The 57,103-nt window shown below is 60.8% G+C and carries 55 protein-coding genes (1 of these 55 cut by a window edge); 30 read left to right on the forward strand and 25 right to left on the reverse strand.

The annotated features are described in order from the left end of the window. Nucleotides 1-66: 66 nt before the first annotated feature. From WH91_RS15105 to WH91_RS15190, 18 genes are all read left to right on the forward strand, one after another. Nucleotides 67-300, forward strand: coding sequence for a hypothetical protein (locus tag WH91_RS15105; RefSeq protein ID WP_046171844.1), 234 nt, complete (start codon nt 67-69; stop codon nt 298-300). A gap of 120 nt (nt 301-420) precedes the next feature. Continuing rightward, on the forward strand, nt 421-1,050 hold the full coding sequence (locus tag WH91_RS15110) for an AprI/Inh family metalloprotease inhibitor (RefSeq protein ID WP_143078061.1): 630 nt from the start codon (nt 421-423) through the stop codon (nt 1,048-1,050). A gap of 274 nt (nt 1,051-1,324) precedes the next feature. Then, the gene (zapE, locus tag WH91_RS15115) at nt 1,325-2,488 is read left to right on the forward strand and encodes a cell division protein ZapE (RefSeq protein WP_082102199.1); all 1,164 of its coding nucleotides are present in this window, start codon (nt 1,325-1,327) and stop codon (nt 2,486-2,488) included. Nucleotides 2,489-2,745: 257 nt separating this feature from the next. Further along, nucleotides 2,746-3,708 (forward strand): malate dehydrogenase, encoded by a 963-nt coding sequence (gene mdh, locus WH91_RS15120; protein WP_046171846.1) that lies wholly within the window; start codon nt 2,746-2,748, stop codon nt 3,706-3,708. A 101-nt stretch (nt 3,709-3,809) separates the two neighbouring features. Further along, a complete protein-coding gene (gene sucC, locus WH91_RS15125; protein WP_046171847.1) occupies nt 3,810-5,003 on the forward strand; it encodes an ADP-forming succinate--CoA ligase subunit beta in 1,194 nt (397 codons plus the stop codon). 84 nt (nt 5,004-5,087) lie between these two features. Next, complete coding sequence (gene sucD, locus WH91_RS15130) at nt 5,088-5,996, forward strand: succinate--CoA ligase subunit alpha (protein ID WP_046171848.1); 909 nt, start codon at nt 5,088-5,090, stop codon at nt 5,994-5,996. A gap of 364 nt (nt 5,997-6,360) precedes the next feature. Further along, complete coding sequence (locus WH91_RS15135) at nt 6,361-9,363, forward strand: 2-oxoglutarate dehydrogenase E1 component (protein WP_046171849.1); 3,003 nt, start codon at nt 6,361-6,363, stop codon at nt 9,361-9,363. A gap of 12 nt (nt 9,364-9,375) precedes the next feature. Continuing rightward, nucleotides 9,376-10,692, forward strand: a complete 1,317-nt coding sequence (odhB, locus tag WH91_RS15140) for a 2-oxoglutarate dehydrogenase complex dihydrolipoyllysine-residue succinyltransferase (protein ID WP_046171850.1) — start codon at nt 9,376-9,378, stop codon at nt 10,690-10,692. 169 nt (nt 10,693-10,861) lie between these two features. After that, nucleotides 10,862-11,308: a hypothetical protein gene (locus tag WH91_RS15145; protein ID WP_143078060.1), complete on the forward strand. Its 447-nt coding sequence runs from the start codon at nt 10,862-10,864 to the stop codon at nt 11,306-11,308. Between the two features lie 114 nt (nt 11,309-11,422). After that, complete coding sequence (locus tag WH91_RS15150; RefSeq protein WP_046171948.1) at nt 11,423-12,061, forward strand: LysE family translocator; 639 nt, start codon at nt 11,423-11,425, stop codon at nt 12,059-12,061. An 18-nt stretch (nt 12,062-12,079) separates the two neighbouring features. Next, the gene (gene lpdA / locus WH91_RS15155; RefSeq protein WP_046171852.1) at nt 12,080-13,489 is read left to right on the forward strand and encodes a dihydrolipoyl dehydrogenase; all 1,410 of its coding nucleotides are present in this window, start codon (nt 12,080-12,082) and stop codon (nt 13,487-13,489) included. Nucleotides 13,490-13,771: 282 nt separating this feature from the next. After that, nucleotides 13,772-14,752, forward strand: a complete 981-nt coding sequence (locus WH91_RS15160; protein WP_046171853.1) for a TRAP transporter substrate-binding protein — start codon at nt 13,772-13,774, stop codon at nt 14,750-14,752. Between the two features lie 64 nt (nt 14,753-14,816). Then, nucleotides 14,817-15,344: a TRAP transporter small permease gene (locus tag WH91_RS15165; protein ID WP_244542331.1), complete on the forward strand. Its 528-nt coding sequence runs from the start codon at nt 14,817-14,819 to the stop codon at nt 15,342-15,344. Nucleotides 15,345-15,349: 5 nt separating this feature from the next. After that, a complete protein-coding gene (locus tag WH91_RS15170; RefSeq protein ID WP_046171855.1) occupies nt 15,350-16,633 on the forward strand; it encodes a TRAP transporter large permease in 1,284 nt (427 codons plus the stop codon). 2 nt (nt 16,634-16,635) lie between these two features. Next, nucleotides 16,636-17,385, forward strand: coding sequence for a FadR/GntR family transcriptional regulator (locus WH91_RS15175; RefSeq protein ID WP_046171856.1), 750 nt, complete (start codon nt 16,636-16,638; stop codon nt 17,383-17,385). A 3-nt stretch (nt 17,386-17,388) separates the two neighbouring features. Continuing rightward, nucleotides 17,389-18,219 carry a 5-dehydro-4-deoxy-D-glucuronate isomerase gene (gene kduI, locus WH91_RS15180; RefSeq protein ID WP_046171857.1) on the forward strand — a complete coding sequence of 277 codons (831 nt, stop codon included), beginning with the start codon at nt 17,389-17,391 and terminating at the stop codon, nt 18,217-18,219. After that, nucleotides 18,216-18,980, forward strand: a complete 765-nt coding sequence (gene kduD / locus WH91_RS15185; protein ID WP_046171858.1) for a 2-dehydro-3-deoxy-D-gluconate 5-dehydrogenase KduD — start codon at nt 18,216-18,218, stop codon at nt 18,978-18,980. The genes kduI and kduD overlap by 4 nt, the downstream gene beginning before the upstream one ends. Nucleotides 18,981-18,984: 4 nt before the next feature. After that, nucleotides 18,985-19,320, forward strand: coding sequence for a cupin domain-containing protein (locus tag WH91_RS15190; protein WP_046171859.1), 336 nt, complete (start codon nt 18,985-18,987; stop codon nt 19,318-19,320). On the opposite strand, the gene WH91_RS15195 is transcribed toward WH91_RS15190, so the two are convergent. Further along, nucleotides 19,317-19,937, reverse strand: a complete 621-nt coding sequence (locus WH91_RS15195; RefSeq protein WP_046171860.1) for a hypothetical protein — start codon at nt 19,935-19,937, stop codon at nt 19,317-19,319. The genes WH91_RS15190 and WH91_RS15195 overlap by 4 nt on opposite strands. 75 nt (nt 19,938-20,012) lie before the next feature. Here WH91_RS15195 and WH91_RS15200 point away from each other — a divergent pair, with 75 nt between their 5' ends. From WH91_RS15200 to uxuA, 3 genes are all read left to right on the forward strand, one after another. Then, a complete protein-coding gene (locus WH91_RS15200) occupies nt 20,013-20,627 on the forward strand; it encodes a trimeric intracellular cation channel family protein (protein WP_046171861.1) in 615 nt (204 codons plus the stop codon). After that, the gene (locus WH91_RS15205; RefSeq protein ID WP_052952867.1) at nt 20,624-20,971 is read left to right on the forward strand and encodes a DUF4326 domain-containing protein; all 348 of its coding nucleotides are present in this window, start codon (nt 20,624-20,626) and stop codon (nt 20,969-20,971) included. Before WH91_RS15200 ends, WH91_RS15205 begins: the two co-directional genes overlap by 4 nt. Nucleotides 20,972-21,032: 61 nt before the next feature. Next, nucleotides 21,033-22,250, forward strand: coding sequence for a mannonate dehydratase (gene uxuA / locus WH91_RS15210; RefSeq protein WP_046171862.1), 1,218 nt, complete (start codon nt 21,033-21,035; stop codon nt 22,248-22,250). Nucleotides 22,251-22,253: 3 nt separating this feature from the next. Here the strand turns inward: uxuA and WH91_RS15215 are convergent, their stop codons facing one another. From WH91_RS15215 to WH91_RS15240, 6 genes are all read right to left on the reverse strand, one after another. Then, nucleotides 22,254-23,396 carry a succinylglutamate desuccinylase/aspartoacylase family protein gene (locus tag WH91_RS15215; RefSeq protein ID WP_046171863.1) on the reverse strand — a complete coding sequence of 381 codons (1,143 nt, stop codon included), beginning with the start codon at nt 23,394-23,396 and terminating at the stop codon, nt 22,254-22,256. A gap of 9 nt (nt 23,397-23,405) precedes the next feature. Continuing rightward, the gene (locus WH91_RS15220) at nt 23,406-23,693 is read right to left on the reverse strand and encodes an MTH1187 family thiamine-binding protein (protein ID WP_046171864.1); all 288 of its coding nucleotides are present in this window, start codon (nt 23,691-23,693) and stop codon (nt 23,406-23,408) included. A gap of 9 nt (nt 23,694-23,702) precedes the next feature. Beyond that, the gene (locus WH91_RS15225; RefSeq protein WP_046171865.1) at nt 23,703-24,437 is read right to left on the reverse strand and encodes an ABC transporter permease; all 735 of its coding nucleotides are present in this window, start codon (nt 24,435-24,437) and stop codon (nt 23,703-23,705) included. Then, nucleotides 24,437-25,246: an ABC transporter permease subunit gene (locus tag WH91_RS15230; RefSeq protein WP_046171866.1), complete on the reverse strand. Its 810-nt coding sequence runs from the start codon at nt 25,244-25,246 to the stop codon at nt 24,437-24,439. The genes WH91_RS15225 and WH91_RS15230 overlap by 1 nt, the downstream gene beginning before the upstream one ends. A 76-nt stretch (nt 25,247-25,322) precedes the next feature. Then, a complete protein-coding gene (locus tag WH91_RS15235; RefSeq protein ID WP_046171867.1) occupies nt 25,323-26,075 on the reverse strand; it encodes a transporter substrate-binding domain-containing protein in 753 nt (250 codons plus the stop codon). A 59-nt stretch (nt 26,076-26,134) separates the two neighbouring features. After that, nucleotides 26,135-26,929: an ABC transporter ATP-binding protein gene (locus WH91_RS15240; RefSeq protein WP_046171868.1), complete on the reverse strand. Its 795-nt coding sequence runs from the start codon at nt 26,927-26,929 to the stop codon at nt 26,135-26,137. 195 nt (nt 26,930-27,124) lie between these two features. On the opposite strand from WH91_RS15240, the gene WH91_RS15245 reads away from it, so the two are divergent. Further along, on the forward strand, nt 27,125-27,922 hold the full coding sequence (locus tag WH91_RS15245) for a YdcF family protein (RefSeq protein ID WP_046171869.1): 798 nt from the start codon (nt 27,125-27,127) through the stop codon (nt 27,920-27,922). Here WH91_RS15245 and WH91_RS15250 read toward each other — a convergent pair. Both WH91_RS15250 and WH91_RS15255 read right to left on the reverse strand, forming a co-directional pair. Next, complete coding sequence (locus tag WH91_RS15250) at nt 27,907-28,833, reverse strand: sensor histidine kinase (protein ID WP_158409578.1); 927 nt, start codon at nt 28,831-28,833, stop codon at nt 27,907-27,909. The genes WH91_RS15245 and WH91_RS15250 overlap by 16 nt on opposite strands. Nucleotides 28,834-29,233: 400 nt before the next feature. Beyond that, on the reverse strand, nt 29,234-30,028 hold the full coding sequence (locus WH91_RS15255; RefSeq protein ID WP_046171871.1) for a response regulator: 795 nt from the start codon (nt 30,026-30,028) through the stop codon (nt 29,234-29,236). A 172-nt stretch (nt 30,029-30,200) separates the two neighbouring features. Between WH91_RS15255 and WH91_RS15260 the strand changes: the two genes are divergently transcribed. Together WH91_RS15260 and WH91_RS15265 are read left to right on the forward strand one after the other, a co-directional pair. Further along, on the forward strand, nt 30,201-30,404 hold the full coding sequence (locus WH91_RS15260) for a NepR family anti-sigma factor (RefSeq protein ID WP_425285334.1): 204 nt from the start codon (nt 30,201-30,203) through the stop codon (nt 30,402-30,404). Nucleotides 30,405-30,408: 4 nt separating this feature from the next. Further along, entirely contained in the window at nt 30,409-30,963 is a 555-nt protein-coding gene (locus WH91_RS15265) for an RNA polymerase sigma factor (protein ID WP_046171872.1), read from the forward strand. Here WH91_RS15265 and WH91_RS15270 read toward each other — a convergent pair. Continuing rightward, nucleotides 30,960-31,322 carry a response regulator gene (locus WH91_RS15270; protein WP_046171873.1) on the reverse strand — a complete coding sequence of 121 codons (363 nt, stop codon included), beginning with the start codon at nt 31,320-31,322 and terminating at the stop codon, nt 30,960-30,962. The two genes, WH91_RS15265 and WH91_RS15270, sit on opposite strands and share 4 nt — an antisense overlap. 135 nt (nt 31,323-31,457) lie before the next feature. On the opposite strand from WH91_RS15270, the gene WH91_RS15275 reads away from it, so the two are divergent. The 4 genes from WH91_RS15275 to WH91_RS15290 all read left to right on the forward strand — a co-directional run bounded on the left by WH91_RS15275 (nt 31,458) and on the right by WH91_RS15290 (nt 36,256). Then, complete coding sequence (locus WH91_RS15275) at nt 31,458-32,213, forward strand: Crp/Fnr family transcriptional regulator (RefSeq protein WP_046171874.1); 756 nt, start codon at nt 31,458-31,460, stop codon at nt 32,211-32,213. A gap of 85 nt (nt 32,214-32,298) precedes the next feature. Next, nucleotides 32,299-33,708 (forward strand): sensor histidine kinase, encoded by a 1,410-nt coding sequence (locus tag WH91_RS15280; RefSeq protein WP_052952868.1) that lies wholly within the window; start codon nt 32,299-32,301, stop codon nt 33,706-33,708. A gap of 22 nt (nt 33,709-33,730) precedes the next feature. Next, on the forward strand, nt 33,731-34,639 hold the full coding sequence (locus WH91_RS15285) for a diacylglycerol/lipid kinase family protein (RefSeq protein WP_046171875.1): 909 nt from the start codon (nt 33,731-33,733) through the stop codon (nt 34,637-34,639). Between the two features lie 96 nt (nt 34,640-34,735). Beyond that, nucleotides 34,736-36,256 (forward strand): sensor histidine kinase, encoded by a 1,521-nt coding sequence (locus WH91_RS15290; protein ID WP_046171876.1) that lies wholly within the window; start codon nt 34,736-34,738, stop codon nt 36,254-36,256. Between the two features lie 24 nt (nt 36,257-36,280). Here WH91_RS15290 and WH91_RS15295 read toward each other — a convergent pair whose 3' ends face one another. From WH91_RS15295 to WH91_RS15355, 15 genes are all read right to left on the reverse strand, one after another. After that, a complete protein-coding gene (locus WH91_RS15295) occupies nt 36,281-36,718 on the reverse strand; it encodes a hypothetical protein (RefSeq protein WP_052952870.1) in 438 nt (145 codons plus the stop codon). A gap of 5 nt (nt 36,719-36,723) precedes the next feature. Beyond that, the gene (locus WH91_RS15300; RefSeq protein WP_046171877.1) at nt 36,724-37,086 is read right to left on the reverse strand and encodes an ElaB/YgaM/YqjD family protein; all 363 of its coding nucleotides are present in this window, start codon (nt 37,084-37,086) and stop codon (nt 36,724-36,726) included. 198 nt (nt 37,087-37,284) lie between these two features. Further along, nucleotides 37,285-37,443, reverse strand: a complete 159-nt coding sequence (locus WH91_RS23605; RefSeq protein WP_074797343.1) for a DUF3309 family protein — start codon at nt 37,441-37,443, stop codon at nt 37,285-37,287. A gap of 39 nt (nt 37,444-37,482) precedes the next feature. Then, nucleotides 37,483-37,647, reverse strand: a complete 165-nt coding sequence (locus WH91_RS24715; protein WP_158409579.1) for a hypothetical protein — start codon at nt 37,645-37,647, stop codon at nt 37,483-37,485. 93 nt (nt 37,648-37,740) lie between these two features. Continuing rightward, a complete protein-coding gene (locus WH91_RS15305; RefSeq protein WP_046171953.1) occupies nt 37,741-38,619 on the reverse strand; it encodes a transglutaminase family protein in 879 nt (292 codons plus the stop codon). Between the two features lie 5 nt (nt 38,620-38,624). Beyond that, nucleotides 38,625-41,030 (reverse strand): circularly permuted type 2 ATP-grasp protein, encoded by a 2,406-nt coding sequence (locus tag WH91_RS15310; RefSeq protein ID WP_143078058.1) that lies wholly within the window; start codon nt 41,028-41,030, stop codon nt 38,625-38,627. A 9-nt stretch (nt 41,031-41,039) separates the two neighbouring features. Then, nucleotides 41,040-44,390 (reverse strand): transglutaminase family protein, encoded by a 3,351-nt coding sequence (locus WH91_RS15315; RefSeq protein WP_046171879.1) that lies wholly within the window; start codon nt 44,388-44,390, stop codon nt 41,040-41,042. A gap of 94 nt (nt 44,391-44,484) precedes the next feature. Further along, nucleotides 44,485-46,071, reverse strand: coding sequence for an FGGY-family carbohydrate kinase (locus WH91_RS15320; RefSeq protein ID WP_046171880.1), 1,587 nt, complete (start codon nt 46,069-46,071; stop codon nt 44,485-44,487). 65 nt (nt 46,072-46,136) lie between these two features. Beyond that, nucleotides 46,137-47,612 carry a mannitol dehydrogenase family protein gene (locus WH91_RS15325; RefSeq protein ID WP_046171954.1) on the reverse strand — a complete coding sequence of 492 codons (1,476 nt, stop codon included), beginning with the start codon at nt 47,610-47,612 and terminating at the stop codon, nt 46,137-46,139. A 116-nt stretch (nt 47,613-47,728) separates the two neighbouring features. Further along, nucleotides 47,729-48,733: an ABC transporter ATP-binding protein gene (locus tag WH91_RS15330; RefSeq protein ID WP_046171881.1), complete on the reverse strand. Its 1,005-nt coding sequence runs from the start codon at nt 48,731-48,733 to the stop codon at nt 47,729-47,731. Nucleotides 48,734-48,745: 12 nt separating this feature from the next. Further along, nucleotides 48,746-49,576, reverse strand: coding sequence for a carbohydrate ABC transporter permease (locus tag WH91_RS15335; RefSeq protein ID WP_046171882.1), 831 nt, complete (start codon nt 49,574-49,576; stop codon nt 48,746-48,748). 9 nt (nt 49,577-49,585) lie between these two features. Beyond that, entirely contained in the window at nt 49,586-50,458 is an 873-nt protein-coding gene (locus WH91_RS15340) for a carbohydrate ABC transporter permease (protein ID WP_046171883.1), read from the reverse strand. 231 nt (nt 50,459-50,689) lie between these two features. After that, nucleotides 50,690-51,997, reverse strand: coding sequence for an ABC transporter substrate-binding protein (locus WH91_RS15345; RefSeq protein WP_046171884.1), 1,308 nt, complete (start codon nt 51,995-51,997; stop codon nt 50,690-50,692). A 160-nt stretch (nt 51,998-52,157) separates the two neighbouring features. Beyond that, nucleotides 52,158-53,114, reverse strand: a complete 957-nt coding sequence (locus tag WH91_RS15350) for a sugar-binding transcriptional regulator (protein WP_046171885.1) — start codon at nt 53,112-53,114, stop codon at nt 52,158-52,160. Nucleotides 53,115-53,178: 64 nt separating this feature from the next. Next, nucleotides 53,179-53,952, reverse strand: coding sequence for a FadR/GntR family transcriptional regulator (locus tag WH91_RS15355; RefSeq protein WP_143078057.1), 774 nt, complete (start codon nt 53,950-53,952; stop codon nt 53,179-53,181). A 388-nt stretch (nt 53,953-54,340) separates the two neighbouring features. Between WH91_RS15355 and chvE the strand changes: the two genes are divergently transcribed. Next, nucleotides 54,341-55,414: a multiple monosaccharide ABC transporter substrate-binding protein gene (gene chvE / locus WH91_RS15360; protein ID WP_046171887.1), complete on the forward strand. Its 1,074-nt coding sequence runs from the start codon at nt 54,341-54,343 to the stop codon at nt 55,412-55,414. A gap of 189 nt (nt 55,415-55,603) precedes the next feature. Next, nucleotides 55,604-57,103, forward strand: partial view of a multiple monosaccharide ABC transporter ATP-binding protein gene (gene mmsA, locus WH91_RS15365; protein WP_046171888.1) — the 5' portion only. The gene runs 33 nt beyond the window's last position; 1,500 of the gene's 1,533 nt are visible here — the first part of the coding sequence; the start codon lies at nt 55,604-55,606; its stop codon lies off the right edge, out of view.

Consider the following 57,103-nt stretch of genomic DNA (forward strand, 5'->3'; position numbering starts at 1 on the left):
CCCTCAAACCCCCTTGCCCACAATCCCTCTCCCCGTCACCATATCCTCCACCCCAAAGGAGACTGCATGGCCTATCAAATCATTGCCCAAGCCAAGAACGCATCCATGGCGCGGGCGCTCGAAGTTGCCCTGCGGGCTTATGGATTTCATCCGCTCGAACAGGTCGATGGCGTGCTGCCCGGCGTGCCGAATCTGTTCGGCATCGAGGGCGTTCCGGTGCAGGTGCCCGAAGAAGAGGCGGCTGATGCAACTGTTCTGGCGGTGGAGCTGTTGAAGGAAATGGCGGCAACCGATCAATAAAAGGCCATATTGATATGGCTTTGGATTGTTGCGGACCGGGCGGTTGAACGCAGCGCGGCCTTTGGCTATAAGCCTGCCAAGCTGTTAACCTTTATTAAGCCTTCGGGCAGGAGCGAACCCATGACGGTTTGGAAGCGCGGATCGTCCGCATTAGGCGTGGCGGCAATCGCCGTTGTGCTGGCTGCGTGCCAGTCCACCGGCTCCAACACGGCCGGTCTCAATAGAATCGGTGCACCGACGCAGTTGCAGCCGGTCCAGAATTCGACCGTACAGCAGGGCACTTTGCCTGCTATCGGCGCCACCGGCACTGTGGCACCGGGCCTTTCCGGCCAGCCAGTTCTCGGTGGCGTCCCTACCCAGACCGCGATGGCATCCCCCGGCATGATGACGCCGGGCCTCGGCGCAACCACCACGGCAAATGCCAACGGCTCGTTCGTTACGCTGCCGACGTCACAGCCAGTCGCCGGCGGCGTGAGCGCTGGTCCTGAGGGTGTGTGGAATGTCGCTGCCGGTGCCGCGAGCTGCCGCATCAACCTGCCGATGACCGCCAAGACCGGCACCAGCTATTACCGCGCCTCGGCGCCGGGTTGCACCGTGCCGCAGATCGCTTCGGTTACCGGGTGGCAGCAGGTCGGAAGCCAGCTGCAGCTTTATGATGACAACGGCAATATCGCCGCCTTCCTCGCCCCAAGCAGCGGCCGCTATATCGGCACGATCTCGGGTGGCCAGGCCATCTCAATGTCCCGCTAGGGGTTTTCGGTGAAGCCGGTCTGCAAATGACCGGCTTCTGCGCTTCCGGTGCTCTCGTACGAGACATACGCTACGCTCCGGTTCTCGTTGCCGATCATTTTCGACTCGGCTTGACCGAAAACGCATCGAACTAGCCCATAAGCAGAAGACGCTCTGCTAGCAGCCATCTTCACACCCTTTCTTTTCCCTCGGGCTTGACCCGAGGGCCGCTCTCAACGCATTGGGTGCGGCAATGGGCCCATGGGTCGAACCCGAGGGAAGCGTTGCTATCGTCATGTCATCCATTTCCCCGGCCATAGCCGGCCCTGTCACCACGGCCTACGCCGATCTAGCCACAGGTGGCGTGCTGGTTGCTGATCCGGCGCAGCGCGTGGCGGCGGGTTTGCTCGACGACGTGCTCGCTGGCTTGGTAGCCGAGCAGCCCAAGGGTTTTTTGGGTAAGCTGTTCGATAAGACAGAACCGGCGCGCGGGCTCTACCTCCACGGCGAGGTCGGGCGCGGCAAGACCATGCTGATGGACCTGTTCTTTGCCGCCGTGCCAATCAAGCAGAAGCGGCGCGTGCATTTCCATGAGTTCATGGACGAAGTCCATGCCGGCATGGCCACCTTCCGCAAAAGCCCCAAGGGTAAGGACGCCGACCCCGTGGAAGCCGTGGTGAAACCCATCGTCCGCTCGGACCTGCGCCTGCTTTGCCTCGACGAATTCCATGTGCATGACATCACCAATGCCATGCTGCTGTATCGACTGTTCGAAAAGCTGTTCGCCCATGGCGTCACGTTGGTGGCGACGTCAAACGTGGTCCCTGACGAGCTTTACAAGAATGGGCTCAACCGCCAGTTGTTCCTGCCCTTCATCGAACTGCTGAAACAACATTGCACCGTGGCGTCGCTGCATGCCGAACGCGATTATCGCCGCATGAAGTTTGCTGGCCAGCATGTCTATGCCTTCGGCATTGGCCCTGAAGTGCGCGCCGAGATGGACGCGCTCTGGCTGCGCATCACCGGCGGCGTCGCCGGGGCGCCGGGCGTCGTCGAAAGCATTGGGCGCGAAATCGCCGTGCCGGCCATGGCCATGGGCGCGGCGCGTTTCGGTTTTGCCGACTTGTGTGAAAAGCCGCTCGGATCGCGGGATTTCGTACGCATCGCTCATCACTTCGATTCGATCCTGATCGACGACGTACCGCAGATGGACCGGACCAAGTCCGATGCCGCCAAGCGCTTCATCCTGTTAATCGATAATCTCTACGATCGCGGCGTCAAACTCGGCGCCAGCTTCGCCGCCCCGCTGGAGCACCTCGGCAAGGACGACCGCACCGCCTTCGAATTCCAGCGTACGATTTCGCGACTGGATGAGATGCAGTCAGAGGAATATCTGGCAAAGGGGCTGCGGGATGCTGAGGTCGTGAAGGAAGAATACCCCCACCCAGCCTCCCCCTGAAAAGGGGGAGGGGCTTCATCGAGTTCGAGGCTCGATCCAGTCAAACACACCGGCCGAATTCCTCCCCCTCATCAGGGGGAGGCTAGGTGGGGGTACCCAACAAAGGACACTTGACCCGGCCCCATTGCCCATCCGGCATCACCCCTTCGCCCATCAGCAAGGCTCAAAGCGGCTTTACGACGAAGGGTTCACTTGCCCCTTATGGCGGCTAGGGTTAAGACGTGCGCCAATTCAACGCAGTCTGGGATGGACGACGAATGGCGCGCAAAAAGATCGCACTTATCGGCTCGGGTCAGATCGGTGGGACGCTCGCCCATCTGGCAGCTCTCAAGGACCTCGGCGACATCGTTCTGTTCGATATCGTCGATGGCGTGCCGCAGGGCAAGGCGCTGGATATTTCCCAGGCAGCACCGGTCGAAGGCTATGATGCCAAGATCACCGGCACCTCCAAGTATGAAGACCTCAAGGGCGCCGATGTCATCATCGTCACCGCCGGCGTGCCGCGCAAGCCTGGCATGAGCCGCGACGACCTGCTGGAAATCAACCTCAAAGTGATGGAGCAGGTGGGTGCGGGCATTGCCAAATACGCGCCCAAGGCATTCGTCATCTGCATCACCAACCCGCTCGATGCCATGGTCTGGGCGCTGCAGAAGTTCTCTGGCCTGCCCACCAACATGGTGATCGGCATGGCCGGCGTGCTGGACAGCTCGCGCTTCGTCCACTTCATCGCCGATGAGCTCAAGGTCTCGGTCGAAGACGTCAATGCATTCGTGCTCGGTGGCCATGGCGACACCATGGTGCCGCTGACCCGTTATTCGACCGTTGCCGGCATTCCGCTGACAGACATCGTCAAGATGGGCTGGATGAGCAAGGAAACACTCGACGCCATCGTACAGCGCACCCGTGATGGCGGTGCCGAGATCGTCGGCCTGCTCAAAACTGGTTCGGCTTTCTACGCCCCTGCCGCATCCGCCATTGCAATGGCCGAGAGCTATCTCAAGGACAAGAAGCGCGTGCTGCCCGCAGCTGCCTATCTCGACGGCCAGTATGGCCTCAAGGGTACCTATGTCGGCGTGCCGGTGGTTATCGGTGCCGGTGGCGCCGAGAAGATCATCGAAATCTCGCTGAACTCCGCCGAACAAAAGGCCTTCGACAAGTCGGTCGCATCGGTCGAAGGGCTGATCGAGGCCTGCAAGAAGATCGCGCCCAAGCTGGCCTAGCCGATATGATGTCATCCCCGCACCAGCGGGGATGACCGCTTCAGACCATACGGCGCATTGAGGTCATCCGGCGCCGTGCTACCCACCCAAGGGGAAATCAAATGAACATCCACGAACATCAGGCCAAAGAGCTGCTGAAGTCGTATGGCGCACCAGTCGCTGCCGGCGTCGCGATCTTCTCGGTCGACGAAGCCGAGGCTGCTGCCAGGTCGCTGCCGGGCCCGCTTTATGTGGTCAAGAGCCAGATCCATGCCGGCGGCCGTGGCAAGGGCAAGTTCAAGGAACTCGGCCCCGATGCCAAGGGCGGCGTGCGTCTGGCCAAGACCATCGAAGACGTGGTCGCCTTCTCCAAGGAAATGCTGGGCAATACCCTGGTGACCAAGCAGACCGGCGATGCCGGCAAGCAGGTCAACCGGCTCTACATCGAAGATGGCGCCGATATCGCCCGCGAGCTCTACACCTCGCTGCTGGTCGATCGCACCACCGGCCGCGTCTCCTTCGTCATCTCGACCGAAGGCGGCATGGACATCGAGGCTGTGGCGCATGATACGCCCGAAAAGATCGTCGCCGTCGACATCGACCCGACCGCCGGCGTCACCGAAGCCAACATTGCCGAGATCGTCGCCACCCTCGAACTCGATGGCGATGCCAAGACCGATGCGGCCAAGCTGTTCCCGATTCTCTACAAGGCCTTCACCGAAACCGACATGAGCCTGTTGGAAGTGAACCCGCTGATCGTGATGACCGATGGTCACCTGCGTGTGCTCGATGCCAAGGTCAGCTTCGACAACAATGCGGCCTTCCGTCACGAAGAGCTCAAGGCCCTGCGCGACCTGTCGGAAGAAGACGCCAAGGAAATTGAAGCCTCCAAGTTCGACCTCGCCTACGTTGCCCTCGACGGCAATATCGGCTGCATGGTCAATGGCGCGGGCCTTGCCATGTCCACCATGGACATCATCAAGCTCTATGGCGCCGAGCCTGCGAACTTCCTCGACGTTGGCGGCGGTGCATCCAAGGAGAAGGTGACGGCAGCGTTCAAGATCATCACCGCCGATCCGGCCGTGAAGGGCATTCTGGTCAACATCTTCGGCGGCATCATGCGCTGCGACGTCATTGCCGAGGGCGTCATCGCCGCGGTCAAGGAAGTCGGCCTGCAGGTGCCATTGGTGGTTCGCCTCGAAGGCACCAATGTCAAGGAAGGCAAAGCCATCCTGGAAAACTCGGGCCTCAACGTGATCTCAGCCGACGATCTCGATGACGCAGCCCAGAAGATCGTCAAGGCCGTGCAGGGCTGAGCAGCAACAGCCCCGCCATTTTCATAGTCCGCGCTTCGGCGCAGGATACCGGCGCCAGCCGGAACAAAACGGAAGCACAAGTCGATGTCGATCCTCGTCAATAGAGACACCAAGGTCCTCGTGCAGGGCCTGACCGGCAAGACCGGTACATTCCACACCGAACAGGCCCTGGCCTATTACGGCACCAAGATGGTGGGCGGCGTGAACCCCAAGAAGGCCGGCGAAACCTGGACTTCGGGCGTCGATGGCTCGGCCAGCCTGCCGGTTTACGCAACGGTTGCCGAAGGCAAGGAACGCACGGGCGCCAATGCTTCGGTGATCTATGTGCCGCCTCCCGGTGCCGCCGCTGCCATCGAAGAAGCGATCGATGCGGAAATCCCACTCATCGTTTGCATCACCGAAGGCGTGCCGGTTCTCGACATGGTTCGAGTCAAGGCCAAGCTGGTCGGCTCCAAGTCGCGGCTGATCGGGCCAAACTGCCCGGGCGTGCTGACACCAGAAGAATGCAAGATCGGCATCATGCCGGGTTCGATCTTCTCGAAGGGCTCGGTGGGCATTGTTTCCCGCTCGGGCACGTTGACCTATGAAGCTGTGTTCCAGACCACCAATGAAGGCCTGGGCCAGACCACTGCCGTCGGTATCGGTGGCGATCCGGTCAAGGGCACCGAGTTCATCGACATGCTCGAAATGTTCCTCGCCGATGAAGCCACCAAGTCGATCATCATGATCGGCGAAATCGGCGGTTCGGCTGAAGAAGACGCAGCGCAGTTCCTGATCGACGAAGCCAGACGCGGCCGTCGCAAGCCGATGGCTGGCTTCATCGCTGGCCTGACAGCTCCGGCCGGTCGCACCATGGGCCATGCTGGCGCCGTAATTTCGGGCGGTAAGGGCGGTGCCGAAGACAAGATCGCCGCGATGGAAGCCGCTGGCATCCGCGTGAGCAAGTCGCCGGCGCGGATTGGCCGGACGCTGGCTGAAGTTTTGAAGGGCTAGAAAGAAATCCCCCCTCCCAACCCTCCACTCAATACGGAGGGTGACACCGAGTTTGTGGCACTTGCTTGCCGCACGCACTGGGTTCACCTCCCCCCTTGAGGGGGAGGCAGGTGGGGGGACTTTCTGCAAAGTCGGATGCGACCAATGTCGGTCGCGCGAAGGACATAGAACGGTGCTAAGCCGTTTAGTGTCTTGGCAGCCGATCACAATGCAATGAGCTGCGGCGCCTTTTGGGGCGCCGTAAGTCTTAACAAGATACAAAGGAAATGCGGTCAGTATTCGCGAAATTTCTGACCGCCCATTATGCCAGCCGATGCTGGCCCGTTGAGAAGGATGGCGGGGCGTTGGCCTCGCAACAAAAGCGATGACACGACAGGAAAAGAACGACACGTTCTTGCTGACTTCGTTCCTATATGGTGGGAACGCCAACTATATCGAGCAGCTGTATTCCCGCTACAAGACTGAGCCGGCCAGCGTGGATTCCACGTGGCAGAGCTTCTTTTCCAAGCTCGACGACGGCGAAGGTGTCGCCCAGCAAAATGCCGAAGGCCCAAGCTGGGGCCGCAAGGACTGGCCGCAGAGCGCCAATGGCGAACTGGTCAGTGCCTTGGACGGCAACTGGGGCGAGATCGCCATCAAGACCGAAAAGGCCATCGCCAAGAAGGCCGAGGCCATGGGTGTGGCCAAGTCATCCGTTGCCGATGTCATGCAGGCGACGCGCGATTCGATCCGCGCCATCATGATGATCCGGGCCTACCGCATGCGCGGCCACCTGCATGCCGATCTCGATCCGCTGAAGATGAAGGCCGATGAGCCGGCGCCGGAACTCGATCCAGGCAGCTACGGCTTTACCGAAGCAGACAACAGCCGCAAGATTTTCGTCGATGGCTATCTGGGCCTCGAATATGCGACCATTCCCGAAATGCTGGCGATCCTCAACCGCACCTATTGCGGTACGCTGGGGATCGAGTTCATGCATATCTCCGATCCTGAAGCCAAGCAGTGGATCCAGGAGCGCATCGAAGGACCTGACAAGGAAATCACCTTCACCAAGGAAGGCAAGAAGGCCATCCTGTCCAAGCTGATCGAGGCCGAAGGCTTCGAAAAGTTCATCGACGTCAAATACACTGGCACCAAGCGCTTCGGCCTCGATGGCAGCGAATCGACGATCCCGGCGCTGGAGCAGATCATCAAGCGCGGCGGTGCCATGGGCATCAAGGATATCGTGTTGGGCATGGCCCATCGCGGTCGCCTCAACGTGCTGACGCAAGTCATGCAGAAGCCGCATCGCGCCCTATTCCACGAGTTCAAGGGGGGCGCCTTTTACCCCGACGACGTCGAGGGTTCGGGCGACGTGAAGTACCATCTGGGTGCATCTTCGGACCGTGAATTCGACGGCAACAAGGTTCATCTGTCACTGACAGCAAATCCATCCCATCTCGAGATCGTCGATCCCGTGGTGCTGGGCAAGGCGCGCGCCAAGCAGGACCAGCACATCTCTCCCGATGGCAAGCTGCTCAACATCGCGGTGGACGGCAAGCCCGACCGCTCGATGGTGCTGCCGCTGCTGATCCATGGCGATGCGGCGTTTGCGGGGCAGGGCGTCATCGCCGAATGCCTCGGCCTCTCGGGCCTCAAGGGTCACCGCACCGGCGGGTCGATCCATTTCGTCATCAACAACCAGATCGGCTTCACCACCAGCCCGATGTATTCGCGCTCGTCCCCATATCCGACCGATGTGGCCAAGATGATCGAAGCGCCGGTGCTGCATGTGAACGGCGATGATCCGGAAGCCGTGGTGTTCGCTGCCAAGGTCGCGGTCGAATATCGCCAGAAGTTCGGCAAGCCTGTCGTCATCGACATGTTCTGCTATCGCCGCTTTGGCCATAACGAGGGCGACGAGCCCAGCTTCACCCAGCCGCTGATGTACTCCAAGATCCGGAGCCTCAAGACCACGCTGGAAATCTATTCGGAAAAGCTGATCGGCGAAGGCCATTTGACGGCCGACGAGATCAACCAGATGAAGGCCGATTGGCGCGCCAAGCTGGAAGCCGAGTTCGAGGCCGGCCAGGATTATCGGCCCAACAAGGCCGATTGGCTGGATGGCGCCTGGAAGGACTTCAAGCCGGCCGACCAGGAAGGCCCGCGTCGCGGCAATACCGGCGTCGAAATCGACCAACTGGTCAAGATCGGCACGGCGCTGACGCGAGTTCCCGAAGACTTCAACGTCCACAAGACGGTCAAGCGATTCATGGACAATCGTCTGGCGGCTATTGAATCCGGCGAAGGCATCGATTGGTCCACAGCCGAGGCTCTAGCTTTCGGTACGCTGGTGACCGATGGTCATCCGGTGCGTCTATCGGGCCAGGACGTCGAACGCGGCACATTCAGCCAGCGCCACTCGGTGCTGAACGATCAGCAGGTCGACAACAAGAGCTACACCCCGCTCAACAATCTCGCCGAAGACCAGAGCCGCTACGAGGTCATCAACTCGATGCTCTCAGAAGAGGCCGTGCTCGGTTTCGAATACGGCTATTCCCTCGCAGAGCCCAAGGCCCTGACCGTGTGGGAAGCCCAGTTCGGCGACTTCGTGAACGGCGCCCAGGTCGTGATCGACCAGTTCATCTCCTCGGGTGAACGCAAGTGGTTCCGCATGTCGGGCCTCGTGATGCTGCTGCCGCATGGCTATGAAGGCCAGGGCCCGGAACATTCTTCGGCCCGTCCCGAGCGCTTTCTGCAGCTTTGCGCCGAGGACAATATGCAGGTCGCCAACTGCACGACGCCGGCTAACTACTTCCATGCCCTGCGCCGCCAGGTGACCCGCGACTTCCGTAAGCCGCTGATCCTGATGACGCCCAAGAGCCTGCTGCGCCACAAGCGCGCCACCTCGGGTCTGGTCGAAATGGGTCCCGATTCCTGCTTCCACCGTCTCCTCTGGGACGATGCCGAGGCACCCGGCGCGCCCAAGACCACGGTCAAGCTGGCTGCCGACGACAAGATCCGTCGCGTCGTGCTGTGCACCGGCAAGGTCTATTACGACCTGCTGGAAGATCGCGAAAAAAAGGGCATCGACGATGTCTATTTCCTGCGCATCGAGCAGCTTTATCCGTTCCCGGCCAAGGCGCTGTTGGACGAACTCAGTCGCTTCAAGAACGCCGAGATCATCTGGTGCCAGGAAGAACCCAAAAATATGGGTGCCTGGGCCTTCATTCAGCCCTATGTTGAATGGGTGTTCGACCAGATGGGCCGCACCGGCCAGCGCGTCCGCTATACCGGCCGCCCAGCCTCCGCCTCTACTGCCACGGGTCTGATGCGGACCCATCTCGCTCAACTGCAGGCCTTCCTCGACGAAGCCCTCGGCAGCTAAAAGGACAATACAATGTCGACTGAAATCCGCGTCCCCACCCTTGGCGAGAGCGTTACCGAGGCCACTATCGGCCAGTGGTTCAAGAAGGTCGGAGACACCGTTTCCGCCGATGAGCCCATCGTCGAGCTCGAAACCGACAAAGTCACCATCGAAGTGCCAGCGCCGGCCAGCGGCGTGCTCGAAGCCATCGCCGCCCAGCCGGGCGAGACGGTGGATGTCGGCGCGTTGCTCGGCGCTATCGGTGGGGCAGGGGCCATTGTCACGCCAAAGCCCGAAGCCAAGGCCGACGCTCCAGCCAACAATGCTGCCGGTCCCGAAGAGATCAAGCCGGAACCAGCGGCTCAGTCGGTGACGGCGACCGATCGGGCGCCCGCGCCGTCGGCCCAGAAGATGCTTGCCGAAAACGGCATGAACGGCAACGACATCAACGGCTCGGGCAAATCCGGCCAGGTGCTCAAGGAAGACGTGCTGGCAGCGCTCGGTCGTGGCAATGCTGCTGCGCCGGCCAACCAGTCGGTTTCCGAAGCGCCAAAGGTGCAGCAGGCGGCTCCCGCCTCGGCGCCTGCCGCCAAGGTTGAAGCGCCCAAGGTTGCAGCCGCCCCGCGTGCTCCGACCAGTGCCGACGATGCGAGCCGAGAAGAGCGGGTCAAGATGACCCGCCTGCGCCAGACCATTGCCCGCCGCCTCAAGGATGCACAGAACACCGCCGCCATGCTGACCACTTTCAACGAAGTGGACATGAAGCCGGTGATGGACCTGCGCAATTCCTACAAGGAGTTGTTCGAGAAGAAGCATGGCGTCAAGCTGGGCTTCATGGGTTTCTTCACGCGCGCCGTGGTCCACGCACTCAAGGAAATACCCTCGCTCAACGCCGAAATCGATGGCGACGACCTGATCTACAAGCAGTACGCCCACATCGGCGTGGCGGTGGGCACCGACAAGGGCCTCGTCGTGCCGGTGATCCGCAATGCCGACCAGATGTCGATTGCCGAGATCGAAAAGGGCATCAACGCCATGGGTAAGAAAGCCCGTGACGGTCAGCTCTCGATGGCGGACATGCAGGGCGGCACCTTCACCATCTCCAATGGTGGTGTTTATGGCTCGCTGATGTCGACGCCTATCCTCAACGCACCGCAGTCTGGTATTCTTGGCATGCACAAGATCCAGGAGCGTCCGATCGCCGTCGGCGGCCAGGTCGTCATTCGCCCGATGATGTATCTCGCCCTCAGCTACGATCACCGCATCGTCGACGGCAAGGAAGCCGTGACCTTCCTGGTGCGCGTCAAGGAAAGCCTTGAAGCACCGGAGCGCCTGGTGCTTGACCTCTAAGCTGCCGCAATAAGACGTCATACGAGGGCTCGCCACCGGCGGGCCCTTTCGCGTTACAAAAGGGTGATGGTTTGCTGCGCTCGATGCTAACAGTCTGTTAGCAAATTCCGGGCTTATGCGGTGACTGACAAAGACAGCAGTGCTGACAAAATACGGAGTTCGAGTGCTGGTGCGTTTCCCTATTATTCTTGCCGCTGCATGGCTGGCTGCACTTATCCCCGCCAGCGCACAGGAAGTGTCCGACCCCGAGCTGATCGGCGAGTTGATGGCCTTCCACGGCTCGGAGGCCATCGTTTCGGCCATGAGCACCCATTGCTACGAGACCACCGGGCTCGACGGCGCCTACAAAACTGCCAGCGATAACTGGTACTTACGCAATATCGGCTTCCTCGAACTGGCCGACCGGGTCATCGCCCGCCTTGGCGGCACATCCGAAGCCAAGCAGGCCGCAGCCGAGACCTATGGCGGCGCCCAGATCATGAGCGCCTATAACCAGGCCGCAGACAAGAATACCTTCTGCCGGGCCTTCGTCGAACAGGTCGAAAGCGGCGTCCTCGACATCGACAAGCAGTTGCCGGACGCCCTTGAAAAGGCCCAGGCCATCGCCTCGCAATAGCCAAGTCATTGCCAGCGCATCATTTCAGCAAAAACGGGAATCTTCGTTTCGAACCCACCGTTAATCGGCTAAACAGGGATTCCGCGCCGCCGTGCGCAGTGGATGAGCATCGCCATGAGTGTAGGTTTTCCCTGGCTTGAATTCGCCGGCCTGATGCTGGCCTTCGGTATCAATGCAGTTATCCCCGGCGCCGATTTCGCCATGGTGCTGCGCCAATCCATCGGCCATGACCGCCGTGCGGCGCTGTTCACCTCAGCCGGTATCGCCACATCAATCCTCGTCCACGGCAGCTATACGCTGCTCGGGCTCGGGGTGATCGTCGGCAATTCACTGATGCTGTTCAATATTCTGAAGTGGGCCGGCGCCGCCTATCTGGTCTGGCTGGCCATTGCCGCCCTGCGCAGTCCGCCGCCGCAGCCGCCCGCCGAAAGCGATCTGGCCGGTGCCAAGCGCGGCGATTTCGCGGCTTTTGCATTGGGCTTTTTGACTAATCTGCTCAACCCAAAGGCCGTGCTATTCTTTCTGGCGCTGTTCACCACGCTGGTTTCGGCTCGCACTGGCGGCGACATCAAGGTGATCTATGTGCTGTGCATGAGCATCATGCTTTTTGCCTGGTTCGCATTGGTCTCGGTTTTCTTTACGACAGCCTCTGTACGGCAAGGGTTTTTCCGCTTCGGCCGGTGGTTTAATCGCGTAACCGGCATTACATTCATCCTGCTGGCAGTGCGTGTCGCACTGGCTCAGCAACACTAACAAGTTTCGGGGCACCAAATGGCAGACGCGTACGATCTCACCATCATCGGCTCGGGTCCGGGCGGCTACGTTGCCGCTATCCGCGCAGCACAGCTGGGGATGAAGGTGGCGGTCGTCGAGAAATGGGCGACCCATGGCGGTACCTGCCTGAACATCGGCTGCATCCCGTCCAAGGCGCTGCTGCACGCGACAGAGATGTTCGAAGAAGCCGGCCACAGTTTCAAGGCTCTGGGTATCGATATTCCGGCGCCTGTCTTGAACTTGCCGCAGATGATGAACCACAAGAGTGAAGTGGTTGCCGGCAATGTCGGCGGCGTCGATTATCTGTTCAAAAAGAATAAGATAACTCCGATCCGCGGCATCGGTACTATCGTCTCGGCTGGTAAGATTCTGGTCACCCCACCGACCGGCGCAGCCATTGAAATCGAGACTAAGAATATCGTCATCGCCACCGGTTCGGTGTCGGCAAGCCTGCCGGGCATCGAGATCGATGAGAAGACTATCGTTACGTCAACCGGCGCGCTGAGCCTTGAAAAAGTGCCGGGCAAGCTGCTGGTGATCGGCGCCGGCGTGATCGGGCTTGAGCTTGGTTCGGTCTGGGCCCGGCTTGGCGCGCAGGTCACCGTGGTCGAATATCTCGACCGTATTCTCCCCGGCATGGACAGCGAGGTTGCCCGCCAGTTCCAGCGCATGCTGCAGAAGCAGGGCATGGAATTCAAGCTTTCCAGCAAAGTCGCCGGCATTGACAAGCAGGACGATGGCTCGCTCAAGATCCGTATTGAACCCGCCAAGGGCGGCGACATGGAAATCATCGATGCCGATGTGGCGCTGGTTTCCATCGGCCGCAAGCCGTTCACCGAAGGCCTTGGCCTCGACATCGTTGGCGTGGCGCTCGATGAACGCGGCCGCGTGCGCGTCGACCAGCACTACAAGACCTCGGTCGACGGCATCTATGCCATCGGCGACGTGATTGCCGGCCCGATGCTGGCGCACAAGGCGGAAGACGAAGGCATTGCCGTCGCCGAAATCCTCAATGGCCAGGCCGGCCACGTCAATTATGCAGTTATGCCCGCTGTGGTTTACACCAATCCGGAAATCGCTTCGGTCGGCAAGACCGAGGACGAACTCAAGGCTGCCGGTATCGAGTACAAGATCGGCAAATTCCCCTTCACCGCCAATGGCCGTGCCAAGGCGGTGCTGGCGACGCAGGGCTTCGTCAAAATCCTCGCCGACGTCGAGACTGATCGCGTGCTGGGCGCCCATATCGTTGGCAAGAATGCCGGCGAGATGATCCACGAACTCGTAGTGCTGATGGAATTCTCCGGCGCCGCAGAAGATCTGGCGCGTTCGACGCATGCCCATCCGACGCTGTCGGAAGCCGTGCGCGAAGCGGCGCTGTCGCTTGGCGATGGGGCGATCCACATCTAACCAACTGTCAGTGTTGGATTTACTTAGGCACCGTTGGCCCTGTCAGCGGTGCTTTTCTATGACCGATTCTGAATGGGATAGTCATCATACAACATCCTCCCCATTGTATGTTGACTTGTCTTTTATTCTTCCATACCAGTTTCAATACCAAGTCGGCGACGAGTCTAGAGGACGGCGGGACGGGCTTGAGCGGCGGGAGGGAATACCCGGCGCGGATCAACGACATCGGTTGTAAGCGGCGCGGAGGACGGGCCGCACCGGTGTCACTTTGGGAGGACACCAATGTTTCATCTGCCTAAACTGGCAGCGACCGCGCTTGTCGCTGCATCCCTGATGGTTTCGACCGCCAGCGCCCAGACCGTGCTGCGCTCCTCGGATACCCATCCCGATGGCTATCCGACCGTCGAGGCCGTCAAGGCTTTCGGCGCGTTGCTGAGCACCAAGACGGACGGCCGCTATTCGGTCGAAGTGTTCCACTCCGCCCAGCTCGGCGAAGAAAAGGACACGATCGAACAGACCCAGTTCGGTGTGCTTGACCTGAACCGTATCTCGATTGGCGCCTTCGGGACCCAGGTGCCGGAAGCCACCGTCACGCAGTTGCCCTATATTTTCCGCTCGGCCGACCACTTCCATTCTGTGCTGGATGGCCCGATCGGCGAAGAAATCCTCGCGGCCTTCGACAAGGTCGATGTGGTGGCGCTCGCCTTCTACGACGGCGGCGCGCGCTCGTTCTACAACAGCGGCAAGCCCATCAATTCCCCGGCCGATCTCGCAGGAATGAAGCTGCGCGTGATGCAGTCGGACATTTTCGTCGACATGGTCGCTGCACTCGGCGGTAACGCCACCCCCATGCCTTATGGCGAAGTCTATTCTGGCATCCAGACCGGCGTTATCGACGGCGCCGAGAACAACTACCCGAGCTATGACACAGCCGGCCATGCCGAAGTTGCCAAGTTCTACTCGCTCGACGAGCACCTGATGGTGCCGGAAGTCCTGGTGATTTCCAAGGTCGTCTGGGATGGCCTGACGCCTGAAGACCAGGTGCTGTTCCGCGAAGCTGCCAAGGAATCCGTGGCCAAGCAGCGTGAATTCTGGGCCGCCAAGGAAGTGCAATCCAAGGCCGCCGTCGAAGCCCTCGGCGCGACCATCAACGAAGTCGACAAGAAGCCATTCATCGATGCCATGGGCCCGGTCTATGAAAAGTATGTCACCGATCCGGCACTGAAGGATCTGGTTGCCCGCATCCAGGCCACCGAGGGCTAAGCCCAAACCGCGGCGGGTCGGCACAGTTCGTGTCGGCCCGCTTTTGCTCGCCGGGAGAACTATCGTGAGAGACAGGCTTATGCCGATCAGCCGCGTGCTGGGGCAGCTTTCAAATGCCGTGCTTTACCTGGCAGGCATCGGCCTCGTGGTGATGACGGGTATCGTTGCCTATCAGGTGTTTATGCGCTTCGTGATCAATGCCTCGCCGGCCTGGACCGAGGCCGGTTCGATCATGCTCATGACCTGGTTCATCTTTCTCGGCGCCGCCGTTGGCGTGCGCGAGAATTTCCACATGGGCTTTGACGTGCTGCTCTATGTGCTGCCGCCCAGTGCCAAACCATGGCTGCGCGCCATCAGCGACCTCTGCGTCTTCGGCTTTGCCTTCGGCATGGTGTTTTTCGGCGGGGAGCTGGTCATTCGCTACTGGTCGACCCGCATCCCCGTGCTCGGATTGCCCACCGCCTTCACCTATTTCCCCATCGTGATTTCGGGGGTGCTGATGTGCCTGTTCTCGCTGGAGCGCCTGCTGATGCGGGCTGCCGGCGAGCCAGTCGATGACGTTCCCACCGACCCGACGATCACCGAGGCCTGATATCAATGGAATACTGGATCCTCTTCGGCGTCTTTACGGGCCTGATGGTCATCGGCACGCCAATTGCCTTCTGTCTCGGCATAGCCAGCTTCGCCACCATCGTCTATCTGGGGCGCCCGGCCATCGTGGTGTTCCAGCAGCTCAATTCCGGCGTGTCCGCGTTCAGCCTGCTGGCGATACCATTCTTCATCTTTGCTGGCGACCTGATGATGCGCGGTGGCATCGCCGCGCGGATCATTTCCTTTGCAGGCTCGCTGATCGGCCATGTCCGCGGCGGCCTGGGTCAGGTCAACATCGCCGCATCGACGCTGTTCGGTGGCATTTCCGGCTCGGCCGTGGCGGAAGCTGCAGCGGTTGGCGGCATCATGATCCCGCAGATGAAAGCCCGTGGTTATGGCGCCGACTATGCGGTGAACGTGACCTCAATGGCGGCACTGATCGCCCTGCTGCTGCCGCCCAGCCACAACATGATCATCTATTCGCTCTCGGGCGGCGGCAATATTTCCATCGCCGATCTGTTCACCGCCGGAATCATTCCCGGCCTGCTGCTGGCCGCAGCACTCAGCGTCACGGCCTATATCGTGGCGGTAAGGCGCGGCTATCCGACCGAGCCCTTTCCGGGCTTCCGCAAGGCCGGCTACTTCTTCCTCGTTTCAATTCCAGGCTTGATGCTGATCGTCATCATCTTCGGCGGTGTCCGATCGGGCATTTTCACTGCTACGGAATCGTCCTGTATCGCAGTGCTCTATGCGCTGCTGGTAACCTTGCTGGTTTACCGCTCGCTGGGTTGGGACGAGTTCATCCATTCGGTGCTCGGCGCCGTGCGGACCACGGCGATGGTGCTGTTCATTATTGGCGCGGCTGCCTCGTTTGGCTGGATCATGGCCTACCTCAAGGTCGCCACTATCCTGACCGCCGGCATGGCGGCGATTTCCAGCGATCCGCTGCTGGTGCTGCTGATGATCAACGTCGTGCTGCTGCTGCTCGGCACCTTCATGGACATGGGCCCGCTGATCATCATCACGACGCCGATCTTTTTGCCGATGGTGAAGACGTTCGGGGTCGATCCGGTGCATTTCGGCGTCATCATGATCCTCAACCTCGGCATCGGGCTCAACACGCCGCCGCTGGGACCGGTGCAGTTCGTTGCCGCTGCCGTGGGCAAGATCACGGTGATGGAAGCGATGAAAAGCATCTGGCCATTCTACGGTGCCGGGCTCGTCGTGCTGGGTCTGGTCACCTATATTCCGGCGCTGTCGCTTTGGCTGCCGGCACTGTTCCGGGGATAACCATGAGCCTACACGACGAAGTCATGGCTGCGGGGCGCAAGCCCAAGCTAGCCGATCTGGTCATCGGCACTTTGCGCAAACGCATTCGTGCCGGTGAATACCGGGCGGGCGGCAAGCTGCCGACCGAGAGCCAGATGACCACCATCTTTGGTGTGAGCCGGACAGTGGTGCGCGAGGCTATTGCGGCCTTGGCAGCGGACGGGCTGGTGCAGTCGCGCCAAGGCGCAGGCGTCTTCGTCGTAGGCAATGCGGCGACGCCGTTCAATGCCATCGGGGCCGATAAATCCAACAAGATCTCAGTCGCCATCAATGTGCTCGAAGTGCGCATGGGCATCGAAATCGAGGCGGCAGGGCTTGCCGCGATGCGCCGCAGCGCCAGCCAGGAAGCCGCCGTTCAAGAGGCGTGGAACGAGTTCGAGCGCCTGCTCAAGCTCGGCACGCCGACCGGCAAGACGGACTTCGCTTTTCACCGTGCCATAGCCGCAGCCACCAACAATCCTTTCTATATCGAAGTGCTGGATGGGCTTGGCAGCCGCACCATCCCCTGCGACGTCGCATCGCCCTGGGGCACCGAAAGCGTGCTGACATTCGAGTACCAGACTGGCCTGCAGCACGAACACCAAAAGATACTCAAAGCCATTTCGGCACAAGACGCCGAAGCCGCGCGCGAGGCCATGCGACAGCATTTGTCGCTGAGCCAGGAGCGCTATCGCAACAGGTTGCGCGAGCAGCCCACTGCCAATCAGGACTAGACCATGACCACAGATTACGACATCCGCTTCGCCATCGATCCCGTTAGCACCTCGACGATGAACACGGCCGAACTGCGCGAGCAGTTCCTGATCGATGATCTGTTTATGCCCGGCGCAGTCAACTGGACCTATACTCACTACGATCGCATGGCCGTCGGCGGCGCAGTGCCCGGCGCCAAGGCGCTGGCTCTGGAAACCATCAAGCCGACTGGCACAGCAAACTTTCTCGATCGGCGTGAGCTGATCGCAGCCAATATCGGCTCTGCGGGCACTATCACGGTTGATGGCAGGGACTATGCCGTGGGCGAGCGCGACATGCTCTATGTCGGTATGGGCGCCAAGGTTGTGTCGTTTGCCGGTGAAGGTGCCAAGTTCTACCTGCTGAGCGCACCGGCCCATGCCGGCCATCCGACCACGCTGATCAAGCAGTCCGACGCCAAGCGCCTTGATCTTGGCAGCCAGGAGACGGCCAACGAGCGGAGTATCTTCCAGTTTGTCAATGCCGACAGCGTTAAGACCTGCCAGCTCGTGGTCGGTCTGACCAGCTTCGCTCCCGGCTCGGTGTGGAACACCATGCCGGCCCATCTTCATGACCGCCGCATGGAAGCCTATCTCTATTTCGACCTCAAGCCCGACGCCTTCGTGGTGCATCTGATGGGTGAGCCGGACGAGACGCGCCACATCATCATGCGCAATGAACAGGCCGTGATCTCGCCGCCGTGGTCGATCCATTCGGGTGCCGGCACCGGCGCCTACACCTTCATCTGGGCCATGGCCGGCGACAACGTCGACTACACCGATGCCGAAAAAATCGGGATGGACGAGCTGCTGTGACCGATCTCTCTGCATTTTCGCTGACCGGCAAGACCGTGATGGTCACCGGCGCCAATACCGGCATCGGGCAGGGCATTGCCCTGTCCATCGGCCGGGCCGGTGGCAAGGTGATCGGCGTCGGCCGCTCCAGCATGGAACATACTGCATCGCTGATGGCCGGGCAGGGCGCCGACTTCGTCGAAGTGCGCGCCGATCTCGGTTCGACGGCGGAAGCACAGGCGATGTTTGGCTCGGCCTGGGACCAGCATGGTCCGATCGACGGGCTGGTCAACAACGCCGGCATCATCAAGCGGGTCGACGCGGTGGATTTCACCGAAGCCGACTGGGACGAGGTGATGGATATCAACCTCAAGACGATGTTCTTCCTGTGCCAGTCACTCGGCAAGCGGGCCATAGTGGCGGGACGGCCCGGCAAGGTGGTCAACATCGCATCGATGCTCAGCTTCCAGGGTGGCATTCGCGTTGCCAGCTATACGGCATCGAAGAGCGGCGTGCTTGGCATCACGAGGCTGCTGGCCAACGAGTGGGCGGCCAAGCGCATCAACGTCAATTCCATCGCGCCGGGCTATATCGAGACCAACAATACCGAGGCTTTGCGGGCGGACCCCGATCGATCGGCCTCAATCCTCGGTCGCATTCCGGCGGGCCGCTGGGGCGCGCCGTCCGATATCGGCGATGCGGCGGTGTTCCTGCTGTCGCAGGCCTCAAACTACATGCATGGCGCCGTCATCCCCGTGGATGGCGGGTGGCTCGCGAGGTAATGAGATGACTGAACAGAAACTGTTTGCGCAGCCACACGAAACCGACTGGACCGAACTGGCACCCGGCAATACGCGCCGCGTGCTGATCCATACGCCGGATCTGATGCAGGTCGAATTCGGATTCGAGCAAGGGGCGGTAGGCGCGTTGCACAGCCACCCGCATATCCAGGTCAGCTATGTCGCCGAAGGGCGGTTCGAGGTGACCATCGATGGAGAGACCGAGGTGGTGGAACAGGGCGGCAGCTTCATTGTGCCGTCAGGGTTGGAGCATGGCGTCGTGGCACTGACGCGCGGGCGGCTGGTGGACGTATTCACGCCGATGCGGCTGGATTTTCTCTAGCCCATGTCCACCAGCATCGTCTCGTAGGCCCCATCATGCCGACCGGCCCAATTTTCCATACCCGGCTTGGTCAGCAAGCCTCGGCGGGGTGGGGTGTAACTACAGATGCGCCGGACCGGCTCCTCGCGCCATTGCAGGTTAAAAGCGGCCAGCTTGGGGAAAAATTCCATATCGGAATAGGGCAGGTGGTCATGCACCCACCAGGCCATGGCCTCCCAGTCGCCGGCGCGCTCGTAATAGGGCACGAAGCGGTTGACTACGACGCAGGCGGTGGCGCCCATGCGCCCTTCTGCGTCGCGGCGGTCCCAGATATGGCCGGCATAATTGGCTTCGTTGCTGGCGCAGTTGAGCTTGTTGATATTGCCGAAATGGTTGACTGCGGCGGCCCGGAACGAGGACCGGATCGAGATGCGACCGAACCTGGCCTGCAATGGTTCGAGCAGGTTTTCGCAAAGAGCCGTTCCGGCCGCGATTGCCAGATCGGGATCGTCCGGAACATTGATGATGCCATGGATGGCGGCGATCTCGGAATGGAGGAAATCGCGCATGAAAAAGCTGTCGGATAGACGCAGGCGCCCGAATTCTTCAAGGGCTTTGACGGTTCTGGGCGATCGCATGGCGCCTCTTTCAATCATTCCGGCATAATGTTCGTCTAACCTTGGACCCACAACCCGGTTTCGACAGGACGCTCCATGCTTGAGGTCATCTTCTACATCGCCATCACGGCTGAGGCGATGACCGCGGCACTGGCAGCAGGACGGCGGAACATGGACTGGTTCGGCGTGTGCCTGCTGGCCTGCGTCACCGCGCTGGGCGGCGGCACCATTCGCGACATTTTCCTCGATCACTACCCGCTATATTGGGTGGCCAATCCCTATGTGCTGCTGCTGATCTGCGGCGCTGCGCTGGTGACCATCGCGCTGGCCCGGGTGGTGGACCGGCTGCGCTGGCCTTTCCTGCTGCTCGATGGGCTGGGTCTGGTGGTCTTCACAATCATCGGCTGCAACATCGGCATGGAGGTCGGCGCCCATCCGCTGATCGTGCTGGTCGCCGGCATGGTGACAGGCATTTTCGGTGGCATCCTGCGTGATGTGTTGTGCAATGACGTGCCGCTGGTATTCCGCGGCGAGCTATATGCCACCGTCTCGATCGTCACGGGCGCCATCTACTATTTCGGCCTTGCCGCCAATATCCAGTCGGATGTGGTGATCCTGGTCGCCATTGCGGTGGGCTTTCCGCTGCGTGTCTTTGCCATCATCAAAAAATGGGAAATGCCCAAGTTTGTGTATGACAAGGACCTTCGGTGAACCCGGCGCGCATTGTCCTGTCGCGTCGTGCCGGGTTTGATCTGCAGGGTGTGTCGCAAGCGCTGAACGGGTTGCCAGCGCAGTCAGTGGCGCGGCCCGGTCCCTGGGGAAATCCGTTCACCATTGACGACGTGGCGGCTGAACTGGGCATCGAACGGGACGCGGCGCAGGCGGAGGCAGTGGTGCGACACGGACGCTGGCTTCGCGGCGAACTTAGCGGACCAAGACCAGCGCCAGACCAAGCGAAAATTCGGGCCGAACTCGGCGGCAAGAACCTAGCATGCTGGTGCCGCGCGGGCTCGCCCTGCCATGTCGATAATCTGCTGCAGCTCGCCAACGAATAGGGCTTTTCGCGCCTGCCGCTCTGTGGCAATTACTACCATACAAGAATGCGGAGTGCTTGATTTGCGACAGACCTGGCGGTGGTTCGGACCCAAAGACCTGTGCAGCATCGACGATATCACCCAGGTTGGCGCCGAGGGCGTGGTCAGCGCGCTGCATCACGTGCCGAATGGCGTGGTGTGGTCGCCTGAGGAGATCGCCAAGCGGCATGCCGAGATCGCCACACGCAAGGATGGTACGCCGTCGGGACTGACGTGGGATGTGGTGGAAAGCCTGCCGGTCAGCGAGGACATCAAGAAACAGAAGAACGACTGGCGCGAGCATGTCGAGAACTACAAAATTTCGATGCGGCATCTCGCGGAGAGCGGCATCGAGGTTATCTGCTACAATTTCATGCCGGTGCTGGACTGGACGCGCACCGATCTGCGCTGGATCGTCCCCAATGGCGGCTCATGCATGCGCTTCGACATCGATGATTTCGCCGCATTTGACATTCATGTGCTGGCGCGACAGGGTGCGGCCGCCGACTATACCAACGCCATTGCGGACGAGGCTGAGCGCCGGTTTTCAGCAATGGACGACGCGGCTCGCAAGCAGCTTGCCCGCAATGTGACCATGGGCCTGCCGGGCTCGACCGAGTCTATGACGCTGGACGACGTGCGGGCGCATCTGGCCGAATATGGCTCCATCACTCGCGATCGTTTGCGGGCCAATTTCGTCGATTTCCTCGATGAGGTGGTACCGGTGGCGGAAGACCTCGGGCTCCGCCTGTGCTGCCATCCGGATGATCCTCCTTTCGCGCTGCTCGGCCTGCCGCGCGTTATGTCGACCGAGGCGGACTACAAGTACATCCTCGACGCCGTGGACAGCCGGGCCAATGGCATGACGCTGTGCACCGGCTCGCTCGGCGCCCGACCGGACAATGATCTGCCGGGCATGATGGAGCGACTGGGCGACAAGGTGCATTTCCTGCATTTGCGCAACGTCAAGCGTGACAATGACGACATTGTCGGCTCGTTCTACGAGGCCGAGCATCTGGCTGGCGATACCGACATGGTGGCGCTGATTGCAGCTGTCGTGCGCGAGGAAAGCAAGCGCAAGGCAGCCGGGCGCAAGGACCACACCATCCCGATGCGACCCGACCATGGGCAGGACATTCTCGACGATCTTAGCCGGCGCTCGCAGCCGGGTTACCCGACCATTGGTCGTATGAAGGGGCTGGCTGAGCTGCGCGGCGTGATGATGGCGCTGGAGCATGCGCAATGGGGACTGGCGCGCTAGGCGTCAATCCTCCAGTAAATATGCTCCAGCCCGAGCCTGCAGAACTTCGGTTCCGACGATCTTGGCAATGCTGGCGCCGCGGGTGACGTATTTGCCCATGACGCGGGACAGGATGAAGCCATCCGTACCGGCGAGGATGGGCCGGCGGGACATGAAGGCTTCCGGGCCGTGCATGGCAATCAAGTCGGCGATGGGTTGGCCCTTGATGACCTTGTCGCCCAGTTCGACGCGATAGGCGAGGAGGCCTGGTGCGTCGGCGCGCAGAACCTCGGTGGCCTCAAAGGGCGTTGGAGCGGGCGCGGGAGCTGGCTTGGAGCCAGCTTCTGCGTCGATAAGCCCACGTCCCGCAAAGAAGCCGAACAGGCCTGCAGCGTCTTGCTGGCCGATATGATCGAAGCTGTCGGCGCGGCCGCGATATTCCAGAGTTGCTGTTTCGGCGCCATTGGGGATCGGGTGGCTGGGATTGGCCAGTCGCATGTTACGATAGAGTGTTGGTAGCACCTCATCAAACGAGCCACCGCCGCTGTCTTCGGCGGTTAGCGTAGCCGCCAGGCCCATCCAGTCAGCCAGATCCTGCAGGCCGGGCATCAGTTCGGGAGAGGTGAAAATGTGCTTGAGGCTGTCGTCGTCGCAATGCAGGTCGAGCACGATGTCGGCAGCCGCCGCCGAGCGCAGCACGTGCAGGCGCAACTGCTGGATCGCCGTGCGCGGCTGCTGGCTGTCGATCCAGTCGATAGCCGCGCGGCGGATGGTAGCGATATTTTCGGCACCGTCGGCGGTCAGCTTCCCGGCAATGGCATCGGCGACCTGCGGGTAGAGATCCGGCCAGCGGCGATTGTAGTTCACCCCGGTCTCGATGTCGTAACGGCCGATATGATGGCGCATCGAAAAATTGGCGAGACCGAGCGGATTGACCGATGGGTAAATGGTGAAATGCGCCTTGAGCCGGTCGGCGACATCGGCATCGCGCAGGCGGGGCAGCAGGTGGTGCAGTGCCATTGTGCCGGGCTGCTCATCGGCATGGAGGGCCGCCTGCAGATGCACTCGGGTTGCCGCATCCTCGGGGCCGGCAGTGTACCAATAAAGCACAGTGGAGGCGCCGGGCGTATCGGCCGCGATTGTGGTGTGATGAAGCTGGAAGGTCATGGGTTATCCTCAGGCGAGGCTGGCGAGCTTGTCGGCCATGGTCTGGTGTTTATCGTTTCGGGTGGAGAAGCTCATGGTGCAGAAAATGCGCCCGACGCCCATGTCATGCAGTTTGGCACAGCAAGCTTCGACGGTTGCTGTGACCGCAGCCATTTCGCCTTCGATATTGGTGCCGTTGGGGTGCATCTCATAGGAGAGCCCGGATGCGTCGATGATGTCGCGCACCTCGCGGATATAGCGCGAAACGGATGCGCCTACGCCCATGGGGACGATGCAGAGGTCGGCTATGATTTTCATTCGAAATCCTTAACGCCACCAGGTGGGCGCATAGCGCATGCGGGGGATAGCCGGCATATGGCGCATCAGGCGGCGGTAAACCAGCCCGAACAGGAAGAACACCACCAGAGAAACTGCAAGGAAATACAGCGCCGCGACCGAGAAATGCAGGAAGGCATTATAGTCGCGCTCGAACAATTCCTTGGCGGTGATCATCAGATCCTTCTGCTGGCCGATGACCGGTAGCGCCAGGTAAACGATGGCCGTGGCGTGGAACAGAAACACCACTTCATTGGTGTAGGCCGGCCAGGCGAGACGGATCAGGTTGGGCCAGATGACTTGGCGGAACTGCTGGACGCGGCTCATGCCATAGGCGCGGGCCGCTTCGATTTCGCCACGCGGCACGGCGCGCAGGGCGCCATAGAAAATCTCGGCAGTATAGGCAGCGGTGTTCAAAACCAGCACCAGTGGGCCGATGAACAGCGGGTGCAGCACCCACCATGACATCCCCATTGGCTTCCACACAGCGACATTGAACGACAGGGCCAGCGAATAGATCATGAAGAACTGGATGAACAACGGCGAGCCGCGGAAGGCATAGATATAGCCGCGGCTGAGGCGGTTGATCAGCCGATTGTCGGATGCTTTGCCGAGCGCGAGGAATACGGCCAAGACGAAGCCAAGCGGGATCGAGGCTAGAGCAAAATAGATGTTGAACACCGCGGCCGGTGCGAACAGGCCGAGTTCTGCGATGAAGCGGTCCATCAGCGGGCCTCGCTCAGAATGCCGCGGCCGGCGCGTCGCATGATGGCGTCAAAGCTCTTTTCGGAGATCCAGGTAATGAGGATGTAGAACACGAAAAGCACGAGATAGTAGCGCCAGCGCCAATCAGCATGCACGAGGCCCACGGCGGGAAGGAAATTGGGCGCGCCAAGCCGGTCGGCCCAGAGCACGATATCGGCGATCTGCAATAGCGATAGCAAGGAGGTCGCCTTGATGATCAGCATCCAGACATTGGACAGGCCGGGCAGGGCATAGACCCACATCTGGCGGATTTGGACGCGCCACAGCACCTGATTGGCGCTCATTCCATAAGCGCGGGCGGCTTCTAGCTGGCCTTGGGGCACCGACCGCAGGGCGCCGTGTATGACATTGGTGGCGAAGGCGCCATAGACCAGGCCCAGCGAGACTGATGCCAGGACAAGATATTCGGGCGTGCCAAGAAACCAGTTGGCGTCCTTGCAGGGCGGCCAGGCGGCGGACTGGGCGGCGATCATCTCGGGCGAGCAGACCTGCGTTGCGATCAGCCATTCGACGCCTTGCTCGAAGGCCAGCGGGAAAAACAGGAAAAACAGCACGTCAGGCACGCCACGCACGATGGACGAATAGATGGTGCCGATCACGCGTAAAGTCAGAAAACGGGAGTTCTTGAGGGTGGCGCCGATCAGCCCGAAGATCACGGCCAGCGTGCCACCGAAGGCGGCGGCGAAAATGGTGAACTGGAAGCTGGCATACCAGGTCAGGTGCTTGCCATTGGTCAGATAGCTCAGCCAGAAGGCGAAATCGTCGCTCATGAACTGGCTTTCGGAAGCATTGGCATCGGCGGGCTTTCAAAGCGCCGGGGCGGGCTGACCCACCCCGGCAATATGGTTATTCAGCGAAATATGGGCCGCGGCCTTCGAACCACTGAGCGATCAGCTTGTCGACGGTGCCGTCTGCCTTGAGGGCGGTCAGGGCGTCGTCGAACTTGGTCTTGAGTTCGGCTTCGTCCTTGCGCAGGCCGGCGCCGACGCCGTTGCCGATCATGACCTCTTCACCAACGAATTCCAGCGCGCCGCTCGATGCAGCAACGACGGGTTCGAGATAGGCGCCATCGGCGATGATGGTGTCGAGGTTGCCGGCGGCGAGGTCGGCCATTGCCTGGTCGGCAGTGCCAAAGGAGACGACGGTGTTCTTGGCAGCGAGGTTCTCCTCGGCATAGGCCGCCTGGATGGTACCACCCTGGACGCCGACCCGCTTGCCTTCAAGGGCAGTCGGATCGATGCCGGCGCCGGCAGCCGCGACGAACAGCGAGGGATCGGGCGGGAAGTAGTTCTGGGTGAAGTCGATTGTCTCGAGGCGCTCGTCGGTGATCGACATGCCGGCCATGATGACGTCGTAGTTGCCGGCGAGCAGGTTGGGGATGATCGAATCCCAGTCGTTGATGATAAACTCGCAGGTGATGGCAGCCTTGGCGCAGATGGCGTTGCCGAGATCGATCTCGAAGCCTGCCGGCTCGCCCGCGTCATTGAGGAAGTTCCACGGGGCATAGGCACCCTCGGTAGCGATGCGCACGGTTTCCTGCGCCTGGGTTGCGGAACCGAGGGCCAGCAGGGCCGCCGCAGTCAGGATGAGCTTCTTCATCTATATCTCCGTTAGTTATTCTTGTCGTTGTGCCCGGCGAGCCGGGTAGGCCGTCAGCGCTACTGATGATGGGCGGCGTTGAGGAATTGCTTGAGGCGGGTCGATTTGGTGGCGCCGAAAACTTCGTCCGGCGTGCCCTCTTCCTCGATCAGCCCCTGATGCAGGAAAATGATGCGGTCGCTGACCGAGCGGGCAAATTCCATGTCGTGGGTCACGAGAATCATGGTGCGACCCTCATCGGCCAGTACCTTGATGACGCGCAGGACTTCCACTTCAAGCTCGGGATCGAGTGCCGATGTGGGTTCGTCAAACAGCATGACACGCGGGTTGATGCAAAGTGCGCGCGCGATGGCAGCGCGCTGCTGCTGGCCGCCGGAAAGCTGGGCTGGGTAGCTGTTTGCCTTTTCGCTAATGCCCACCTTGTCGAGCATGGCAAGCGCCTCTTCATGCACTTCGCCCCGCGGGCGACGCTGCACGACCAGGGGCGCTTCCATGACGTTTTCGAGGATTGTCAGGTGCGCCCAGAGGTTGAAGCTCTGGAATACCATGCCGAGTTCGGAGCGGATGCGGCGGATCTGGTTTTCATCGGCGATCTGGCGACGGGGCTTGGTCCCGCGCAGCTCGATCTCCTCGCCGTCGATGGTGACGGTGCCGCCATCGGGCACTTCCAGCATGTTGATGCAGCGCAGCAAGGTCGATTTGCCCGAGCCGGACGAGCCGATCAGCGAAACGACTTCGCCTTCGCGCGCAGAAAAGCTGATCCCCTTAAGGACGTCGAGGTTGCCGAATGACTTGTGCAAGTCGCGGATCGCCACGACAGGCCATTTTTCCGCAGCGGCGGCAGCTTGCGCCATATTCACCTTTGACCCGCAACAGCGGACATCTTCCTGAAGTGGTGGCTGCCTTTTTTTGAGGCTGGCGGCCTTGACCGCTTGCTAGAAAAGCAAAAGCTGGCGAGATAGCAAGCGGAAATAACTCTTTTGGGCTATGTCGCACAGGATGTGACGATCTGACGAGCGATATCGGCACGCGATCGCGTGGAGTGGCAATTGTTCTACTTTCTGGCCAAGATTTTCTGGGTGGTCGTCCAACCGCTAAGCATGGTCACGCTTCTGGTGCTGGCGGGAATCGTCTTGCTAGCTTTGGGGCGGAAACGGCTTGGGCTCGCGGCCAATGGCGCGGCGCTATTCGTGTTGGTGCTGTGCGGATTCACGACGTTTGGTGCGCTGATCATCGGTCCGTTGGAGAACCGCTTTACGCGCCCGGTGACCATGCCATCCAGGGTGGACGCGATTATAGTGCTGGGCGGGGCTACGCTGGCGCGCGTCAGCACAGCGCGCGGCGTTGCCGAACTTAACGAAGCCGGTGATCGGCTGACCGAAGCCGTGGTGCTGGCCCGGCGTTATCCGGAAGCGCGGATTGTGTTTTCTGGTGGCGCAGGCATGCTTGACCCTGGCGAGGCGGAGGCTGCGACCGCGGAGCGGTTCTTTCTGGCGATGGGCATTGCCCCCGAGCGTATGGTGCTCGAAGACCAGTCCCGCAACACCGATGAGAATGCCGACCTGACGGCGTCACTGCTAGGCGATACGGGTGGCACTGCAATGTTGGTCACTTCCGCCTTTCACATGCCGCGCTCAGTGGGCCTGTTCCGCCGCGTTGGTCTCGACGTAGTGCCATGGCCAACCGATTATCGCAGCGCCGGTCAGGAGGGGTTCGGTATGGATTTCGCGAACCCGATAAATAGTCTCGATATCAGCAGCATCGCGCTGAAAGAATGGATCGGGCTTGCGGTTTATCACTGGACCGGACGGATTGATTCCATGCTGCCGGCTCAGATTTCGAACTGATCGGCCGGCACCACCAGGCGGTAGCGCACGCTGTCGGGCTCGATGAGAAACTGGGCACTGCCGCCAACCGACAGCGGCACGATGCGTTCCAGCACTAAAGTACCGAAGTGCGGCTGTCGCAGCGCATCGCCACTTTCGATGCCAGCCTCCTGCCACTCGATCACCAGATCGGCTTCCTGCCCTGAATGATCGACCAGCGTGGCATCGACCCAGACGTGCCCCGGCGCATTGTCCGCCAAGGCGCCATGTAGCACGGCATTGGCGCCCAGTTCGTGAATGGCCAAGCCGATGTGCAGGGAGGCGTTCGGCCCCAACAGCGGGTTTTCGCCAGTGATGCGCACTTGGGCCAGCCGGTTGGAGCCGACCCGGGTGAGCTGCGCCGTTATCAGCGTGTGGAGATAAGTGCCGCGCCAGTTACTCTCGGTGACGAGATCCTGCGTGCTCGACAGAGCGTGCAGCCGACCGCGAAACTTGTCGAGAAAGCCTTTGATTGTTGAGCTGTGATGAGCTGTCTGCATTGCGACGGACTGCACGATGGCGAGAAGGTTTTTCGAGCGGTGGCTGACTTCGCGCAGCAAGGCCGACATAGCCTGTTCGCGAGCTCGGCTTTCTGTGACGTCGGCTATGATACCCAGGACGCCGTCCACGTCAGGCTGCAGGCGCACCTCGAATACCCGTCGCCGGAGCCCTTCGCCAATATCGAAATGAAAATTCTGCTCGGCGCCACTGCGGCGCGCCTGCTCGGTGTTCGCGCGGTAGGTGCTGGCAATGTCGGGAGGGAAAGCGGCTGACTCGGCTAAGCCCAGTATGTCTTGCGGCCAGCTCTCGGGAAGGTTCTCGGCTAGATCGAAGTGGTAATGGCGATCCTGGTGCAGGATGCAGATGCCTTGTTCGCGCAAACCAGCTGACAAGGCGCGCAACCTCATGTTCGACTGTTGATTGAGCGCTGGGGGCGGCATAGCGGGAACTCACAAATGTCGCCAGGCTGGACGGCTTCGCCTATGACGAAGCCACGATGCTATCCGGCTAGGAGAGAAAAATTTTCATGTGCGCCGGAAGAAACCGGCAAGTAGTGAAATGACAACAAAGCCAGAAACAGGACAACGAGACCTGTGCAATATCAGCCGAGGCGCCTGTTATTCCATGACACTCCCGCTAGGAGAGTTATGAGGAACAGGCGCTAGTAGAGCATGTCTCTCCCTCGTATAACGATGGATACGCAACGGGCCGCGAGGGTGCCAGTTCCTGTAAGGCAAGAAAAAAGGCCGGGAAAACCCCGGCCTTGTCGGCAGTTCGAATGCATTGGCGAAATCAGGCAGCGGCGCGGGAGCCTTCGTCGAAGAACAACGCCTGGCTGATCAGCGCCTTTACCATGTCGGGGTTGAACGGCTTGGTTACGAGGAAAGTGGGCTCGGGACGCTCGCCGGTCAGCAGGCGTTCCGGGAACGCGGTGATGAAAATCACCGGCACCGAATGGTGGTTCAGGATGTCGTTTACCGCGTCGATGCCAGAGCTGCCATCGGCAAGTTGGATATCGGCCAGAATCATCCGTGGATTGGTCTGGTTAAACAGGTTGACGGCTTCCTTGTGCGTCCGTGCAACGCTGACGACCTTATGGCCGAGGCTTTCCACAAGCTGCTCGATATCCATGGCGATCAGGGGCTCGTCTTCGATAATCATGATCTCTGTCGCCACCTGACGCGAGATTTCAATCGACGCTTCATCGAGCAGGGAGGCGAATTCGCTATCGGACACCGATAGGATCTCAGCGGCCTGCGGATGGGTAAAACCTTCTACAGCAACAAGCAGGAACGCCTGGCGGGGGCGTGGCGCCAGATTGGCAAGATTGCTCGACGCCCGCTTCTCCCAAGCAAAGGTTGAAGTCGGCTCAGGGACTTTGACGGCCGAGGACGAGAACAGCGCTGAGAACAGCTTGTACAGCGCAATGCGATCGTTGGACGCTTCGGGGAACAGAGAAATGTCCGCAATGAGGGCTTCCAAAGTGGCGGCCACATACGCGTCGCCAGATGTCTGCGACCCCGTGACGGCGCGCGAAAACCGCCGTAGATACGGCAGGTGCGGAGCAATCCGCGTGGACAAAGTCATTAGTCTGAACTCCCAGTGACGCTTAAGGCTCGTGATAGCACGAACCTCGGAAACGGTCGCTGGTGAAAGAAAGTTCCTGACGGTCAGGAACTTTTTTTGACAGTGTGCATTATGTCCACGAATGTGGGCAATCTCAATTTCGACGGCAAATAGCGTCATGAAGGACAAACTGGTGACCCAGCAACGTATGCGTACGCAGGCGGGGCGGGCGGAAGATGGGCTCGGTCCGAATACGGATATCGGCAATCGACTGCGCGCACTCTACGGAGCCGTGCAAGACGAAGGTGTGCCGGAGCAGTTGCTCGACCTGCTGGAAAAGCTGGATAGTGCCGAGCAGGCGCACAAATCCAAGAATTCCCCTCGTGATGGGGAGTAAACACATGAGTGGCGAACCCCCCACCTTCAAGCGCGAGATGCTTGCAACGCTTCCCAGCCTGCGCGCTTTTGCGGTCTCCCTGACCGGCAAGCACGACAAGGCAGATGACTTGGTACAAGACACCGTCATGAAAGCCTGGGCTAAGCAGACCAGCTTCGAAATGGGTACCAATATCAAGGCGTGGCTTTTCACTATCCTGCGCAACGAATTCTACAGCCAGATGCGCAAGCGGGGCCGCGAGGTGCAGGACAGCGATGGCGCATTTACCGAGCGTCTTTCAGTGCATCCGGCCCAGTATGGCTCGATGGATATGCAGGATTTCAAGAAGGCGCTGTCGCAACTGCCGGATGATCAGCGTGAAGCCGTCATCCTTATTGGAGCCTCCGGCTTTTCCTATGAGGAAGCTGCGGCGATATGCGATTGTGCAGTCGGTACGATGAAGAGTCGCGTCAGCCGGGCACGCACTCGCCTTCAGGATATTCTCAAGATCACGGGTGAGGCTGACTATGGTCCCGACGCTGTTTCGGCCCAGGTGACCACGTCCAATCACAGCTTTTAGGGATTAATGGCAAGCGCCCGTGCTATGGCGCTTGCCATTGTCTCCTCTGGGATTGGTTTGACGAGGATCGGCACAGCGCTGGTTATGTTGCGCGATAGGCCGATATCGCCAGTGGTAATTACCAGCGGAACACCGGCGGCACTTAGTTCTGTTGGCAATTGCTGATTGTGGGAATGATCTAGTCTTAGCTCTATGATCGCTAATGCCAGATCAGGCCAATGCTGACGCAGTTGCCGGGCCTCGCTCGCATTACGCGCAAACAGGGTCTGCCCCACGCCGAGAGCCTCCAGCATCTGCTGAATGTCTAGAGCGATTAAAAATTCTTCCTCGACAATGAGGACTGGACTACCTCTGAGCATGGTTCTTCCCGAGCGCGTTGTTAAGTCCCTGATGGACCCGGTGGCCGAAGTTGTCATTTAAGTTTGACATGTGCGGGAACGGCGGCGAAACCACTGCGTTTGGCTGTTGCCTGTTTTAGCGTCTTATGGTGATCCTTGAGCCTTGTGCTGCCAAGTTCTGGACGAAGGGTGCCATGCGAGCAGTGTCCTCTGCGGGCCATGCCGAGCTTCAGGGCCTTTGAAAGCCAGGAACTTCGATTTGTTTCGTCGTTCAAAACAGGCGAGCTGGTGGCCGAGACCGGTACAACGCTTCTGGCAGAAGGCAATAACAGCGTACACCTCTATACGCTGCTGTCAGGCTGGGCCTTTCGCTACAAGACGTTGCCGGATGGACGTCGTCAAATTCTCAATTACATGCTGCCCGGCGATCTTGTCGGCCTCCAGGGCTCCATAATTGGCGAGATGCAACACTCGGTTGAGGCTTTGTCTCCCTTGGTCCTTTGCGTGTTCCAGCGAAATCGGCTGACTGAACTTTTCAGTAACCATCCAGGGCTGGCCTTCGACATTACCTGGCTGGCAGCTCAGGAAGAGCGGATGCTTGACGACCATCTATTGAGCCTTGGGCGGCGCAATGCCGTCGAACGGGCTGCCTATCTCATTGCGTTTCTCTACCAGCGAGCAGCGTCCGTTGGGCTTAGTGGGGCAAACGCTCTGTATCTGCCGATCACGCAAATGCATGTAGCCGACACGCTGGGCCTGTCGATCGTCCATACAAACAAGACATTGCGTAAACTGGCAGATCGAAAACTCATTCGCTGGCTAGATCGCTCCTGCGAGGTCCTCGATGTCGAGGGGCTGATGCAGGCCGCGGAGTGGGAAGGCCCGTTGGAGCGGAAGCGGCCTTTGATATGATTGGGTGCCGGGCCTCAAATATGCCATTGCGCACAGGCAGACCGGACCCGTGTGGTGAAACGCGGCCCGCATCTGGATGACGACGATGAACATTATGGATGGGATCGGCAGGCTAAAGGGGATGACACAGGCCGAGTGGCGCGTGGCGCACAATGCCGCAGTGCTGATGTCCTTGGGCCTAGTGCTGCTGGCAGCCGTGGCGGCGCTGATCCTGGTGCAGGGCATCGACCGGCAGATCGGCGACGTCCTGCATACCTATGACGTACGAAATCAGGCGCGCGAACTCACGATCACCCTGACCGGCGCCGAGAGCGCCCAACGCGGCTACGTGCTGACGCGCGACGATAGCTACCTCGAAGACTACCATCAGTCGTCATCCTCAATCGGCACCCGATTGCTTGCTTTGACTGGTCTTACCACGGATGACCCGCTGCAGGCCGCGCGTATCCGCGCTATCGCTGTGGAAACCGTCGACAAGTCGGACGAGATGGAGCGCAGTGTAAAACTGGTGCAGGACGATCGAACGGCAGACGCGCGCCGACTTATTGCAGCCGGCGTCGGCGAACGGCTGATGGGTAGCCTGCAGGTTGCGCTCCAGCAGTTCATCGACGAGGAAAACGCTAAGCTTTTCGATCGCAACGAGCAAATTGATCAATCCCGGCGCTGGTTGGTGGGCGCAATCATCACGGCTTTGGCGAGCGCGGTAATTCTCGCCTACGCGCTGTTTGCGCGGACGCAGAGGCAAGTCAGCGCACTGGTACTCAGCAAGGACCAACTGCACAGCGAAAACGAGATGCTGGAGGCTCATGTGATCGAACGCACGCAGGCGTTGGACGAGGCCCGAATTCACGCTGAGCAAGAGCGACAGCGTGTCGAGGCGTTGCTGCAGGATGCCAGTCACCGCATCGGCAATTCCCTCGCAACAGTATCGTCACTGCTCGGGCTGCAATTGCTCCGAACCAAGTCGGAGGAAGTGCGCGTGGCGCTTGAATCGGCACGGTCGCGGGTTCACGCGGTTGCCTCCGCGCACCGCCGGCTCAGGCTTGGTCACGACCTCGAAACCGCAAGTGCAGATGAGTTTTTAGAGGCCGTGTTGGAAGATATCGCCAAGACTGCCGGCGACCCCACAGCGGTCAACATTACGGGCGAATTCGATCCGATAGTGGTCGGCGCGCGCGATGCCACGACGATCGGCATCCTGGCGGCCGAACTGGTTACCAATGCGCTCAAGCACGGTTTTCCCGATGGCCGCGCCGGCGCAATCGCGGTCTCACTCAAGCCCGATCCCAACGGCGTGCCGGTGCTCAGAGTCGTCGATGACGGCGTTGGACCGCCAGACGGGCAATCACTGGGCGAGGGCGGTCTTGGGTCGGTCATTATTGCCCAACTGGCCAACCAGTTCGGGGGCGCCCCGTACTATGAGCGACGGCCTGAAGGCGGCCTGAGTGTCAGCGTACCTATGCCGAACATCGAAACCGTTTCAACCGCCAGCTGACACTAAACATCGAGGGGCACGAATGCGCTTCATTGCGATACTGAATAGCGATGGTGGCACGCTGCGAACCATGGACCTGGGCGGGTTCTGCGTCACGGCGCGCGGGATATTTGAGCGGCACGGGCACGAACTCGATTGCCGAATTGTTGCTGGCAGCGACGTGGGAACCGCTCTGCGCAAGGCCGCGCAGGAGGAGGGCGTGCATGCGGTGTTAGCCGGCGGCGGGGACGGCACCATCTCGACCGCCGCAGGTATTTCGTTTGAGACGGGGAGACCGTTGGCAGTGTTGCCGGCCGGCACGATGAACCTCTTTGCGCGGGCGCTGAAGGTGCCGCTGGAATTAACGGAAGCACTTGAGCGAATTGCCGACGGCGGGGTTAACGCCGTAGATATTGCAACTGCAAACCAGCGGACATTCGTGCATCAGTTCAGCGTGGGCATCCATGCGCGGCTGGTCCGCATTCGCGAGAACATGACCTATGGCAGCCGGATCGGCAAAATGCTGGCAAGTTTGCGTGCCATCGGGGCCGCTGCACTCAATCCGCCCCAGTTCGAGGCGGAACTGCACACTAGCAATGGAATCGAGCGGAGGCGGGTCTCGGGCATCACCATTTCCAACAATCCATTGGGCGATCGACAAATTCATGCCGACGGCCTGCATGCGGGCATTCTCGGCGTCTATGTCGCCGCTCCGCTTTCGACGACGGCCCTGCTGAGGCTGGCCATAGATGTTCTCCTCGGTAGCTGGCGCGACAGTCCGATGGTTTCGGAGGAGGAGGTAGCGGAAGTTACCCTACATTTTCCAAAGCGAAAGCACGGCGCACAGGCGGTGATCGACGGCGAGTTGATCAACCTCGATCGTTCGGTTGTGCTGAAGGTGCATCCGGGCGGCTTGAAGGTCGTGCTGCCAAAAAGCTCGGAGAATGCATAGAGATAGAATTTTTGGAACCGAATATAACCTCTGGCGTTAGACACAACCAGTCGGCAGGTTGAATGCCGCCCGTGCAGTGTAGCGTTAGGACCAGAAGTGAGCGATTCAGGCCTTCCCCTTCCAGCAGATGTGCGGAAGGTTTTGGACGATCCGGCGCGGCTGGCGGCTATTGCTGCACTTGAGACCCTGGACAGCGGGCCCGATGCCGACTTCGACCGCCTTGGTCGCATCGCTGCCCATATATTCGGCTCAGAAGTATCCTTGATATCGTTGGTCGGTAACGATCGGCAGTGGTTCCGCGCCCGCTACGGCGTAGATATGACTGAAACCGCTACCGACATGTCCTTCTGCGCATATACTCTGGCTTTAGAAAGCGATGATGACACCCTGGTGGTGCTCGATGCGGAGAAGGATTCCCGCTTCTTTAACCACGCCTTTGTAACGGGTTGGCCGCATATCCGCTTTTATGCTGGTGCCAGTATCAAGGTTGCCGGACAAAAGGTCGGGTCCGTCTGCGTCATCGATACCAAGCCTCGAGCAGCGCTTACGAATGAGGCGCGCGAACAATTGATCGATCTGGCGGCGCTAGCCTCCAGTCTGTTCGAACTGAAGAATGAAGCCCGAGTGAGAGCACGCACGGCGGCGGCTTTGCTACGGGAAGAGTGGCGCCACGCCCTGACGCTGGAAGCAGGCAAGGTTGGCAGCTGGGTCTGGGATGTCCAAACCGGCGAGGTAACCTGCAACGACATGTTCCGTCGCATGTACGACCTGCCAGAGGTAGACACGATCCGTATCGCCGACGTGTTGGCAGCAACCCATGAGAGTGATCGCTCTACAGTGCAGGCGGGCATTGATGCCAGCTTTAGCGATGGCGTCGATTTCAGTACCGAGACGCGAGCGGCCAATACCGGGCGTTGGCTGACCATGCGCGGCCGGGTTTATCAGCGCGATGCCGACGGAAAGGCGCTGGTGATGATGGGCGCCAGTATCGACATTTCGGAGAGCAAACAGACGGCGGAGCATACCCGGCTGCTGTTGCGCGAGCTCAATCACCGGGTGAAAAATACTCTGGCGATGATCCAGTCAGTGGCCCGCCAAACCATCCGGCAAAACCCGGATCCGAAAGACTTCATCGAGGCTTTTTCGGGCAGGTTGCGCACGATTTCAGATGCACATGTACTGCTGGCCGATCGAGATTGGACTGGCGTGCAACTGTTCGAAGTAATTGGCTCGCAACTCGGACCCCAGTTCCGTACCACGCCAGACCGGGCCGAGGTTAGCGGCGATGATGTCATGCTGCCGGCCGATCATGCAGTAGGTCTTGGCCTGATCTTGCACGAGCTGACCACCAACGCGCATCGATTCGGCGCTTGGTCGAGCGATCGGGGCATCGTAAACATTGACTGGGAAATCAGGGACACCCCCGTGCGTGGCTTGTCGCTGACCTGGCGCGAAAAAGGCGGCCCACTGGTGCAAAAGCCGGATGAGTATGGATTGGGAACGCGCCTGATCCAGCGTAGCCTCGCGAAGGTGTTGGATAGCGAAGTGCAGCTCAATTTCGAGCCGGATGGCGTGGTGGCGAGTGTGTGGATGCCGTTACCGGCGGAACAGATTTAAGGCCGCCTTTCGGCGGCCTTTTCGCTATTGTTCGGTCTTGTCGCTGCCACCACGGACCAGCAGGAAAGCAGCCAAGGCCGCCGCCGGAATACCCAGCGTTCGCAGCAGTGGAGACCTGAGCAGCACGGGCAGCGCGGTAATTGCTGCCGTCGTCACGAAAGCGCTGGTCTCGCTGGACCTACGCTTTTCAGCAACTTCTCGCTTGTGCCGCCCCTTGCCGATCAGGCTGCCAAGATAGACGGCCAGCGCTAGCACAAGAAACCCAGCGGCAAAGATCAACGCAGCATAAATGACCCCAAGCACATCGGATAATGCGAAAAAGCCCGCTGCGACGAGGAAAAACGCTCCAACCGCTGCGAAAGCAACGATCACCGCATTGAGGATTACGGCATTGCGCACCCGCTCGGTTATTGAGTCGAACTCAATGCCGAGCAGGGCTGCTAATGGAACCAGAAGGTTCATGGCACTTAGTGTCGCGACAGAAGGGCGAGTACGAAGCCGATGCCGATTGCGCTGGCGACCGCCGTCAGAGGCTTTTCCCTGATGGTGGCCTTGAGCTGCTGCTCGATGTCGCTGGCCTTTTCTTGTACGTCTTCTACGACGTGCTCGGCCTGCCGCTGCAAGTGACTGGCCTCGCTCTTGGCAACAGCCTTGACCTCGTTGACCTTGTCATTGCTCAAGCGGGCCAGGGTTGCGGCGATGGCCTTGAGATCGCTCTGCAGCTGGGAAACTTGATCTTCGAGCTGGGCCTCGCGAACCTTGGCGCTCGCCCGGCTTGCGCGGGCAGCAGCTGGTTTACGTTCTGGTGCCAGATCGGAAGTGGTTGCCATGTGACGCTCCTGTTGTTGTAGGGATGGAACGCCCTGAAAACCAAGGGGTTCCGTTCGCGGAAAAGAAGACACCCCAATGCACACGAAGCGCATCGGGGTGGCAAGGGGCGGGTGAAAGGGGGGCGACTTTCGACCCGCGGGCGCTTCTCATGAAGTGAGAACCAGAGACTGGCTGCGCCTGTTTTATTTACTGGGTATCTAGATGCGTCCCATCAAGACGAGGATTAGGATAATCACCAGAACAACACCTAGGATTCCGGAAGGACCGTAGCCGAAGCCGCGCGAATAGCCCCAACTGGGTAGAGCGCCGACTAGCAGAAGAATGAGAACGATAACGAGAATTGTACCCAAGCCCATGGTAGCTCTCCTATTGTTTTTGTGACGCTTTGAAGGTTTCTAGAGAACAGCGAGTAGAAGTCCGGCGACAATTGTCAGGATCAAGAAAGCAGGGGCAAGAGCCTTGAACATGGTGCTGTAATGGGTTTCCTCATCATAGCCTTCGGTCCATACCATGGTGTCACGACCCGCATTCTCTAGTGCCTTGATCTCCATGGTGCTCATAACCATCTCCTCCCCCGCAAATATTGCGCGTGGCCGAGTAACGGGGGGCGATCAATATTGGTTCCGCGAGCCGATTGAATCAGATCGATGGAGCTACTCGACCCGAATTACGTCTACCGACTGGGTGGTTTCGTGCGAGCCGTGCGTCTTGAGCACGCCGACGATGGGCGATATGTCGGCATAGTCGCGACCATGCCCGATTGAGATATGATCGGGTCCAGCAATCATCGCGTTGGTCGGGTCGAATTCGATCCAGCCGACATGCTGGCCGCACCAAGCGCGGACCCAGGCATGCATGGCATCGGCGCCTTCAAGCCGCGGCTTACCCGCGGGAGGCGTAGTGCGCAGGAAGCCCGATACGTATCCGGCCGGAATGCCGATGCCGCGGAGCCCTGCGATCATCACGTGAGCAAAATCCTGGCAGACCCCCTTGCGCAAGGCAAAAGCCTCGGCCGGCTTGGTCTCGACATCGGTGGCCTTGGAGTCATAGGCAAAATCGCGATGGATGGCCATGCAGAGTGCGGTTGCCGCCGCCATGACCGAGGGCGTTCCGGCGGTGACATCTTCCCCGTATTGGGTGATTGCCGCCACCAGTCGCACGCGCGGCGAAGAGGAGAGGAAATGATGCGGGCTATCGGGCTCGACCGACCAGTGGCGCGATATTTCCTGGCGCAGGACCTCGCGGGATGGCGACAGGTCGGCCGGTGGAATGTTGTCTTCTACCTGGACGCGCGCGGTCAGGCGAATATCGAGATGGTCATGCGGCATCACATAGGTAAGCGTGGTGACCGAGTTGCCGAAGAAATCGGTAAAGGTGCTTTCGCGCTGCGGGCGTGGCTCAAAGGAAAGACCGGAGGCTACGACGCGCTGTACGCCAGGCACGCTGATCGGCGCCACGCGAATGAGGTGGCGGCCGCCATGCACGGTAGCATCGTAGTCATAGTGCAGCGCGAGGCGTACATCATAGAGCATGGTCGTCACACGAAGTAGGCCGCGGCAACGAGGCTGGCCAGCATGCCGATGTCGGCGGCCATTTTGTCGAGACGTTGGGGGGTCATGTCGGCCGGATCGGCGATCCGCAAGTCGGTCTCGATCTGCAAGGCGGCCTTGGCGGCTGATGAGAGTTGTCCGTCATCGATGCCCCCCGGAAGCATCTCGATCTGCGCACGTAGTTCGGCTATCTGGAACAGCACCGAGCGCGGATTGAGGGGGTCGAGCGCCAGCAGGTCGATGGCGCTTTGCGTGCCGGCGCTCACCGAATAACGGCGCCGGTGCGACATGACGCTATCGCCAATTTCGAGCAGCATTTCGAGCGAGCCGTCCGGTGCGTCCTTGCCGGTCAGGTGGCTCAGAATCCGGGCAATCTGGATGGCGCGCTCAAGGCGACGACCGAGTTCGAGAAACCGCCAGCCGGCAAAGCGATACATGTTTTCATGCACGAGGCCGGAAAAGCCGGCCAGTTTGCGCAGCAGCACGGTCATCGAGCGGGTGGCGTCGTCGCCCGACCGCACCTTGGTCGCAAAACGCTGGGCGGTCTTTTGCAGGTCGTTTAGCGCCAGCCAGCCATCGGGCGAAAAGCGGTCGCGGATCTGGCCGGCGCTGTGCACGGCGCTGTCGATGGAGGCGAGCAGGCCCTGCGGCATGGGCTCACTGGCATCGACATCGATGCTGTCGAGGAACGCCGCGCAGTGCGTGAGAATGGGCAGGTCGGCTTTGCTGAGCTCTGCCAGGCGGGCGTTGTAGGCGCGCAGGATGCGAACCGTCGCCTCGCAGCGTTCGGCGTAACGCCCGAGCCAGATCAGGTTATCGGCGGCGCGGCTGGGCAGGCTTCCCGGTGCATTGCGCACCAGCTTCTGGCCATCCTGCGGCAGCAGCGAGACGCGCTCGACCGGCTTGGATGACAGCACCCAGACGTCTGCCGCCTGACCGCCGCGCTGCATGGCGATGGCGCTGGTATCCTGGCTGGAGCCGACGCGGGCAAAGCCGCCGGGCATGATAGTCCAGCCCTGGGCGGTGCGCGCAGCATAAACGCGCAGCGTGATGGGGCGCGGCTGCAGCTTGCCATCGACATAGACCGGCGCAGTGGACAGGCGCACCGGCTCTTGGCCGACATAGTCGGCGCCACTGGCCCGAATGCGGTCGAGCAAGGCGGCTTTCTGGTCGGACGGAATAGACGAGCCCAGCGCCGTGCCGCGCAAATCATCGAATGGCAGGCTGGTCGAAAAGGCCGGGCCGATCAGCAGGTTATCGAAGTTATCGAGCACATGTTTTTGCTCGCCAGCCTGGCCGCACCACCACGTGGCGATTTCCGGCAGCAGTAGTTTGCCCCCAAGCAATTTCTGGGCAAGGCGCGGCATGAAGGCGGCAAGGGCACGGGTTTCGAGGATGCCGGTGCCGAGCGCGTTAATCATCGAGATCGAGCCGTGACGCAGTGCTTCGACCATGCCGGGCGTCCCGATGCGACTATCGTAACGCAGTTCGAGCGGATCGACGAAGCTGGCATCGACACGACGCCACAGCACGCTGACCGGTTTGGGACCAGCGACGGTACGCACCATGACCTTGCCGTCTTCGACGATCAGGTCTTCGCCCTCAAGCAGCATCAGGCCAAGATAACGGGCAATATAGGCGTGTTCAAAATAGGTTTCGTTGAGCTGGCCGGGCGTCAAAATGCCGACGCGGCCGCCATCGCGCTTGGCGTCATCGAACAGCTTATCGCGGAAATCGCGGAAGAAACCGGCGAGGCGCTGGACGTTCATGTCCGAGTAGATATCGCTGAGCGCACGCGTGGTAGCGACGCGGTTTTCCAGCGCGAAGCCGGCGCCGGAGGGGGCTTGGGCACGGTCGCCCAGTACCCACCAGGCGCCATCGGGGCCGCGGCCCAGTTCGAAAGCGCAAAAATGCAAATAATGGCCGCTAACGGGTTTGACGCCAACCAGCGGACGCAGGAATTCGCCGTTGCGCGCGACGAGTTCGGGGGGCAGCAGGCCCTGCTGAACCAGTGTATTGTCGCCGTAAATATCGGCGATCACGGTTTCGAGCAGCTCGGACCGTTGAACCAGCCCGGCGCTGATGCGGGACCAGTCGGCCTCTTCGATCAGCAGCGGCACATGGGCAAGTGGCCAGGCCCGCTCCTTGCCTTCAGCGCCGTCATATTTGCGGTAGAACACACCGGCATCGCGCAGGTACTGGTCGGCCCGCTCGAAGCGGGCTGCCAGTTCGGCTGGGCCGAGCTTGTCGAATGCGGCCATGAGCTGAGACCAGCCCGGGCGGATGTTCCCGTCCGGGTCGATCATCTCATCGGGGACACCAGGCTGCAGCCGGTAGTCAGCAATAATGCTGGGGCCGGCCGGAGGCTTGCCGCGAGACTTTTGATTCCGCATTTCCATGCGCTACCAGAAGCGTGGCGGCCGTCGCAGGTCAAGCGTTAGCGGGAATTCGTCCGCAGGCTTTTCCTCGCGCAGGGCATAACCACCGGTCGTGTAATTCTGCGGCACGAAACGCGCAAGGCGGCGTGCCTCGGCCTCATTGCCATTGACGGGGAAAGTATCGTAGCTGCGGCCGCCCGGATGGGCGACGTGATAGACGCAACCGCCGACCGGGCGCTGGGTCCAGCGATCATAGATATCGAACACCAGCGGCGTGTTGACTGGCAGCGTTGGGTGCAGGCCCGAGGCGGGTTGCCAAGCCTTGTAACGGACGCCTGCAACCGCGGTGCCGGCCGTATCGGTCTTGCGCAAAGGCACCGGGCGCTGGTTGCAGGTGAGGGCGTAGCGCTCGGGATTGATGCCTTCGAGCTTGACCTGCAGGCGTTCGACCGAACTGTCGACGAAGCGGACCGTGCCGCCGATGGCACCCTGTTCGCCCATGACATGCCAGGGCTCGAGCGCCTGGCGCAGTTCGAGGTGGACGCCCTCGTATTCGACTTCGCCGCAAAACGGGAAGCGGAATTCGAGCTGAGCGGCAAACCAGGCCGGATCGAGCTTGAAACCGTGCCGATCGAGGTCGGCGATGATATCGAGGAAATCCTGCCAGACGTAGTGAGGCAGCATGAAGCGATCATGCAGCGTGGTGCCCCAGCGGGCGAACGAGCCATCGGCCGGGTCGGCCCAGTAGCGGGCGATCAGCGCGCGGATCAGCACCTGCTGGGCCAGCGACATGCGGGCATTTGGCGGCATTTCGAAGCCGCGGAATTCGACAAGGCCAAGCCGGCCGGTAGGGCCATCGGGCGAAAACATTTTGTCGATGCAGATTTCCGAGCGATGCGTATTGCCGGTGACATCGACGAGCAGATTACGGAACAGGCGATCGACCAGCCAAGGCGATGGCGCTGGCTCGCCCGAGGCGGGGTTGGGCACCTGCGCCATGGCGATTTCGAGTTCGTAGAGGCTGTCGTGACGGGCCTCGTCGAAGCGTGGCGCCTGGCTGGTGGGTCCGATGAAAAGGCCCGAGAACAGGTAGCTCATCGACGGATGACGCTGCCAATGCAGCACCAAAGACTTGAGCAAATCCGGCCTGCGCAGGAAGGGACTGTCATGTGGCGTGGCGCCACCAACTACGACGTGGTTGCCGCCGCCGGTGCCGGTGTGACGGCCGTCGATCATGAATTTGTCGGCGCCGAGACGGCTCTGGCGGGCCTCTTCATAGATGGCGCTGGTGGTGGCGACGCAGTCGTCCCAGCTCGATGCCGGATGGATATTGACCTCGATGACCCCGGGATCTGGCGCAACGCGGATAACGTTGAGGCGCGGATCGTGCGGCGGCGAATAACCTTCCAGATGCACCGGCTGGCCGATTTCCCTGGCAGCGGCTTCTGTGGCGGCGACGAGTTCGAGATAGTCTTCGAGTTTTTCGACCGGCGGCAGGAAAATGCACAGGCGATGGTCGCGGATTTCGGCGGTAACGGCGGTGCGGACTTCGCCTTCGATCTCGCTGATTTCCTGCTCGGTGCGGTCTTGCTGCTCGCTGGCGGCGGTGAAAGACGAGGTAGTTTGAGCGCGCGGATCGGCCTCAAGCCCGGTTTTCTGGCGCGACAGGATTTCCACCGGATCGGGCAGGGGGCCGCGCGGGGCGCCTGGGTCCTGCGCCACGACGTGGGGATATTCGTTTGGCTTGAGATGTTTAAGCGAGCTGAGCGGCAAGCGATAACCGGCCGGGCTGTCGCCGGGGGCGAGGAACAGCTTGCCGCGGCGGGTCTTCCACGTCTCGGTCAGCCACGGGCTTGACGCAGCGGCGTTCCATCGCTGCACGGGCAAAACATAGCCGGTGGGATTGGTGAGGCCGCGCTCGAACACCTTGGCGATGCGGGAGCGGGCTTCGGGATCGGCCAGTTCGGAATTGGCGGGATCGACGTTTTCCGGCAGGTTGGCTTCCTTGAGCAGCCACTCGCCGGGGTCCTCATAGGCTTCGGCAATGGTCTCGCCGGTTAGGCCAAGATTGCGCGCGAAGCTAGCGAGGAATTTGCGGGCATCCTCGTGGGTTGCGGTAGTCTTGACGCCTTCTCGGGCGATGAGCTTTTCGTCGCTCCACACCGGCTTGCCGTCGAGGCGCCAGAACAGCGAGAAAGTCCAGCGCGGCAGGCTTTCGCCGGGGTACCACTTCCCCTGACCATAATGCAGCATGCCGTTGGGTGCGAAGCGGGTGCGCAGGCGGCGGATCAGGTCATCGGCCAAGACGCGCTTGGTGGGTCCGACTGCGCCGGTGTTCCACTCGTCGGCTTCGAAGTCGTCGATGGAAACGAAGGTCGGCTCGCCGCCCATGGTGAGGCGGACGTCGTTGTCGACAAGGACTTTGTCGACCTGTTTGCCGAGAGCGTTGAGTTCGTCCCAGCTGGCGTCGGAGAACGGTTTGGTGATGCGGGGGTGTTCGGCAACGCGGGTGACGCGCATGTCGAAGGCGAACTCGACTTCGGCGAAAGACGCGAAGCCGGAAATTGGCGAGGCGTTACGAAAGTGCGGCGTTGCAGCTAACGGAACGTGACTTTCGCCGGTCAGCAGGCCAGAGGTCGGATCAAGGCCAACCCAGCCGGCTCCGGGAAGGTAGACTTCGCACCAGGCGTGCAGATCGGTAAAATCATGATCGGTGCCTGCGGGGCCGTCGAGCGACACCAGATCGGGCTTGAGCTGGATCAGGTAGCCGGACACAAAACGCGCGGCGAGGCCGAGATTGCGCAGGGTCTGGACCAGCAGCCAGCTTGAATCGCGGCACGAACCGCGTGCATTGCCTAAGGTTTCTTCGGGTGTCCAGACGCCGGTTTCCATGCGCACGATATAGGCGATGTGCTGCTGGATCGAGGCGTTGATGGCGCTGACGAAGTTGACCGTGTTGGTCGGGCGCTTGTCGATGCCATCGAGGAAGCGCTGCAGCAGCGGTCCGACCGGTTCGGGCTGGCGATAGATCGACAGATCGGGGCGAATATCCTCGGGATACTCGAACGGCCAGGTCTCGGCGCTCTCTTCGACGAAGAAATCGAAGGGATTGTATATCGTCATATCGGCGATGAGGTCGACTTCGATCTTGAGCTGGGTCACCGGCTCGGGAAAGACGAAGCGCGTCAGAAAATTGCCATAGGCATCCTGCTGCACGTTGACGAAATGCAGCGACGGCGAAACCTTGAGCGAATAGCTCAGCACCTTGGTCTTGGAGTGCGGCGCCGGTTGCAGCCGGATGATCTGGGGCTGCAGATAGACCGGACGGTCATACTTATAGTGCGTCAGATGATAGACGGCAGCTTTGATCGACATGCGTTGTTGTCGCTCGCTTCAGGCCACGAATTTTGACTTCCCGGATAGAAGCTTAGCGAGTGTCGCGCCTCCCGGCTAGGGCACATCTGACAGTTCACACCATCGCGTCGATCACCTGACGTTGACGCAGCATCTCTATGAAGATGGCATAATCCTTGTCGAACTGGGCCCGGGCGGCCGGGTCTGGAGCGCGTTCGGTGCCGCCTTGCTGCATGGCGACACAGGCGGCGTCGAGGCTTGGATAGAGGCCGGCGGCCGTGGCGGCGACCATGGCCATGCCGAGCAGGGTCGCGTCTTTGGCCGAGGATTCGACGACGGTGCAACCGGTGGCGTCGGCGTAAAGCTCCATCAGCACGGCATTTTTGGTGTGACCGCCGGTGACATGCAGTGTGTCGATGGCATAGCCGCGAGTGTTGAGCGTTTCGAGGATGTGGCGGACGCCGAGGGCGATGGAAACCGAAGTGCGCCAGTACAGGCGGCACAGGCTGTCGAAGTCGCTGTCCAGCGTCAGGCCGGAGATGACGCCGAGGGCAAACGGGTCGCCCAGGGGCGAACGGTTGCCGTGGAAGTCGGGCAGGACGTGGAGGCGATTGGCGAGAGCGAGACCCTCAGCCTGACGCAGTTTCATGATGCGGGTGGCAATGCGGTGGTGCATGTCGGTCGAGGGTTCGCCGCCCGCGCCATGCCAGCGGATGATGTGATCGAGCAGGGCACCGGTGGCGGATTGGCCGCCTTCGTTCAGCCAGACGCCGGGCAGGACGGCGCCAAAATATGGGCCCCAAACGCCGTTGGTGGGGCGGTCTTCGGCCGAGAGCGCCATGACGCAGCTGGAGGTGCCGGCGATCAGCGCGAGGTGGCGGTCGATGGTATTGACGTCATGGGTGAAGGCGCCAAGCACGCCCAGTGCGCCGGCGTGGGCGTCGATCAGCCCGGCGCCAACGTGGCAGGCAGTGGTGAGGCCGAGATCTGCAGCGGCAATGGGGTTGAGCGGGCCAAGATCGGCGCCGACCGGGCTGGCTTCGGCGGGCAGGGAGGCCTTGGTCAGCAGGTCTTCGAGGCCGACCTGGGCCAGGAAATCATGCCGCCATTTTTGCTCTTCGTGGGCCAGATAGGTCCATTTGCAGGTGAGGGTGGACTGGCTGCGGGCTTGGGAACCGGTGGCTTTCCATGAGAGGAAATCGGCGAGGTCGAACATCATGCCGGCGCGGGCCCAGCTCTGCGGCATGTGCCGCTTGAGCCACATCAGCTTGGGCGCTTCCATCTCGGGCGACATGACGCCGCCGGCATATTTCAGCACTTCGTGGCCGGTGAAGGTGCATTCCTCGGCTTCGGCGAGGGCGCGGTGGTCGAGCCAGACAATGGTGTCCCAGCGGTCCTGGCCATTGGTCGAGACGGTGACGGGCTGGCCGTGGGTGTCTCGGACGACGAGGGAGCAGGTGGCGTCGAAACTGAGGCCGACGACATGGTGGGGATCGGCGCCGGCCTTGGTCATGGCTTCACGGACGGCGATGCAGACGGCCAGCCAAATCTGCGCGCTGTCATGCTCGGCATGATTGGCGTCGGTGCGATTCATGACGATGGGATGCTCGGCGCGGGCGAGCAAGGCTCCCTGCGCCGTCAGCACGCCGGCCCGGGCACTCCCCGTACCCACATCCACTGCCACCAGGAGGCTTTGCGTCACGCCAGAGCGCCTTCTTCTCGGTTCGGGCGGGAAGGTAGCGGAAGGTGAGGGCGTTGGCTACGGGGCTAAAGCTGGTCGGCGAGATAGCGCTCCAGGGTTGCCTTGGTGCCGATGTCCCACAGGGTGGTGAGGGCGTTGGTGAAGGCTGCGATGAAGGCTGGGTTGGCGGCGAGGTCGCCGTAGATTTCGGTCATGGCGAGCCAGGCTTTGGGGTCGGACTTGGCGAGTTTGGCCTGGGCGGTGAGGCGAGCCCAGCTTGGATCGTTGGGCTCGATGACGGCGCCTGAGTCGGTTTCGCCGTAGCAATAGCGACACCAAAGGGCACTTACGAGTGACAATCCGTTGACAGACTGTTGACGTTGAACGCGGTCCAGAGCCGACGGAATGATAAATTTGGGCTGCCGATTGGAGCCGTCGAGGGCCAATCGGCGGATGGTATCGCCGATTTTTGGATTGGCAAAACGACGCTGGCAGAGAGCGAAGTAATCGCCGAGGTCAGTTTCGGGCACTGGGGGCACCACGGGGATAATTTCGTCCTGTTCGACCTTGGTCAGAAAGGCCGAGACCAGTTCATTTTCCATCGCCTCGTGGACGAAGTGGATGTCCATCAGGCCTGCTGGGTAGGCGATGGTGGCGTGGCCGCCGTTGAGAATGCGGATCTTCATGTGCTCGTAGGGGGCGACGTCGTCGACGAACTGGACGCCGACTTTTTCGAGCGCTGGGCGGCCGGCGGGGAAATTGTCCTCGAGCACCCATTGTTTGAAATTTTCGCAGAACACCGGCCAGGCGTCGTCGATGCCGAAGTTGTCGGCGAGGAGGCCGATTTCGCGCGGTGAGGTGGCGGGGGTGATGCGGTCGACCATGCCATTGGGGAAGGCGACGGTGTCCTTGACCCAGGTGGCAAGGGATGGGTCGACGAGCTTCGCAAGGCCGACGATGGCGTTCTGGGTGACGTGGCCGTTGCCGGGAATGTTGTCGCAGCTCATTACGGTGAAAGGCTGGGTGCCTTCGGCGCGGCGACGGATCAGGCCGGCGAGGATCAGGCCGAAGGTGGTTTTGGGCGCGTCGATGTGGGCGGCGTCATAGGCGATATCTGGGTGGGCCGGATCGAACTTCTGGCTGGCAGGGTCGATGTAGTAACCGCCCTCGGTGATGGTCAGCGAGACGATGCGGATGGCGGGGTCGGCGAGCTTGTCGATGATGGCCGACGCCTCGCCGGGCCTGAGATAATCCACCATGGCGCCGGTGATGCGGGCGGCGCTGCTGTCGTCTTCCTGCTCGACCACGGTGGTCAGCCAATCCTGCGCCTTGAGCTTTTGGCGCATGGCTTCGTCGGCGTCGCGCACGCCGGCGCCGACCAGCGCCCAATCATGATCGGAGCCGGTGGCGAACAGGTCGTCGAGATAGACGGCCTGATGCGCGCGGTGGAAATTGCCGACACCGAAATGCACGATGCCTGCGGTAAGGGTGGCTCGATCATAGGCCGGGGTGGCGGCGGTGGTGATGGTGGGTAGGGCGGCGGCGGAAAGTTTGGTGGTCATCATGGCCCCCCGGATATGACTAGGTTGCGGTGTTTTAGGGCGAGAGATCGTGGCTCTCCTCCCCCACCCTTGATCCCTCCCCGCAAGGGGGAGGTGTCGACTGCGAATCTGGCTGGTCAGATAGCCAGGCCGGCGGCGTCGAAGCGGTAGATGCGGGTGGCGTCAGGCGTCAGATAGACGTCGTCGCCGTGGCTGAAGGTCTGGTCGCCATCGGTGCGGATGGTCATCAGGCCGAGGCCGTCGACATGAACGTGAAGGAAGGTGTCGCTTCCGAGCTGTTCCGCGACGCCGACGGTGCCCTTCCAGGTGCCGGGGATATTTTCGCGGCTGAGCAGGAAGTGCTCGGGACGGACGCCGATCGAGTGGGCATTGTGCTTGGCCGCTTCCGGGCCATCGACGAAGTTCATTTTAGGACTGCCGATGAAGCCGGCGACGAAGCGGTTGGCGGGTTTCTTGTAAAGATCGAGTGGCGAGCCGAACTGTTCGACGTTGCCGGCATTGAGCACTACTATGCGGTCGGCCATGGTCATGGCTTCGACCTGATCGTGGGTGACGTAGATCATCGTGGTCTTGAGCTGCTGGTGCAGTTCGGTGATTTCGAGCCGCATGTTGACGCGCAGGGCTGCGTCGAGGTTGGACAGCGGCTCGTCGAACAGGAAAGCCTTGGGCTCGCGGACGATGGCGCGGCCGATGGCGACGCGCTGGCGCTGACCACCGGAGAGGGCGCGGGGACGACGGTCGAGATAGGAGCTAAGGTTGAGCGTGCGCGCGGCGTATTCGACCTTCCTGTCGATCTCTTCTTTCGAAGCTTTGGCCATCTTCAGCGGAAAGGCGATGTTGTCGCGTACCGTCATATGCGGATAGAGCGCGTAGGACTGGAACACCATGGCGAGGCCGCGACGGGCGGGTGGCGCCTTGGTCATGTCCTCGCCATCGAGCAGGATGGTGCCGCTGGAGGTGTCTTCGAGCCCAGCAATCAGCCGCAGCAGGGTCGACTTGCCGCAACCGGATGGGCCGACGAAGACGACGAATTCGCCCTCCTTGATGTCGAGGCTGATGTCGGGAATGATTTGGACGTCGCCGAAGGACTTCTTGACGTTGCGCAGAGAGATAGAGCCCATTTTCAGTAGTCCTTACTTTACAGCGCCGAAGGTGAGGCCGCGGACGAGTTGTTTTTGGCTGAACCAGCCCATGAGCAGGATCGGCGCGATGGCCAGCAGGGATGCCGCCGAGAGCTTGGCGAGGAACAGACCCTGGGGAGATGAGAAAGACGAGATGAAGGCGGTCAGCGTGCCGGCGCGGCCCGAGGTCAGCGTGATGGTCCAGAAGGCCTCGTTCCAGGCCAGGATGACGTTGAGCAGCAGCGTCGAGGCGATGCCGGGCAGCGCCATCGGGATCAGGACATGGACGATCTCGTTATAGAGTTCGGCGCCATCCATGCGGGCGGCTTCGAGGATGTCGATCGGGATTTCCTTGAAGTAGGTGTAGAGCATCCAGATGATGATCGGCAGGTTGATCAGCGTCATGATGATGGTCAGGCCCTGCAGGGTATCGAGCAGGCGCAGGTCTCGGAAGATCAGGTAAATCGGGATCAGCACGCCAACGGCGGGCATCATCTTGGTGGAAAGCATCCACATCAAGACGTCCTTGGTGCGCTTGGTCGGTGCGAAGGCCATGGCCCAGGCGGCGGGAATCCCGATCAGCAGGCCCAGCAGAGTCGAGCCGACCGAGACCACGATGGAATTGAACGCGTGCTTGAAATAATCCGAGCGGTCCTGCACGGCGCCAAAGTTTTCGAGGGTGAAATTCTGCGGCAAGAAGGTCGGCGTATTGGCGATGGCTTCGGCTTCGGTTTTGAAAGCGGTGAGAACCACCCAGAGGATGGGCGAGAACAGCAGGAGAGCAATGGCCCATGCGGCGATGGTGAAGCCAATCTTGGTCTGGACGGAGACGTTGCGTGCCATGATGGTTCCTCAAGCGTCCAAGTTCTTGCCGACGGCGCGCATCAAGAAGAATGCGACCACGTTGGCGATGACGACAGCCACCATGCCACCGGCGGAACCGGCGCCGATGTCGTTGGACAGGATGCCGGTGCGGAACACCAGGAAGGCGATGTTGGTCGAGGCATAGCCCGGACCGCCGCCGGTGGTGACGCGGATTTCAGCGAAGATGCCGAGCAGGAAGATGGTCTGGATCAGGATCACGATGGTGATCGAGCGGGCCATGTGCGGCAGGATTATATAGTAGAAACGGTTGATGGCGTTGGCGCCATCCATCTCGGCGGCCTCGCGCTGCTCCTCGGAGAGCGACTGCAGGGCGGTCAGCAGGATCAGTGTTGCGAACGGCAACCACTGCCAGGCGACGATGACGATGACCGAGAACAGCGGATACTGGTTGAACCAGTCGACCGGCTGCAGGCCAAAGAATTTCCACAGGTGCCCCAGCATGCCGTAACCGGGGTGCATGAAGCCGTTCTTCCAGATCAGCGCGGCCACCGGCGGCATGACGAAAAAGGGCGAGATGACGATGATGCGCAGGATGCCTTGACCCCATAGCGGCTGATCGAGCAGTAGCGCGAGGAATGTGCCGCCCACCACGGTGATGATCAGCACGCCACCGACGAGGATCAGCGTATTGACCAGCGACTGCGTGAAGCTGGGGTCGCCAATGACGTAGAGGTAATTGGCCCAACCGGCAAAGCCGGTCATCATCGGGTTGATCAGGCTGTAGTTCTGGAAGGAGAACCACAGGGTCATGACCAGTGGCACGATCATCCAGATCAGAAGCACGATGACGGCGGGGGCCATCATGATGCGCGAGAGCGTACGGGTCTGTGCGGTGGCCATGGGTGGTCCTCGGTGCCGGCTAAGGTCTTTCGGACTATCGCCCCCTCCCCCTTGAGGGGAGGGCCGGGGAGGGGGTGGTTCAGTGTCCCACTGATGGACCCCCTCCCTCATTCCCACCGCTCAAGGGGGAGGGAGGCGAAAGTACGATGCGTCCCGTTTTATCTGGCAGGCATAGAAACCGCCCGGTCTCCAGAGGGGACTTTGACCGGGCGGCTCGTCTTCGGGAGAGGACTACTTGATGTAGCCGGCGCGGGTCATGTCGCGGGTGACTGCGTCCTGGGCCTGGGCCAGGGCGTCGTCAGCCGACATCTGGCCGGCAAGGGCTGCCGAGAACAGTTGGCCGACATTGGTGCCCATGCCGGCAAATTCCGGGATGGCGACGAACTGCACGCCAACATAGGGCACTGGCTTGACGGTCGGCTTGGCGGGATCGGCCGAGTTGATGGAGTCCAGCGTCATCTTGGCGAAGGGTGCTGCAGCCTGGTAGTCCGCATTCTCATAGAGCGAAGTGCGGGTGCCGGGCGGAACGTTAGCCCAGCCTTCAGCTGCGGCCACGGTTGCCAGATAGTCCTTGTTGGTTGCCCAATCGATGAACTTCTCGGCGGCTTCGGCATTCTGCGAGCTTGCTGGAATGGCCAGCGACCATGCCCAGAGCCAGTTGCCGCGCTTGCCCAGACCATTGTCGGGAGCCAGGGCGAAACCGACCTTGTCGGCAACGGTGGAGTCGGTGGGGTTGGTCACGAAGGATGCGGCGACGGTAGCGTCGATCCACATGCCACATTTGCCCTGCTGGAACAGCGTGAGGTTTTCGTTGAAGCCATTGGACGAAGCACCGGCCGGGCCAGCGTCAGCCATCAGCGACAGGTAGGTGTCCAGGGTGTTCTTCCACTCTGGGGTGTTGAACTGGGGTTTCCAGTTTTCGTCGAACCAGCGGGCACCGAAGGAGTTGGACATGGCGGTCAGGAAGGCCATGTTCTCGCCCCAACCGGCCTTGCCGCGCAGGCAGATGCCGTTGATGTCGGCGGTGCGGTCGGTCATGGCGCGGGCGGCTTCTCCGATGAATTCCCAGGTCGGGGCTTCCGGCATGGTCAGGCCAGCCTTTTCCATCAGGTCCTTGCGGTACATGATAAACGAGCTTTCGCCGTAGAACGGGGCTGCATAGAGCTTGCCGTCGAGCGAAAGGCCCGAACGGATGGCAGGCAGAATGTCGTCGACGTCATAAGAGGCATCGGCGGTGAGAGCGTCGAGCGGAGCCAGCCAGCCCTGCTTTGCCCAGATTGGCGCTTCATAGGTGCCGATGGTCATCACGTCATACTGGCCGCCATTGGTGGCGATGTCGGTGGTGACGTTCTGGCGCAGGGTGTTTTCTTCGAGCACGACCCAGTTGAGTTCGATGCCGGTCTCTTCGGTGAAAGCCGAGGACAGGCCCTGCATGCGGACCATGTCGCCATTGTTGACGGTTGCGATGGTGAGCGTCTGCGCCGAGGCGGAAGCCGCCAGCGCAAGGGTGAACGCGCCCACGAGGGTTAACAGTTTCATAGAATTCCTCCCAGTTATCGATACGGGCATTTGTCCCGGCGATGGGCAAATACTCACAACATATGCGGCAGAGTCAAGCGTGCCATGCGTCCATCACCTGACGTACGTAAGCCAAAATGCGGAGCTAAACGCAATTTAGTATTGCTGTATCAGTGGCTTATTACAGATCGAGCAGGCCTGCGGCCGTGCGCTCGTCAGTTATCAAACCGTTCACCAAGCGACGGTTGAGGGTCGCGCGGATGCCGGGCAATTTGCGCTTGCCCATGGCGATTGCCACTACAAGCGAGTTCTCGCGAGAGGGCAGCGGGGCAGAAGCAACGCGGTCGTTGATGATGCCGTCGATCAGCCTGCCATCGGCATCAAAGCTCCAGCCACAGATTTCGCCAACGGCGCCAGCCTTTTGCAGGGCCTTGAGTTCGGCGTCGGTGATGAAGCCGTCGAGATAGAGCGGTGCGTCGGCGCCAATATGTCCGACACCGACGAAGGTCACGTCGGCCTTGGCGGCAAGCTTCAACGTTTCGCGAATCATGGGCTGGGCATGCAGCAGTTCGCGCTCGCGAGCCGACGAGGCGATGACCGGCAGGGGCATCGGAAAGCTGCGGGCTTTCACAGTGTCAGCCATGTTGAAGATGACGTTGTAGTAGGCAGCCGAGCCATCCGGGGCGATATTGCCGGTGAGTGACACGACCTTGTGGTGCGCGGCCTCCATCGGCGTCAGCTGCTCGACGGCGGCCTTGAGCGTGCGGCCGGTGCCGACGGCCATGACGATGGGGTCGGGGCGCTTGAGCCAGCGCTCGATCTCGGCGGCGGTGGCTTCGGCAAGGCCGATGGTGGTCGAATCACTGGAAGGATCAGATGGAACGATCTCGACCAGATCGAGCGCGAAACGGGTCTTGAGGCGGCCGGCTAAATCCATGCAGCGGCCGATTGGATGATCGAGACGAACCTTGATCAGGCCTTCACTGACCGACAGCGAAACGAGGCGCTGGGCGGACTGGCGCGAAATGCCCAGTTTGGTGGCGATTTCTTCCTGGGTATTGCCGGCGACATAGTAGAGCCAGCCGGCGCGAGCGGCATCGTCCAGACGATTGATCGACGTGTCTATTCGCTGCGCCATGGCCCGCCCTGCAATTTGGCGGGATTATTCGGCCATGCGGCGACGGGCCGCAAGCGTTTATGTCTCAGCCGGTAGAGCTTGGTCGCAGCGCCAACTGGCTGAGGGCGGCGCGGATGTCGCGTTCGGTATCCTTAAGGTGGGTGCGCATGGCATCGGCCGCCGAGCGGCTATTGCCGTCCTTGATGCAGTCAAGAATGCGCTGATGGGCTAGGACGGTGTCGTGCAGGGTATGACCGCGCTGTTCATGGCCCCGGCGGCTAATGAAGAAGCCCTCGCGCAGGGGAACGGACATGGCCTCGAACAAGAAGCCGAGCACGCGATTGCCGCTGGCGAGCGCGACGGCTTCGTGGAAGCCAACGTCGTGGGTGTGGAAACTCAGCTCTTGGTCATGGGACATAGGCGCGCCTGGCTCGCCGACAGTGTCGCGCATGCCTTGTAATTCGCTTTCGACCGCTGCAATGCCGGCTCGGGTGGCGCGCTTTGCCGCGAGGGTGGCCGACTGTACCTCGAGGGATAGGCGGACCTCGATCAGGTCGAACAGGCCCTTGGGATCGTATCGGATAATCGAGGTGAGGAAGTCGGCGAAGGCGGCGCCGTCAGGTTCGCGCACCACGGCCTTGCGGCCGCGGGCAATGGCGAGCAGGCCGCGGCCCTCAAGCAGCTTGACCGCTTCGCGAATGGTCAGGCGGCTCACGTCATAGCGCGTTGCCAGTTCAGCCTCGCTGGGGAGACTGATACCCGGGCTCATCTCGGTTAGAATAATACGCGCCAAAGCCTCGGCCACAGCCATGGCGGCGGTGGGTTGGTCGGGGCGCAGGTCCCCCGCAGATATAGTCACGCATCCTCCAAGGTATCTGATACCTTTGCCGTGCCAGCGTCGCTTCGCGATCGTTACCGGGCACGTACCTCAATCGGCAGTTACATGTTATCGAGCGATTGGGTAGGTCGCAATCGCCCGGAAACTGGCGTTATCGTTAATATTCGATCATCGAAAAAAATCAAGTGGCGGAGAGAATGGGCTTTACAGATCGTATCTGATTATCCTAGGTTCCGGCCCGTGGGCTTGGGAGGGCCCGGGCGGCAGCAGCCGTCAAGCAGGAGGACTTCATGCAAGACAGACTAGCCCTACGCCTTCGGGTGTTCGCTGGAACGCGCATGTTCACCCAGGCTTCTCCCCTGAAGACCATCTAAAGCTTCTGAACTCGAATACAAAAGGGAGTCGAGACGTGAAGATTATCAAGACGCTTGCCACCGTGCTGGCCGTTGGCGCAATGGCGCTGACCGCTTCGACCGCGGTGTTTGCCCAGGACAAGGGTGCTATCGGCATTGCAATGCCGACACAGTCGTCGCTGCGTTGGATTTCGGACGGCAATGAGCTGAAGTCGGCTCTCGAAGCCAAGGGCTACACCGTCGATCTGCAGTTCGCAGAAGATGACGTGCCGAACCAGCTCGCTCAGATCGAAAACATGGTCACCAAGGGCGTCAAGGCTCTCGTGATCGGTTCGATCGACGGCACCACGCTGTCGAGCGTGCTGCAGCAGGCGGCCGATGCCGGCATCAAGGTTGTCGCTTATGACCGCCTGATCCGCGAGACTGCAAACGTCGACCTCTACACCACTTTCGACAACTTCCAGGTCGGCGTGCTGCAGGCCAACTCGATCCTCAAGGGTCTCGGCTATCCTGAGAAGGCTGGCCCGTTCAATATCGAACTGTTCGGCGGTTCGCCGGATGATAACAACGCTTTCTTCTTCTACGATGGCGCAATGAGCGTGTTCCAGCCGCTGATCGACAAGGGTGACCTGGTCGTGAAGTCCGGCCAGGTTGGCATGGATACCGTTGGTACCCTGCGTTGGGACGGTGCTGTTGCTCAGGCCCGCATGGACAACATCCTGTCCGCCAACTACTCGGACGGTTCGCGTGTTGACGCCGTTCTCTCGCCATATGATGGCCTGAGCCGTGGTATCATCTCGTCGCTCCGCGGCGTTGGTTACGGTGCGGCCGATCTGGCTTGGCCCGTGATCTCGGGCCAGGATGCCGAAGCACCGTCCGTCAAGGCAATCATTGCCGGCGAACAGTATTCGACCATCTACAAGGACACTCGCGAACTGGCCAAGACCACTGCCGACCTCGTCGACACGCTGGTTTCGGGCGGCACGCCAGAAGGCCTCGACACCACCACGTATGACAATGGTGTCAAGGTTGTGCCTTCGATCCTGCTGACCCCGTATGAAGTCGATGCTTCGAACTACCAGGCCCTGGTCATCGACTCGGGTTACCTGAAGCCAGAAGACATCCAGTAAATACTGGTAACTCAACTGATTGGGGCTCCGCGGCAACGCGGGGCCTTTTTCTAAATTAATCGTGAGACCTCACGGTGAGCTTGTAGACCGGGGCTGTCTGGCTCATAGAGCCCGACATCCGACCTCGTGGTTCGTGCTTGGACGAGCGCTGCAGGCTCACCATGAGGTCTACCCAATGACAGGGCCAGCATGAGCAACACCATTCTGGAGATGCGCAGCATCACCAAGACCTTCCCCGGCGTGAAAGCGCTGTCGGACGTCAATCTCGACGTGCGGGAAGCCGAAATCCACGCCATCGTGGGTGAGAACGGCGCCGGCAAGTCTACTCTTATGAAGGTGCTGAGCGGGGTCTATCCCTCCGGCACCTATGATGGCGAAATCGTCTACAAGGGCGAAGTCCAGCAGTTCAAGTCGATCCGCGACAGCGAGCACAAGGGTATCGTCATCATCCACCAGGAGTTGGCACTGGTGCCGCTGCTGTCGATTGCCGAGAATATCTTCCTGGGCAATGAGCAGGCCAAGAACGGCGTAATCGACTGGGACGAGACCCGTGACGGCGCTCGCAAGCTGCTCGGCATGGTTGGTCTAACCGAAGATCCCGATACGCTGGTGACCAATATCGGCGTTGGCAAGCAGCAGCTTGTGGAAATCGCCAAGGCCCTGTCCAAGGAAGTGAAGCTGCTCATCCTCGACGAGCCGACCGCATCGCTGTCTGAAAAAGACAGCGCGGCCCTGCTCGACCTGCTGATGGAATTTCGCAGCCAAGGCATTACCTCGATCCTGATCAGCCACAAGCTGAACGAGATTTCCAAGGTTGCAGATCGCATTACGGTGATCCGTGACGGGCGCAGCATCGAGACGCTGAACAAGGAAGACATTACCGAAGACCGCATCATCACGCTGATGGTGGGCCGGTCGCTGGATGACCGTTATCCGTCACGTGAGCCGCACATCGGCGAAGTGGTGTTCGAGGTCAAGGACTGGTCGGTGTATCACCAGCTTCACCGCGACCGTCAGGTGATCAAGAATATCGGCATCAATATCCGCAAGGGCGAAGTGGTCGGCATTGCCGGGCTGATGGGCTCGGGCCGCACAGAATTTGCCATGAGCGTGTTCGGCAAATCCTATGGCCAGCGCATTTCCGGCGAAGTGTTCATGAATGGCAAGAAGGTCGATACATCGACCGTCGAAAAGGCCGTGGCGAATGGCATTGCCTATGCCACCGAGGATCGCAAGACCTATGGCCTGAACCTGATCGACCACATCAAGCACAATACGACGCTGGCCAATCTGAACGGTATATCGCGTATTGGCGTGATCGACGACATGACGGAAATGGACGTCGCCAACGAGTATCGCCGCAAGACCAATATCCGCTCGTCGAGCGTTTATCAGATCACCGGCAACCTCTCTGGCGGCAACCAGCAGAAGGTCGTGCTGAGCAAGTGGCTGTTCGCCAATCCGGACGTGCTGATCCTCGATGAGCCGACGCGCGGCATCGACGTCGGCGCCAAATACGAAATCTACACGATCATCAATCAACTCGCGGCACAGGGCAAAGCCGTGCTCGTCATCTCTTCGGAGATGCCCGAGCTGCTCGGCATCACTGACCGCATCTATGTAATGAACGAAGGCCGCATCGTTGGCGAAATGCCGACCAGCGAAGCCAGCCAGGAAAAGATCATGCGC

The organism is Devosia psychrophila, assembly GCF_000971275.1.
GTDB lineage: Bacteria > Pseudomonadota > Alphaproteobacteria > Rhizobiales > Devosiaceae > Devosia > Devosia psychrophila.

What these genes read in the sequence shown, in the direction of transcription:
- WH91_RS15345 (WP_046171884.1), bottom strand. Translation starts at nt 51,997, where the DNA reads ATGAAACTGTTAACCCTCGTGGGCGCGTTCACCCTTGCGCTGGCGGCT.
- mdh (WP_046171846.1), top strand. Translation starts at nt 2,746, where the DNA reads ATGGCGCGCAAAAAGATCGCACTTATCGGCTCGGGTCAGATCGGTGGG.
- WH91_RS15235 (WP_046171867.1), bottom strand. Translation starts at nt 26,075, where the DNA reads ATGAAGAAGCTCATCCTGACTGCGGCGGCCCTGCTGGCCCTCGGTTCC.
- WH91_RS15195 (WP_046171860.1), bottom strand. Translation starts at nt 19,937, where the DNA reads ATGCGATCGCCCAGAACCGTCAAAGCCCTTGAAGAATTCGGGCGCCTG.
- WH91_RS15200 (WP_046171861.1), top strand. Translation starts at nt 20,013, where the DNA reads ATGCTTGAGGTCATCTTCTACATCGCCATCACGGCTGAGGCGATGACC.
- odhB (WP_046171850.1), top strand. Translation starts at nt 9,376, where the DNA reads ATGTCGACTGAAATCCGCGTCCCCACCCTTGGCGAGAGCGTTACCGAG.
- WH91_RS15230 (WP_046171866.1), bottom strand. Translation starts at nt 25,246, where the DNA reads ATGAGCGACGATTTCGCCTTCTGGCTGAGCTATCTGACCAATGGCAAG.
- WH91_RS15175 (WP_046171856.1), top strand. Translation starts at nt 16,636, where the DNA reads ATGAGCCTACACGACGAAGTCATGGCTGCGGGGCGCAAGCCCAAGCTA.
- sucD (WP_046171848.1), top strand. Translation starts at nt 5,088, where the DNA reads ATGTCGATCCTCGTCAATAGAGACACCAAGGTCCTCGTGCAGGGCCTG.
- WH91_RS15220 (WP_046171864.1), bottom strand. Translation starts at nt 23,693, where the DNA reads ATGAAAATCATAGCCGACCTCTGCATCGTCCCCATGGGCGTAGGCGCA.
- WH91_RS15280 (WP_052952868.1), top strand. Translation starts at nt 32,299, where the DNA reads ATGAACATTATGGATGGGATCGGCAGGCTAAAGGGGATGACACAGGCC.
- WH91_RS15190 (WP_046171859.1), top strand. Translation starts at nt 18,985, where the DNA reads ATGACTGAACAGAAACTGTTTGCGCAGCCACACGAAACCGACTGGACC.
- kduI (WP_046171857.1), top strand. Translation starts at nt 17,389, where the DNA reads ATGACCACAGATTACGACATCCGCTTCGCCATCGATCCCGTTAGCACC.
- WH91_RS15350 (WP_046171885.1), bottom strand. Translation starts at nt 53,114, where the DNA reads ATGGCGCAGCGAATAGACACGTCGATCAATCGTCTGGACGATGCCGCT.
- WH91_RS15330 (WP_046171881.1), bottom strand. Translation starts at nt 48,733, where the DNA reads ATGGGCTCTATCTCTCTGCGCAACGTCAAGAAGTCCTTCGGCGACGTC.
- zapE (WP_082102199.1), top strand. Translation starts at nt 1,325, where the DNA reads ATGTCATCCATTTCCCCGGCCATAGCCGGCCCTGTCACCACGGCCTAC.
- WH91_RS15225 (WP_046171865.1), bottom strand. Translation starts at nt 24,437, where the DNA reads ATGGACCGCTTCATCGCAGAACTCGGCCTGTTCGCACCGGCCGCGGTG.
- WH91_RS15295 (WP_052952870.1), bottom strand. Translation starts at nt 36,718, where the DNA reads ATGAACCTTCTGGTTCCATTAGCAGCCCTGCTCGGCATTGAGTTCGAC.
- WH91_RS15110 (WP_143078061.1), top strand. Translation starts at nt 421, where the DNA reads ATGACGGTTTGGAAGCGCGGATCGTCCGCATTAGGCGTGGCGGCAATC.
- WH91_RS15340 (WP_046171883.1), bottom strand. Translation starts at nt 50,458, where the DNA reads ATGGCCACCGCACAGACCCGTACGCTCTCGCGCATCATGATGGCCCCC.
- WH91_RS15150 (WP_046171948.1), top strand. Translation starts at nt 11,423, where the DNA reads ATGAGTGTAGGTTTTCCCTGGCTTGAATTCGCCGGCCTGATGCTGGCC.
- lpdA (WP_046171852.1), top strand. Translation starts at nt 12,080, where the DNA reads ATGGCAGACGCGTACGATCTCACCATCATCGGCTCGGGTCCGGGCGGC.
- WH91_RS15255 (WP_046171871.1), bottom strand. Translation starts at nt 30,028, where the DNA reads ATGACTTTGTCCACGCGGATTGCTCCGCACCTGCCGTATCTACGGCGG.
- WH91_RS15105 (WP_046171844.1), top strand. Translation starts at nt 67, where the DNA reads ATGGCCTATCAAATCATTGCCCAAGCCAAGAACGCATCCATGGCGCGG.
- WH91_RS15160 (WP_046171853.1), top strand. Translation starts at nt 13,772, where the DNA reads ATGTTTCATCTGCCTAAACTGGCAGCGACCGCGCTTGTCGCTGCATCC.
- WH91_RS15315 (WP_046171879.1), bottom strand. Translation starts at nt 44,390, where the DNA reads ATGTCGATCAAAGCTGCCGTCTATCATCTGACGCACTATAAGTATGAC.
- sucC (WP_046171847.1), top strand. Translation starts at nt 3,810, where the DNA reads ATGAACATCCACGAACATCAGGCCAAAGAGCTGCTGAAGTCGTATGGC.
- WH91_RS15135 (WP_046171849.1), top strand. Translation starts at nt 6,361, where the DNA reads ATGACACGACAGGAAAAGAACGACACGTTCTTGCTGACTTCGTTCCTA.
- WH91_RS15285 (WP_046171875.1), top strand. Translation starts at nt 33,731, where the DNA reads ATGCGCTTCATTGCGATACTGAATAGCGATGGTGGCACGCTGCGAACC.
- WH91_RS15270 (WP_046171873.1), bottom strand. Translation starts at nt 31,322, where the DNA reads ATGCTCAGAGGTAGTCCAGTCCTCATTGTCGAGGAAGAATTTTTAATC.
- WH91_RS15310 (WP_143078058.1), bottom strand. Translation starts at nt 41,030, where the DNA reads ATGCGGAATCAAAAGTCTCGCGGCAAGCCTCCGGCCGGCCCCAGCATT.
- WH91_RS15170 (WP_046171855.1), top strand. Translation starts at nt 15,350, where the DNA reads ATGGAATACTGGATCCTCTTCGGCGTCTTTACGGGCCTGATGGTCATC.
- WH91_RS15265 (WP_046171872.1), top strand. Translation starts at nt 30,409, where the DNA reads ATGAGTGGCGAACCCCCCACCTTCAAGCGCGAGATGCTTGCAACGCTT.
- WH91_RS24715 (WP_158409579.1), bottom strand. Translation starts at nt 37,647, where the DNA reads ATGAGCACCATGGAGATCAAGGCACTAGAGAATGCGGGTCGTGACACC.
- WH91_RS15215 (WP_046171863.1), bottom strand. Translation starts at nt 23,396, where the DNA reads ATGACCTTCCAGCTTCATCACACCACAATCGCGGCCGATACGCCCGGC.
- WH91_RS15240 (WP_046171868.1), bottom strand. Translation starts at nt 26,929, where the DNA reads ATGGCGCAAGCTGCCGCCGCTGCGGAAAAATGGCCTGTCGTGGCGATC.
- WH91_RS15305 (WP_046171953.1), bottom strand. Translation starts at nt 38,619, where the DNA reads ATGCTCTATGATGTACGCCTCGCGCTGCACTATGACTACGATGCTACC.
- WH91_RS15300 (WP_046171877.1), bottom strand. Translation starts at nt 37,086, where the DNA reads ATGGCAACCACTTCCGATCTGGCACCAGAACGTAAACCAGCTGCTGCC.
- WH91_RS15325 (WP_046171954.1), bottom strand. Translation starts at nt 47,612, where the DNA reads ATGACCACCAAACTTTCCGCCGCCGCCCTACCCACCATCACCACCGCC.
- WH91_RS23605 (WP_074797343.1), bottom strand. Translation starts at nt 37,443, where the DNA reads ATGGGCTTGGGTACAATTCTCGTTATCGTTCTCATTCTTCTGCTAGTC.
- WH91_RS15335 (WP_046171882.1), bottom strand. Translation starts at nt 49,576, where the DNA reads ATGGCACGCAACGTCTCCGTCCAGACCAAGATTGGCTTCACCATCGCC.